General features: G+C 45.5%; 59 protein-coding genes and 1 pseudogene (2 of these 60 cut by a window edge). 36 read left to right on the forward strand and 24 right to left on the reverse strand.

Translation table 11 applies throughout. The annotated features are described in order from the left end of the window. Together mobF and GO755_RS20410 are read left to right on the forward strand one after the other, a co-directional pair. On the forward strand, positions 1–1924 hold the 3' portion of the coding sequence (gene mobF, locus GO755_RS20405) for a MobF family relaxase (RefSeq protein WP_227687016.1). It extends 818 nt beyond the left edge of the window; 1924 of the gene's 2742 nt are visible here — the last part of the coding sequence; its start codon lies off the left edge, out of view; its stop codon occupies positions 1922–1924. Next, positions 1908–2303: a hypothetical protein gene (locus tag GO755_RS20410; RefSeq protein ID WP_157587134.1), complete on the forward strand. Its 396-nt coding sequence runs from the start codon at positions 1908–1910 to the stop codon at positions 2301–2303. Before mobF ends, GO755_RS20410 begins: the two co-directional genes overlap by 17 nt. Before the next feature lie 64 nt (positions 2304–2367). Here the strand turns inward: GO755_RS20410 and GO755_RS20415 are convergent, their stop codons facing one another. Together GO755_RS20415 and GO755_RS20420 are read right to left on the reverse strand one after the other, a co-directional pair. Beyond that, positions 2368–2601, reverse strand: a complete 234-nt coding sequence (locus GO755_RS20415; RefSeq protein ID WP_157587135.1) for a hypothetical protein — start codon at positions 2599–2601, stop codon at positions 2368–2370. Between the two features lie 1254 nt (positions 2602–3855). Next, complete coding sequence (locus GO755_RS20420) at positions 3856–4332, reverse strand: response regulator (RefSeq protein ID WP_317165920.1); 477 nt, start codon at positions 4330–4332, stop codon at positions 3856–3858. Between the two features lie 314 nt (positions 4333–4646). On the opposite strand from GO755_RS20420, the gene GO755_RS20425 reads away from it, so the two are divergent. Then, positions 4647–5051 carry a response regulator gene (locus tag GO755_RS20425; RefSeq protein WP_198174877.1) on the forward strand — a complete coding sequence of 135 codons (405 nt, stop codon included), beginning with the start codon at positions 4647–4649 and terminating at the stop codon, positions 5049–5051. A gap of 574 nt (positions 5052–5625) precedes the next feature. Here GO755_RS20425 and GO755_RS20430 read toward each other — a convergent pair. Next, entirely contained in the window at positions 5626–6069 is a 444-nt protein-coding gene (locus tag GO755_RS20430; RefSeq protein WP_157587137.1) for a hypothetical protein, read from the reverse strand. A 347-nt stretch (positions 6070–6416) separates the two neighbouring features. Between GO755_RS20430 and GO755_RS20435 the strand changes: the two genes are divergently transcribed. The 4 genes from GO755_RS20435 (at position 6417) to GO755_RS20450 (ending at position 9280) form a co-directional block, all read left to right on the forward strand. Continuing rightward, on the forward strand, positions 6417–6737 hold the full coding sequence (locus GO755_RS20435) for a hypothetical protein (protein WP_157587138.1): 321 nt from the start codon (positions 6417–6419) through the stop codon (positions 6735–6737). A gap of 207 nt (positions 6738–6944) precedes the next feature. Then, positions 6945–7244 carry a hypothetical protein gene (locus GO755_RS20440; RefSeq protein WP_157587139.1) on the forward strand — a complete coding sequence of 100 codons (300 nt, stop codon included), beginning with the start codon at positions 6945–6947 and terminating at the stop codon, positions 7242–7244. Positions 7245–7426: 182 nt separating this feature from the next. Continuing rightward, positions 7427–7816, forward strand: a complete 390-nt coding sequence (locus GO755_RS20445; RefSeq protein WP_157587140.1) for a hypothetical protein — start codon at positions 7427–7429, stop codon at positions 7814–7816. A gap of 345 nt (positions 7817–8161) precedes the next feature. Next, positions 8162–9280, forward strand: coding sequence for a Fic family protein (locus GO755_RS20450; RefSeq protein WP_157587141.1), 1119 nt, complete (start codon positions 8162–8164; stop codon positions 9278–9280). A gap of 40 nt (positions 9281–9320) precedes the next feature. On the opposite strand, the gene GO755_RS20455 is transcribed toward GO755_RS20450, so the two are convergent. Continuing rightward, entirely contained in the window at positions 9321–9635 is a 315-nt protein-coding gene (locus GO755_RS20455) for a hypothetical protein (RefSeq protein WP_157587142.1), read from the reverse strand. Between the two features lie 178 nt (positions 9636–9813). Continuing rightward, positions 9814–10758 (reverse strand): ArdC family protein, encoded by a 945-nt coding sequence (locus tag GO755_RS20460; protein WP_157587143.1) that lies wholly within the window; start codon positions 10756–10758, stop codon positions 9814–9816. On the opposite strand from GO755_RS20460, the gene GO755_RS20465 reads away from it, so the two are divergent. Next, a complete protein-coding gene (locus tag GO755_RS20465) occupies positions 10757–10927 on the forward strand; it encodes a hypothetical protein (protein WP_157587144.1) in 171 nt (56 codons plus the stop codon). The two genes, GO755_RS20460 and GO755_RS20465, sit on opposite strands and share 2 nt — an antisense overlap. A gap of 173 nt (positions 10928–11100) precedes the next feature. Here GO755_RS20465 and GO755_RS41480 read toward each other — a convergent pair whose 3' ends face one another. The 3 genes from GO755_RS41480 to GO755_RS20480 all read right to left on the reverse strand — a co-directional run bounded on the left by GO755_RS41480 (position 11101) and on the right by GO755_RS20480 (position 12706). Beyond that, complete coding sequence (locus tag GO755_RS41480) at positions 11101–11310, reverse strand: JAB domain-containing protein (protein WP_262887020.1); 210 nt, start codon at positions 11308–11310, stop codon at positions 11101–11103. 162 nt (positions 11311–11472) lie between these two features. Further along, a complete protein-coding gene (locus GO755_RS20475) occupies positions 11473–12384 on the reverse strand; it encodes a toprim domain-containing protein (RefSeq protein ID WP_198174878.1) in 912 nt (303 codons plus the stop codon). Between the two features lie 76 nt (positions 12385–12460). After that, positions 12461–12706 carry a helix-turn-helix domain-containing protein gene (locus GO755_RS20480; RefSeq protein WP_227687017.1) on the reverse strand — a complete coding sequence of 82 codons (246 nt, stop codon included), beginning with the start codon at positions 12704–12706 and terminating at the stop codon, positions 12461–12463. A 391-nt stretch (positions 12707–13097) separates the two neighbouring features. Here GO755_RS20480 and GO755_RS20485 point away from each other — a divergent pair, with 391 nt between their 5' ends. Further along, entirely contained in the window at positions 13098–13265 is a 168-nt protein-coding gene (locus GO755_RS20485) for a hypothetical protein (RefSeq protein ID WP_157587146.1), read from the forward strand. A 9-nt stretch (positions 13266–13274) separates the two neighbouring features. Beyond that, a complete protein-coding gene (locus tag GO755_RS20490) occupies positions 13275–14906 on the forward strand; it encodes a recombinase family protein (RefSeq protein ID WP_157587147.1) in 1632 nt (543 codons plus the stop codon). Positions 14907–15122: 216 nt separating this feature from the next. Here GO755_RS20490 and GO755_RS41485 read toward each other — a convergent pair. Next, positions 15123–15503: pseudogene (locus tag GO755_RS41485) on the reverse strand (DUF2958 domain-containing protein). Here GO755_RS41485 and GO755_RS20500 point away from each other — a divergent pair. The 10 genes from GO755_RS20500 to qatD all read left to right on the forward strand — a co-directional run bounded on the left by GO755_RS20500 (position 15502) and on the right by qatD (position 36473). Beyond that, on the forward strand, positions 15502–15645 hold the full coding sequence (locus GO755_RS20500) for a hypothetical protein (protein ID WP_157587148.1): 144 nt from the start codon (positions 15502–15504) through the stop codon (positions 15643–15645). The pseudogene GO755_RS41485 and the gene GO755_RS20500 sit on opposite strands and share 2 nt — an antisense overlap. 781 nt (positions 15646–16426) lie before the next feature. After that, complete coding sequence (locus GO755_RS20505) at positions 16427–17482, forward strand: hypothetical protein (RefSeq protein WP_157587149.1); 1056 nt, start codon at positions 16427–16429, stop codon at positions 17480–17482. Between the two features lie 50 nt (positions 17483–17532). Beyond that, entirely contained in the window at positions 17533–23664 is a 6132-nt protein-coding gene (locus GO755_RS20510; protein ID WP_157587150.1) for a CARDB domain-containing protein, read from the forward strand. A gap of 22 nt (positions 23665–23686) precedes the next feature. Next, positions 23687–28468: an RHS repeat-associated core domain-containing protein gene (locus GO755_RS20515; RefSeq protein WP_198174880.1), complete on the forward strand. Its 4782-nt coding sequence runs from the start codon at positions 23687–23689 to the stop codon at positions 28466–28468. A 1-nt stretch (position 28469) separates the two neighbouring features. Continuing rightward, complete coding sequence (locus GO755_RS20520; protein WP_157587152.1) at positions 28470–29339, forward strand: leucine-rich repeat domain-containing protein; 870 nt, start codon at positions 28470–28472, stop codon at positions 29337–29339. Between the two features lie 52 nt (positions 29340–29391). After that, entirely contained in the window at positions 29392–31059 is a 1668-nt protein-coding gene (locus GO755_RS20525) for a DUF7619 domain-containing protein (protein ID WP_157587153.1), read from the forward strand. Positions 31060–31471: 412 nt separating this feature from the next. Next, on the forward strand, positions 31472–33436 hold the full coding sequence (gene qatA / locus GO755_RS20530) for a Qat anti-phage system ATPase QatA (RefSeq protein WP_157587154.1): 1965 nt from the start codon (positions 31472–31474) through the stop codon (positions 33434–33436). Continuing rightward, positions 33436–34359: a Qat anti-phage system associated protein QatB gene (gene qatB / locus GO755_RS20535; protein WP_157587155.1), complete on the forward strand. Its 924-nt coding sequence runs from the start codon at positions 33436–33438 to the stop codon at positions 34357–34359. The genes qatA and qatB overlap by 1 nt, the downstream gene beginning before the upstream one ends. Beyond that, entirely contained in the window at positions 34356–35726 is a 1371-nt protein-coding gene (qatC, locus tag GO755_RS20540) for a Qat anti-phage system QueC-like protein QatC (RefSeq protein WP_157587156.1), read from the forward strand. The genes qatB and qatC overlap by 4 nt, the downstream gene beginning before the upstream one ends. 3 nt (positions 35727–35729) lie before the next feature. Then, complete coding sequence (gene qatD, locus GO755_RS20545) at positions 35730–36473, forward strand: Qat anti-phage system TatD family nuclease QatD (RefSeq protein WP_157587157.1); 744 nt, start codon at positions 35730–35732, stop codon at positions 36471–36473. Between the two features lie 18 nt (positions 36474–36491). Here qatD and GO755_RS20550 read toward each other — a convergent pair whose 3' ends face one another. The 7 genes from GO755_RS20550 to GO755_RS20575 form a co-directional block, all read right to left on the reverse strand. Then, positions 36492–37463 (reverse strand): nucleotidyl transferase AbiEii/AbiGii toxin family protein, encoded by a 972-nt coding sequence (locus GO755_RS20550; RefSeq protein ID WP_157587158.1) that lies wholly within the window; start codon positions 37461–37463, stop codon positions 36492–36494. Continuing rightward, a complete protein-coding gene (locus GO755_RS20555) occupies positions 37460–38188 on the reverse strand; it encodes a DUF6088 family protein (protein WP_157587159.1) in 729 nt (242 codons plus the stop codon). The genes GO755_RS20550 and GO755_RS20555 overlap by 4 nt, the downstream gene beginning before the upstream one ends. A gap of 77 nt (positions 38189–38265) precedes the next feature. Beyond that, a complete protein-coding gene (locus tag GO755_RS20560) occupies positions 38266–38751 on the reverse strand; it encodes a hypothetical protein (protein ID WP_157587160.1) in 486 nt (161 codons plus the stop codon). A gap of 63 nt (positions 38752–38814) precedes the next feature. Then, on the reverse strand, positions 38815–40149 hold the full coding sequence (locus tag GO755_RS20565; protein ID WP_157587252.1) for a radical SAM/SPASM domain-containing protein: 1335 nt from the start codon (positions 40147–40149) through the stop codon (positions 38815–38817). Then, positions 40097–40303: a hypothetical protein gene (locus tag GO755_RS40945; RefSeq protein ID WP_198174881.1), complete on the reverse strand. Its 207-nt coding sequence runs from the start codon at positions 40301–40303 to the stop codon at positions 40097–40099. The genes GO755_RS20565 and GO755_RS40945 overlap by 53 nt, the downstream gene beginning before the upstream one ends. Positions 40304–40318: 15 nt before the next feature. After that, positions 40319–40957, reverse strand: coding sequence for a recombinase family protein (locus tag GO755_RS20570; RefSeq protein WP_157587161.1), 639 nt, complete (start codon positions 40955–40957; stop codon positions 40319–40321). Between the two features lie 351 nt (positions 40958–41308). Beyond that, the gene (locus GO755_RS20575) at positions 41309–41446 is read right to left on the reverse strand and encodes a hypothetical protein (protein ID WP_157587162.1); all 138 of its coding nucleotides are present in this window, start codon (positions 41444–41446) and stop codon (positions 41309–41311) included. Positions 41447–41639: 193 nt separating this feature from the next. On the opposite strand from GO755_RS20575, the gene GO755_RS20580 reads away from it, so the two are divergent. After that, a complete protein-coding gene (locus tag GO755_RS20580; RefSeq protein ID WP_157587163.1) occupies positions 41640–41807 on the forward strand; it encodes a hypothetical protein in 168 nt (55 codons plus the stop codon). Positions 41808–41818: 11 nt separating this feature from the next. Here GO755_RS20580 and GO755_RS20585 read toward each other — a convergent pair whose 3' ends face one another. Both GO755_RS20585 and GO755_RS20590 read right to left on the reverse strand, forming a co-directional pair. Continuing rightward, positions 41819–42220: a LytR/AlgR family response regulator transcription factor gene (locus GO755_RS20585; RefSeq protein ID WP_157587164.1), complete on the reverse strand. Its 402-nt coding sequence runs from the start codon at positions 42218–42220 to the stop codon at positions 41819–41821. Between the two features lie 188 nt (positions 42221–42408). Further along, a complete protein-coding gene (locus GO755_RS20590) occupies positions 42409–42810 on the reverse strand; it encodes a LytR/AlgR family response regulator transcription factor (RefSeq protein ID WP_157587165.1) in 402 nt (133 codons plus the stop codon). 196 nt (positions 42811–43006) lie between these two features. Between GO755_RS20590 and GO755_RS20595 the strand changes: the two genes are divergently transcribed. Both GO755_RS20595 and GO755_RS20600 read left to right on the forward strand, forming a co-directional pair. After that, positions 43007–43207 carry a hypothetical protein gene (locus GO755_RS20595; RefSeq protein WP_157587166.1) on the forward strand — a complete coding sequence of 67 codons (201 nt, stop codon included), beginning with the start codon at positions 43007–43009 and terminating at the stop codon, positions 43205–43207. A gap of 172 nt (positions 43208–43379) precedes the next feature. Next, on the forward strand, positions 43380–43700 hold the full coding sequence (locus GO755_RS20600; protein WP_157587167.1) for a hypothetical protein: 321 nt from the start codon (positions 43380–43382) through the stop codon (positions 43698–43700). A gap of 298 nt (positions 43701–43998) precedes the next feature. On the opposite strand, the gene GO755_RS20605 is transcribed toward GO755_RS20600, so the two are convergent. Further along, complete coding sequence (locus GO755_RS20605; RefSeq protein WP_157587168.1) at positions 43999–44253, reverse strand: hypothetical protein; 255 nt, start codon at positions 44251–44253, stop codon at positions 43999–44001. Between the two features lie 294 nt (positions 44254–44547). On the opposite strand from GO755_RS20605, the gene GO755_RS20610 reads away from it, so the two are divergent. Further along, positions 44548–45183, forward strand: coding sequence for a hypothetical protein (locus tag GO755_RS20610; protein WP_157587169.1), 636 nt, complete (start codon positions 44548–44550; stop codon positions 45181–45183). Between the two features lie 68 nt (positions 45184–45251). Here GO755_RS20610 and GO755_RS20615 read toward each other — a convergent pair whose 3' ends face one another. From GO755_RS20615 to GO755_RS41860, 3 genes are all read right to left on the reverse strand, one after another. Next, positions 45252–45521, reverse strand: a complete 270-nt coding sequence (locus GO755_RS20615; protein ID WP_157587170.1) for a hypothetical protein — start codon at positions 45519–45521, stop codon at positions 45252–45254. Between the two features lie 2 nt (positions 45522–45523). Then, positions 45524–45793: a helix-turn-helix domain-containing protein gene (locus GO755_RS20620; protein ID WP_157587171.1), complete on the reverse strand. Its 270-nt coding sequence runs from the start codon at positions 45791–45793 to the stop codon at positions 45524–45526. A gap of 120 nt (positions 45794–45913) precedes the next feature. Beyond that, positions 45914–46042, reverse strand: a complete 129-nt coding sequence (locus tag GO755_RS41860; RefSeq protein WP_262887022.1) for a hypothetical protein — start codon at positions 46040–46042, stop codon at positions 45914–45916. A gap of 275 nt (positions 46043–46317) precedes the next feature. Here GO755_RS41860 and GO755_RS20625 point away from each other — a divergent pair, with 275 nt between their 5' ends. From GO755_RS20625 to GO755_RS20635, 3 genes are all read left to right on the forward strand, one after another. Then, positions 46318–46647: a hypothetical protein gene (locus tag GO755_RS20625; protein WP_157587172.1), complete on the forward strand. Its 330-nt coding sequence runs from the start codon at positions 46318–46320 to the stop codon at positions 46645–46647. A gap of 102 nt (positions 46648–46749) precedes the next feature. Then, positions 46750–47052 carry an HU family DNA-binding protein gene (locus tag GO755_RS20630; protein ID WP_157587173.1) on the forward strand — a complete coding sequence of 101 codons (303 nt, stop codon included), beginning with the start codon at positions 46750–46752 and terminating at the stop codon, positions 47050–47052. Between the two features lie 303 nt (positions 47053–47355). Then, positions 47356–47613, forward strand: a complete 258-nt coding sequence (locus GO755_RS20635) for a hypothetical protein (RefSeq protein ID WP_157587174.1) — start codon at positions 47356–47358, stop codon at positions 47611–47613. 674 nt (positions 47614–48287) lie between these two features. On the opposite strand, the gene GO755_RS20640 is transcribed toward GO755_RS20635, so the two are convergent. Further along, a complete protein-coding gene (locus tag GO755_RS20640) occupies positions 48288–48680 on the reverse strand; it encodes a hypothetical protein (protein ID WP_227687018.1) in 393 nt (130 codons plus the stop codon). Between the two features lie 175 nt (positions 48681–48855). Beyond that, positions 48856–49230, reverse strand: a complete 375-nt coding sequence (locus tag GO755_RS20645; protein ID WP_157587175.1) for a hypothetical protein — start codon at positions 49228–49230, stop codon at positions 48856–48858. Between the two features lie 470 nt (positions 49231–49700). Here GO755_RS20645 and GO755_RS20650 point away from each other — a divergent pair, with 470 nt between their 5' ends. The 9 genes from GO755_RS20650 to GO755_RS20690 all read left to right on the forward strand — a co-directional run. Further along, the gene (locus tag GO755_RS20650) at positions 49701–50042 is read left to right on the forward strand and encodes a YtxH domain-containing protein (protein WP_157587176.1); all 342 of its coding nucleotides are present in this window, start codon (positions 49701–49703) and stop codon (positions 50040–50042) included. A 204-nt stretch (positions 50043–50246) separates the two neighbouring features. After that, positions 50247–50684 (forward strand): YsnF/AvaK domain-containing protein, encoded by a 438-nt coding sequence (locus GO755_RS20655; protein WP_157587177.1) that lies wholly within the window; start codon positions 50247–50249, stop codon positions 50682–50684. A 65-nt stretch (positions 50685–50749) separates the two neighbouring features. Continuing rightward, positions 50750–51637, forward strand: a complete 888-nt coding sequence (locus GO755_RS20660; protein ID WP_157587178.1) for a YsnF/AvaK domain-containing protein — start codon at positions 50750–50752, stop codon at positions 51635–51637. 408 nt (positions 51638–52045) lie between these two features. Further along, complete coding sequence (locus tag GO755_RS20665; protein WP_157587179.1) at positions 52046–53266, forward strand: OmpA family protein; 1221 nt, start codon at positions 52046–52048, stop codon at positions 53264–53266. A gap of 105 nt (positions 53267–53371) precedes the next feature. Further along, positions 53372–53884 carry a hypothetical protein gene (locus tag GO755_RS20670; protein WP_157587180.1) on the forward strand — a complete coding sequence of 171 codons (513 nt, stop codon included), beginning with the start codon at positions 53372–53374 and terminating at the stop codon, positions 53882–53884. Between the two features lie 258 nt (positions 53885–54142). After that, the gene (locus tag GO755_RS20675) at positions 54143–55357 is read left to right on the forward strand and encodes a PQQ-dependent sugar dehydrogenase (protein ID WP_157587181.1); all 1215 of its coding nucleotides are present in this window, start codon (positions 54143–54145) and stop codon (positions 55355–55357) included. Then, positions 55354–56325 (forward strand): gluconolaconase, encoded by a 972-nt coding sequence (locus GO755_RS20680; RefSeq protein WP_157587182.1) that lies wholly within the window; start codon positions 55354–55356, stop codon positions 56323–56325. Before GO755_RS20675 ends, GO755_RS20680 begins: the two co-directional genes overlap by 4 nt. Before the next feature lie 188 nt (positions 56326–56513). Further along, complete coding sequence (locus GO755_RS20685; protein WP_157587183.1) at positions 56514–57038, forward strand: YciE/YciF ferroxidase family protein; 525 nt, start codon at positions 56514–56516, stop codon at positions 57036–57038. 135 nt (positions 57039–57173) lie between these two features. Beyond that, positions 57174–57671 carry the 5' portion of a DUF6766 family protein gene (locus GO755_RS20690; protein WP_317165925.1) on the forward strand. Its footprint extends 45 nt past the window's final position, so the window shows 498 of its 543 coding nt (coding positions 1–498); its start codon is at positions 57174–57176; its stop codon lies beyond the right edge, outside the window.

Genomic DNA, 57671 nt, shown 5'->3' on the forward strand with positions numbered 1-57671 from the left:
AGGCCATAGTATGGCCGAACTGAAAGCCGACTGGCGTCGGCAAATTGACGAATTGGGGCCAGACGACCAAGGCCAGGGTAAACGCGTTATCCGGTTTGCACCAAATAAAGAAAAACAGGTGATGACACCAAAGCACTGCGTCGATCATGCCATCGGGCATGATTTCGAGCGGGCTTCGGTCATGCATGATCGGCGTCTATTGGCCACCGCCTATCGGCACAGCATCGGCCATGTGGACGTGTCGTTAGACACGATCACCGAGCAGCTGGAAGCCGATGAGCGGCTAATCCAGGTCGTCGAAAAAGGGCGTACGCTGTGCACCACCCGGCAGGTGCTGGCCGAAGAACAGCACATGGTTAATCTGGCCCGACTGGGTCAAGGCAAACTCAAACCGCTCTACACCAAAGCGCCAGCCCTGACACTAACAGGTCAGCAGGCCGACGCCGTCAGGCATCTGCTGACCAGCCCGCATCGGGTGTCGATTATTCGAGGGGCGGCCGGTTCGGGCAAAACCACCCTGATGCACGAAGCGATTGAGAAGATCGAACAAGCTGGTAAGCGAGTGACGGTGGTTGCACCCTCCTCGCAGGCGTCGCGTGGCGTGTTACGCGAGGAAGGCTTTACCCAGGCGCAAACGGTGGCCCAACTCCTCGCCGATGAAACCATGCAGCAAAACCTGACAGGCCAGGTCTTGTGGGTGGACGAAGCAGGACTACTGGGCACCCAGGATATGACGAGGTTGCTAAGCTTGGCAACCCAAAAAAATGCGCGCCTGATTTTAGGAGGAGACACGCGCCAACACGCTAGTGTTGTGCGGGGCGACGCTTTACGGATCATCAACACCGTAGGCGGTATCCAGACTGCCGAAGTCAATAAGATCTATCGCCAAAAAAACGAAGCGTATCGCCAGGCGGTCGAAGACCTGGCCAAAGGCGATATGCGCAGTGGGTTTGCCAAATTGGATCAACTGGGATCTATTCAGGAGATTGACCCGCTGCAACCGAATGCCACCTTAGTCGAAGACTATGTGGCGACGGTGCAGCAAGGCAAATCGGCCCTGGTAATCTCGCCCACCCACGAGCAAAGCGAGGCAGTAACCGAGGCGATTCGGGAAAAACTCAAAGCCACTGGCTTGGTAGGTAAGAAGGAAATCAACGCGCCCCGATTAGCGAATAGGAATTTGACCGAAGCCCAGAAAAGCGATTGGCGCAATTTTCAGGCCGGGCAGATTATCCAGTTCAACCAAAACGGACCTGGCATCAAGCGGGGCAGTGTTTGGACCGTAGAAAGCAGCTCGGAGAGCGGAATTTTCATTCGGCAGGATGATCAGCCACCCATCGCTTTACCACTTCACAAACCGGGCGATTTTGATGTGTATCAGAAAGGCGACATTCATCTGGCCAAAGGCGATCAGGTGCGCATTACCCGCAATGGGTTCGATCAGGACAAAAATCGGCTCAATAACGGCCAATTGCTGGACGTGGTCAAGGTCAGCAAACATGGGGACATCATGTTGCGCAACAACCTCAGCAAAGCGGAGTATCGATTGAGCCAGAACTATGGTCATCTGGCGCATGCGTATTGCATCACGTCTCACGCATCGCAGGGTAAAACCGTCGATGAGGTGTTTATTTCGCAGCCCGCTTCAACCTTTCCGGGAACGGATGCCAAGCAATTTTATGTGTCGGTATCGCGGGCTCGTTTCCAGGCCCGTATTTATACCGACGACAAAGCCCAATTATTGGACTATGCATTACGGGATGGCCATCGTCAATCAGCGCTGGAACTGGTAGGCCAGACCCAGGAGCTGATTGAGCAGCATATCCGAAATACGTTGAGCCGCTCATCGGCCAGCAAAGCGGTGCCGAATGAGCGGCCAAAACCATCACCCTCTAAAGACCGCGACTATGAACCAGGGCTTTAAGCTTCGCTTCGACCAGCTGCGCGAAAGTGATCCAACCCATGATGATACAGCATCGGGCTCGCTTGAGACCGACCCCTATCAACAACCGGGCTATGTGCGGAATGTCTGTTTCGTCTGGCCAGACAACCGACGCATGTTTTTTAACTATGCGTATCTGGTAGCGGTAGAATTTGAGCCTGGACACGAAACGAATGTCATCAAGCTGTCTTTTTCATCGCATACCGTTTTGGTTAAAGGGTATAGTTTGGAACCGCTCTTTATGGCCTTGCTCGATCATTTGCCCCGGCTGATTACCGCCATCGAGCCCCGCTACGTGCTGGCGGAGGATAAAACAGAGGCCGTGGTCATCGAGATACACGTCGAGAAAAAAGACGCCTAATTTGGTCTGAAACGAAGTTAGATAGAGAAAAGCCGGGCAGAAATCTCTGCCCGGCTTCGCGGGGTTATTCCTTGGGTTTATTACGCCGGATGACCAAATTAGCATCCTGGCCTTTGTCCTTCAGGTACGAGATGCCCAGTGAATTGATGGACAGATTTAAGCCCTCTCCGCCGTTGTGCTCCCAGGCAGCGCCTATGGGGAGCCAGGTAGACTTGGCATTGCCCTCCCTGGTTTCGACCACATAGATCGTATGGGTTGGTGTATTGGAAGTGGTTTCAGGTTGGGTAGTCATCATCATATCTCCTTTTCTGTTTGGTTGATGATGGGAGCGGCCATAGGTCAAGCGAGGGGGCCAGCTCCCCGAAGGGCAAAAATCGATGCGCAGCCAATCGGCGTAGCGTCTATTTTTGACCGAAGTCGGCAGAGGCCGAGCCTTTTTGACATGTCAAAAAGGAGGGATAAGCGCAAGCCCCCTCGCTTGACCTACGCTGCCATCAACATTCAACCAAGACAGGAAAGGAGGTTCTGATGAAGCCCACCAAACGATCCATTGCCCATCAACTGGTTTGTATCTATGTGGTCGAAGCCAGGGTGCTGTAAGTTGTAAATGTAGTCAACGGCTTTTTGTGCCTGGGAAGCCGCTGAGGCAGTAGGGCATTTGTCATCATTGACGATCTGGCATCAAGATTGACAATAAGCGCCCTGGAGAGCCTGTTGCATTTCGGCTAATCCGTTCAAAGCGAATTCCACTTGGCCGATGGCAGTTCTGCTAACTGATAATCTTTGAGTTGTAGGCCACGATCATGCTGGCCACTTTATCCAACTGTCTGTCTAGTCAACCGCAACTATGTCTTTCTCAGTTACGTAACTTCATCGCTGGAGAATTTCGCCCCTTGATGCCAAAAGCCAAGTGGATTTGTATCCGCTCGGCTTTCGGTTTATTGGGGTAGACGGAGAGGAACACGTTTTGGCCCAAATTATTGAGGGACAGGTTCATGCCTTCGCCGTCATGATGTAGCCAAGCTATGCCAACTCTGATCCAGTCGGGGTTATAAGTACCCTTGCGTTTTTTACAAAATAAACTCTGTGGGTTGGTGCTTTAGCATTGATTTCATCTAGTTTAGTCATCATCACATCTCCTTCGTTTGTTGTTGATGATGGAAGCGTCCATCGTTCGAGCGACGCGTTGGACAAAGTAGTCCAAACTAGATTGGCCAATTGGGCTTATGCCAGCTAATACAAAAAAAGACTGGCTAAGTAGCCAGTCTTTTAAGTGTTCCCTTAATAATTAACCCTTAGTGATTAAGGATCCCTGGGACAAACATGCTTGTTCCCGTTTATAGAGGATGATTAAAATTTGTTGAATGCCAAAATCCTGTAGGCGAAGGCCGTTATTTAAAGCCCAAATACCTGTATGCTTCTTTGGAGTGACTGCTTCGCACTTTTGGAAGAAAAGTACGAAACTAAAATGATAGCCTCTTTTAAAACGAACATCCGTTTATAGAGCAACAAGCTAGAAAAAATGAATAAAGGGCATTTATAGACAGACACCTTAAAGTTCATACTGAATTGGTGGGAGCGTAACGGTTTCCAACCAGTAGGTGCGCAACTCACGAAAACAAGTTAGCCAGTCAGCGAACTCGATTGGTTTAACCACGTAAGCCGAAACCCCCAGTTGATAGGCGTCCTTAATATCGATAGGGTCAACTGAAGAGGTAAGCATAACAATCGGAAGCGTACCGATAGGCGAAGGCATGGCTCTAATCTGCTTGAGCAACTGCCACCCAGTAGCATTAGTGGGCAAGTAGAGATCCAGCAAAATAAGTTTGGGGATTTCCCATTCTTGATAGCGCCAGTCCTCAAGTAAGGTCATTGCTTGCTCAAGGGTGGCTACGCGCTGTGCGGTTAGCTCACTCATACATTGCCGCATGGCCTGTTGAATGATCAGCCATTGATCGTCATCATCTTCAACAATGAGTAGTTTAGCGTTTTTAAAATTGGCATTGATCAGATTATGGGCGCTTTTCACGATTACTAAAGAGGTTAGTGTGTACTCTACTAACTCGCCACTGGCACTATTGATTAAGCGGATAGCTTTATAAATCTCCTGCCAAGGGCGTGCGTTTGAAAAAAAGCCACGTTTGAGCGTGGCCTTCTAACTCCCATTCCCATTTCAACAACCTTGATTATCAAGGTTTACAAAAATACTTTTTCACCAGGTTTCGCTGTACGAAACCAAAACGACAGTATTATTAGCGGCCTGTAACATTTCAAACGTGGGCTAGTTAAGCTTAAAATCCTACTGAATGGGCGTTTTCGCTTTCTAACTTAACTAGAATGGGGATGGCCAAGTCAATAACTTCCGTTTGGGTTATTGATGATATTGACGATCAGACGCTTATCACAATCGCTTTTAAAAATATTGATCCTATTATCCTAGTAACCTTATTGGATAAGGATGAAGCTTTTTTGAACCATATTCAACAGGCTAGTCCGTTAGCTAAGTTAGTACTGTTAGATTTGAATATGCCCAAGATAAATGGATTTGAAGCCTTGAAAGAATTAAGGGCTAACACCAAATATGATGCAGTTCCTATTATCGTGTTAACCACCTCATCAAATTCTACAGATAAAGAAATTGCCTGGTCACTAGGAGCTAATGGCTTTTTCAATAAACCCGTTACCTATACAGAGCTAATGAATGTGATACAAAAAGTGGCTATTCAATGGCATGTATTTCAAAATTAACTAAGCAAGTTAAAACTGGATTTGTGGAAGCGTAACAATTTCTCATCAGTAGATGTGAACGTTTGTAAAGAGCTTTTCCTCACTAGATCAGAAGTCTTTCTAATGAGTGGTGTTTAGTCAAAAATAACTAACAGCCTATAGCAATCATGTCCCCGCCACTGGTTATCCAAGTCGGTAAACCCAAGGGCCACTTTCAAGGCTTTAGACGGATCAATACGCGCTTTACATTCGACAACGGCACGGTGTGGCTACAAATGAAGCGAAGTACTTTTATTTGTACACCAATAATCCCCGCGCCAGAGTTGTCTATGAACACACTAGTTTTTTTATCCTAGAAATTGATGGGACAGAGAAGACAGTACAGGTCATCCCAGGGGATAAATAAGCTACCTACAGCTAGTGTAGTACTAGATGATATTTTCGTAGGGGCGAGTTCTATGCTCCTTTTAGATAGCACGTCATTTCGTACTTTGGGAAGTAAAGTACGAAACGGCAGAACCTTGTACTGACTGGCCCCCAAAAAGCCACTAGCGCCCTTTTGGGGGGTTAGTGACTTTTTGGGCACCCTTGTCAACTAAGGCTTTAGTTGACTAAGATAGGCTTGTTTGGAAGAAATAGTTCTAGCAGCAAGTCTAGATTTAGTCTGGGCTGCCATATCCAACAGTTTCTTATCAAGCTTCATATACGTCATAACGCCTGCCTCACTATCGGTAGCCCCATTTTTCTTCGCTAAATCGTACCAGGCTTGAGTCAGATCTTGCAATAACTGGCCGATCGGCTCACTCTTTTCAAATTCACTAATCGTGATTTTATCTAGGGCGGTATAAATCACTTTCACGGTGGGGCTACTCGGTACGCCTGAGACACTACTGGGCGGGGAGTCAACAATACTAAGTCTTCGCTCCTCACTCTGAGCGAGGGCACTCCGCGACAAACAGAATGCGACTACTAATACGAGTAGGGTCTTGATTCTGGAGGTGCCCCCCAGCGACGATGTACAGATGTTTTGTATAGGCATGGTGATTGAGGCCTGAGGTTTGTAACGGTGGAGTTTTTTGGGCAGGTAATAACCACAGACCCAACAATATAACACAATTAATCCATTAAATAATTCTTCTTAGAGAAAAGTAAACAAAAAGTTAAAAATTTAGTTGTTCACAAAATTTTTAACTTTTTGTTTACCATCTTTTGTAATCAGTCTATAGCCAGGGGTGGCCCAGCCAGCTGCTACCAGCAGAAACTTACGCCAATTCTGATTCTTGGTCGTGAATAATAAACGGGCGACTAAAATAAAACGCTATCGTTTTTGTATCTTTTCAACCAGTACTGACTTTGAGCGTTTCGCCGGACCAAATTATTCCCTGTATGAGAGCAAGCTTGATCGCTCTGATTGGAGCTGAAAACACCAGACTGCAATTGATCCCGTCCACCGACGAACCGGCCCTGATCGAAAGCAGCTATGAGCGTTTGCAAAAGTTGGTTTGGGATCTGAAACAACTGGGTCCTAACGCCTCGGCGGTGAACCGGGTGTGGCCGATTCTGGTCAGGGTGGGTAACAACGAGCTTCGCCAGATGCGCGGTCAGTATCAGAACGCGTTACGCACTCAAGACACAACAGCTTATGTAGATGCTCATCATCAGCTAAAGGCCAAAATCAGGGAGACGATTTTACCGCTTTTTCACTAAGCATTTCTAGTAAATACCCGTGATTTTTAGAACTATAGGACCAACCTCGTAGATTTGTAAAGAATACGGTTTCGTATTTTGGGAAGTAAAGTACGAAACGGCAGAACCATTTCTTTCGGTATACCCATTAATAGTTTGTTAGTATAAATAAAGTGCATTATCTTGCCGATCCCTATATACTCCTAACGACCAAGCCTTTACTTAGGCATGCACACGCATAAAGCAGATCGGTATAATACGCTTTATGCCATTCTTTTAGATCGCTGGCCTGATAACCGTCCCATGGACGTGCTCAACTTAGCCAAGGCTCAAGATACCAACGATCAGAAACTACTGGCCGCTAGCATTAGCCGCCTTCAGAAAGGCCTTAGCAGCCTGCTTAGCCAAGTCAATTCTAGCCGAGCCTCCCAGCAAACGCTTGACGACTTACACACCCAAATCCAGCAGCTTTCTGACAAGCAAGCGGCTTATGATTTGATCGATCAGATCAATAACCAGCTCGACTAACTCCACTCTCGTTTGCATTAGACCAACTATATACCTTCAGCGCGTTCACATCTAAGATTAATTAAGACAAATTAGTATGCATACATACCAAATAGTAAATATCTAAACAAAAATTGAATTAAAAAGATATATTATTTGACTTTTTGATCTATTTGTCGTCCAAGAGTTAACTAAATAGCTATATGAAGACCGCACCATTAAAAAGACAGTTGCCTATACTGGATACACGTACGTCTGAGTATATAATAGCTCATTGGCTTGAAGCAATCACGAACTTCTACGGATATTATCACCAATTAACTGCCTGTATCAGCCAGGGGATAATTGAAAAAGAGTTAAGAAGCAACCTAGCCTATATGGGTCAGTGCCCAGTGAGTGAATTGATAAAGCTGACTCGTTGCATGCAAACGGAGTTGGCAAAATTAACTCAAGCTATGGATCAAGTAGATCTTCTCAAGACCCCTACTGCTAAGATGATTTGTGCCAACCTGGCAGGTCATACATTGCGATTAAATCAATTAAGTGGCCAAGCCCAAACTAGGCTTTACTTAATCAAGCGATCTGCTTCATAAGCGCAAAAATTCTGCTGGCAATTTCTATTTTGGTTTCGTACGTTGGGAAATAAAGTACGAAAAACTTATCTAACTGCCGTTATTGTTCAGGCTGTTTGAACACCACTTCACCCGACCTACCCTACTCCTACCGCACCGGCCTTTCGACATCTTTGGCTGATTTTTATCATCTTTGCGTTGGCCAACACCGATGGCTATTCATCAGGACTATTCAGGTTAAATCGAGCTAAACAGAATGTATGCGTCGATTACAGGCCTTATTCTACGCATGATATGCGTAGAATAGACTTGACGGTGTGGGAAACATAGCGTATATTCGACGCATTGTTTGCGGAGAATAGCCTCATGTATATTTATCAGCGACACGGTTGGCCCCATTTCCAATGGGACCAGGAAGCCCTGATCACCCTGCTGGCCAGCGTGCGGCACAAACAGGGCAGGCTCATCGGCCAGATGATGGGCTTAGGCTTTTCCCTGCGTTCCGAGGCCATGTTACAAACCATGACCCTGGAAGTCCTCAAATCAAATGAGATCGAAGGCGAATTCCTCAATCCCGATCAGGTCCGCTCGTCCATTGCTCGTCGGTTGGGTATCGATACGTTTAGCCTGATAGCGGCCGACCGAAACGTGGAGGGTGTTGTCGATATGCTCATCGATGCCACCCAACAGTTTGAGCAGCCATTGACCAAAGAGCGCCTGTGCAATTGGCATGCGGCTTTGTTTCCGACCGGTCGCAGCGGCATGCATAAAATTACGGTGGCCGATTGGCGTACGGGCGAGGCAGGCCCGATGCAGGTGGTCTCAGGCCCAATTGGGCGTGAAACGGTGCATTTCCAGGCCCCCGATGCCAGCCGGTTAGACCCCGAGATGCAAACCTTCTTTGACTGGTTCAACCACGAACAGGGTCTTGATCCGGTTATCAAAGCCGCCATCGCTCATTTATGGTTTGTGACCATCCACCCCTTCGATGATGGCAATGGGCGCATTGGGCGCACCATTGCCGATCTGCAACTGGCCAGGGCCGATGGCAGCGCCCAACGGTTTTACAGCATGTCAGCCCAAATCCGCAAAGAGCGCAACGCGTATTATCAGATATTGGAAAAAACACAGAAAGGCGATCTGGACATTACGGCCTGGCTGGACTGGTTTTTAAGTTGCCTCGACCGCGCCCTGGGAGCCACCCAGGCGTTGCTGGGTGGCGTTTTACAAAAAGCGCATTATTGGGAATGGTTTGCCACCAAGTCCCTTAGTGATCGGGGAACCCGAATGCTGAATAAGTTGCTGGACGGATTTGAGGGCAAGTTAACCACCTCGAAATGGGCAAAGATGGCCAAGTGTTCGCACGACACGGCGCTACGGGATATTCAGCAGTTGATCGAACAAGGGGTTTTGGTCAAAGAGGAATCCGGGGGTCGCAGCACCAGTTACCATTTAGCGAAACTTCCAGCTGACAGGTGCTCGTGAGTAGAAGCCGAGTGCTTCAAACCACTCGGCTTTCTGATGTCTAATCCGGCTTGGGTTTATTTCGGCGAACCGTTAAAGCATTGTCTTGACCCAAGGTATTCAGCAGCAGGTTAAGGCCTTCTTTATCCCCATGCTCCCAGGCAATACCCACTTTGATCCATTGCTGCTTATCTGAGCCTTCCCTGGCTTTCAGGTAATAAACGGTATGGGTCGGGGCTTTGGATTGGGGGTTTGTTTGCATAGTCATTATCCGATCTCCTTTTCGGGTTGGTTGATGATGAAGCGTCCCTCGTTCGAGCGACGGTGAAAGCGCCCCGGAAGAAAAAAATCGATGCGTAGCCAACCAGCGTAGCATCTATTTTTTTCTGAAGTCGTTAGAGCCTAGTTGAGGAAGTCAACTAGGCGGGATAAGCATCCGCACCGACGATTGAACGAAGCTGCCATCATTTATCAACGGACAAACGAAAGGAGCTTCTGGTGACGGTAGGCAAGCCAAATCGTTCAGTCCCTGGGCTCAACATGGTGAAGTCCTATCAAGTGGGTTGTAAGCGATGGAGATACTCAACTGCTTTTTGCGCGTAGGATGCGGTCTGGAAGATAAGGCGTTTGTCATCTTTCAGGACTTGCAGCCAGGACTGGATATAAGCCGCGTGATGTTCTTCCGGTTGCGGTTCAAAGCCCAGATCAGCGGCCAGAAAACAGGCTCCCAGTTCGGCGACCAATTCTTCCTTACTATAGCCTTCATCCCCATAGCGTTTTTTGCCAAAGTCACGGTTCAAGCGATGTGGCGGTTTGGTCCAATGGCAAACCTCATGGGCTAAAACAGCGTAATAGCGCATAGCCGTTTCAAAGCTTTCGAACGGGGGCATCTGGATGCGGTCGGTACTCTGCGTGTAACACGCTTGGGAGCCAGTATAAATGTCGGCTTTCGTTTGAGCAAAGAACTGTTCGAGTTTCTGATCACGCGCCTGTTGATGGATAGTAACGGGTTCGGGTGTTTGATAAAAACCGTCTGACAAGCCTTCGATCTGCGAGGCATTAAAGACGGTATAGCTTTTAAGAAAGGAAATCTGGCTGGATTTGAGGTCACCATTGGCGTCTTCCTCTTCTTTGGTGAATTTATCGGCATAGACAATTTGAGTGCCCTTCTCGCCTTTGCGAACAGAGGCTTTCATCTCGGTCGCCTGCTTAAAGGTCATCCAATAGGGCGAGGTAAAGTCTCGTTCGCTGGCAGCATTCCAGAGAATGAGTGTATTGATCCCGCTGTATGGAATAGCATTCCAGCGTAAGGGGCGCATCACCTGACCCGTCATATATTCGGAATGCCAGGGCTTGCGCCAGGACAGATTTCCCTGTTCCAGATCGGTCAGGATTTTGGCCGTGACACGGGCGTACATATCCGGCTGAGAACGTGTCGTTGGATTTGATGCGGTGGGCTGCTTGTTCGGATGGGCGTTTTTGGTAATCGATTTGGTCATGTGTCATACTCCAGAGGTTCGAGGTTATGGGGATAAGAAACCCGGCGGCTTAGCGAGCGAACCGGCGAACGTCGCGCGGCCAGAATTTTGGTGGGCGGGGAAGGCCGCAGGCCTGGGGAATCCTCCGCATCGGCGGACCGCCTGGGGGAAAATTGTGGTTGGAGAGTAAGTGGCGTCGGGTACAGCCCCAACAATAACCTCGGGTCTCTGGGGCATGGCTCTCAATCGATAAGCCTATCTATCCGGCATACAGCCCTCATCCGCAAAGGAATACTAACTACGAGGCGTGACGAGCAGGTGATCGAGCATGGTAATATCGAGCCACTTGCCGCACTCGGACAGTTATCGCGTCAAGGCCAAATCCTGCGGACTAGGCTGAAGGTTCCCGGAGGGATGCGCTAAAATGATACCGCAGGTATTGGCTTTGAGCGCCGTCACAAAGATCACCTTTGGATCGACGGTACAAGCGGTCATACCACCCGTGGCGATGTCGGAAATCGCCAGGCAGTTATTCTCCCCGTCAAGCAGCAGGATTTTAAATTGTTCCAGCAATACCAGTTTGTTTTCATCCCAGGACTGGCGGAGTATTTCGTGAGCTGTTAGTGAACGGGTAATTTGAATTCGGTCCGGATAGGGGGGTTATTGCGGTACATGCTTTCCACTTCACTGACGTTGACTAAGGACTGGCGATTGAGCTGTTCCATGATCCCTCCTTTACAAAGTCAGATTGAGTTGATGCCGGTGCCACGCACTGACATCTTTGTGCAACGCGTAGAGTTTGTTCATCCGCTGGTGGCTTAAACCGGCCTGCGTTTTGACGAAGTCGGCTATCGTGGTGGTAGCCGTATCGCCAGCTCTATCATTATCCATCCAGCTGTAGAGGGTTCGATACCCGTACTGGTGAATATACGGAACGATCTGTTTTAGACAGGACATTGCGTTTAAGACAATCGTATCGCCTTTGAATCGCTGACCGTTTAACTGGCTGATGGCCGATAGATAATCCATGACGTTTTTGAACAGGTGAATGGCATTCGGTTTAGGGATCGTCCCTCGGATAAACGAAATCGCTGGTTCGCCAAGGTGCCGTTCCAGATAGGCCGTTTTTAAGGCGAACCCACCGTCTATCGTTTGAAATCCAAGCGCTATAAAATCCTTGCCCGTCTGCCGGTTGCGGACATGGATTTCCTTGAGGTAGTGTCGGGCTAAAGCCAGCGAAATACCCTGCCGTTCCAGGTAGTGAATAAGGCCCGCATACTGGATTGGCTTTTTGTGTCGCAGTTCCAGGGTTGACCAGTTATCAATCAGGCCATCCGTATTGGTGAGGTCCGGTAACTGATCCGGGATTGAGATCATCATCGTTTCGAGCCAGCGCAAGGCATCGGCCTGGGTGCCCTCCTCCCGCCTGGATTTGAGATAGGAACCCACAAAATCCACGACTGTCCTGTCCTGATGATGGGCATCCGACCAGCGGTTGGTTAACGTGTTGACCCATAAGAGGGATTGTCGCCTGCGATCCAGCGGGGATGGGTAGCGGACGATATGCGCATCGGCTCCCAGAGGCCTAAGATGAAGCTTGCCTAGAATTTCGGAAATAGGTATCGTATTGGCATGTTCTTTGTCCATTGCGCTCACCATTGAAACGGATGTGATCGGGAACTAGGGAAGGGAAAGTTTTTGCCGAACTTTCTCTTCCCGCTTTTTAATCCGACAGTCGTTGATCCAGAAACTGATCTAAATCCGCTAGTCGGTAGTGCACCAGTTTGCCAATTTTGACCGGATTGAGTTGGCGACGTTTCGTACAATCCCAAACCGCTAATGTGCCCATCGAAACGCCCAGATAATCAGCGGCTTCTTTTCGGTTGAGCAGGCAAGTGTTTTTGTGGGGCATTTGGTACAGCTCCTGGTTGCAGTTGAAAAACTGTAAGTCGGATCTATCCGTAGACATTTCCGTTACGGGACATTACCTAAATACTTTTGGTGGAGTCTGTCAATTCAATTGCCGTTTCATTAAAGAATGAGCAACACGCATCGCTGAACATTGTGCCTGATTGACGGGCAAAGCTTATTGGTTGCCATTTTTTTGTGCGATCATGATGCCGCCCGCTCACCGATCAGTCTTTGATTACAGATCGATTACCAGCTTTAATGAACCAATTTTTTCACCCGTCTTCTCAAACTGTGCTGGTATGCAAGTAGGTATCAGCGGCTTGCTGAAGACCAACTACGAAACCGCTTTAGAGATGTCACATCCAGGGTCACAAGCCATTGATTGGATTGGCGATAGATCCTGCATTGTTTCATTAACCTGACAAATCATACAGCCGTAGGGGGCTTTTATGCCTATTTCTCAAACCAATCCTGAAAACCAGGCCTATCAGGGTGTCGTGGATCACCTAATGGGGCTTTATCGGGGGAAAATCTCGCAACGGAAAGCCCATGAAGCCGCCCGCAATCTGATTGGTTTTTGTCAATTATTGCTTGAAATCAAAAGCCAGAACTCATAGAATCAACCAATGAGCCGGAAGATAGTCGTTCTGAGTCAGCGTCCAACGACAGCTACCAAAGCTGTCATCCTGACACGGGTATCCTCAAAGGAACAAGAGGAAGGCTATTCCATCGAAGCTCAGAAACACCGGCTGCAACTCTATTGTGAACGACGCAGCCTTACCGTATTGAAAATTTTTGAACTGGTGGAATCCTCGACCCAGGGTGATCGAAAACAGTTCATGGCGATGCTCAAATTTGTTAAAAGCCATCGCGAACCGATTGCCATTGTCGCCGACAAGGTGGATCGCGTTCAGCGGTCGTTTAAAGAATATCCGATGCTGGATGCCCTTATTCAAGCGGGAAAAATTGAGTTGCATTTCAATTCCGAAAATTATATCATTCATAAAAACTCCGTTAGCCAGGAACGTCTCATGTGGTCCATGGGTGTGATCATGGCGCAATCCTATGTCGATAGTCTGCGTGACAATGTCAAACGCTCTATCGACCATAAAATTCGCCAGGGTGAATGGATAGCCCTGGCACCTATCGGTTATTTAAATGTGAAAGATAATCGGGGTCGTGGCGATGTCGTTGTTGACCCTGATCGGGCTTTACTGATTCGTAGGATATTTGAAACCTATGCAACGGGCGCGAGTACTCTGGAAGAAATTCGTCTGCAAGCCATCGCGTGGAGTCTTAAAAATCGGGTTGGTAAAAAAGGTAATCTAACCCGATCACAGATTCATCAGATTATTACCAATCCCTTCTACTATGGCCGAATGATGATTAAAGGCAAGCTTTATGACCATCGGTATCCTCCTCTGATTTCTAAAAATCTATTCGATCAATGTCAGGCTGTTTTACAGGGCTGGCACAAAAAGCCCTTTCAATGGGCGGGCAAAGAATACGTTTTTCGTGGCCTGTTAACCTGCGCGACAACGGGTCGAGTGGTTACGGCCGACACCAAGAAAAAAACCTATGTCAGCGGTGAGACAGCTCAATGGACCTATCTCCGCTGTGGCGACCCTGAAAACCCTGAAAAACTGATGTGGGTGCGTGAAGAAGAAATTTTAGAACAAGTCGAACAGATTTTGAAACGCTTGACAATTCCTGCTGAGACATTGGAAAAAGTGCTGGCTTATATTCGCGAAACCGATCAGGTGGAAAGAGTCTTTTTGCGCCGTCAGATGGGCGAATTGCAGCGCGAACACGCCATGCTTCAAAATCGGCTGGATACACTGATGGATTTATTGCTGGATGGCACAATCGATCGACATGATTTTGAGACCAAGAAATCTCGTTTGCGTGAACAGCAGGTGGCCATTGAAACGCATATCTCGGCCAATCGCGAAGGGGATGATAGTTTCAAGAACGCCTTGATTTCCTTGGTATCCCTGTCCTCACAGGCCCACGAATTATTCACCGTTTCGACCATTGAGCAAAAACGTAAGATTTTAAATTTCGTGTTTGCGAACCTATCGCTAAATGGTCGAAGTCTTTGTTATTGCTTTAGAAAACCCTTCGATCTTTTCGTCAATTGCACTAATTTAGAAGATTGGCGATCCTTAGTTGACAGCCTGCGAACTGATCCAGAGATAAGAGTGTCAATCGACGACATCCCCGTTAAATTTTGCTTCACTAATCTTGTTTCAAACTAAAATAGAATTTTTCTTCTATTTTAAGTGAGCACATGAAAATGAACGATTTCCCATATGGAGTCCAGTTCACTTTCACCAATTCTTGCCTTTCATTCAACCTAACAATAACTTGTCCCAATTTGTACCTCAAGGTTAAATGGCTGCTTTAATAACTCCGGGAGAGATAGTACAAAAAGAAAACCCTGCCCGACTTGGTTCGAACAGGGTGATATATAGTTATTTTCCCTGTTTCAACAGTTCGGCAGCTTTTGCCAAATTGGATTCAAGAAACGTAATACCAAAATTTATACAGGCGGCGGCCTTGTAATAGACACTGATCGGGTAGCTCGCTTTAAAGGTTGTATCCTGCTCAACGTGGCCCCGCAGGTACCGGATTTCAGGCAAAAAGATAGGCTCCATCTCCGGTGGTACGCCAAATCCCAGATCGCACAGGCCATAGGCAATGTTCTCATCGTCGGGGTCAATCTCGATAATGAGCTAGATAGCACTTGCATCTGGCGTGAAGAGCTTCACCACCGGATAAGGATCTTTTTCGCCGTTCGCCAGATCACCATTCTTCAAGAGCTGCTGATACTGTTCGGGTGTAAATAAATCCATGAGCCAATCCTCCGTAAAGGGGTTAAGGTTACGGGGGGCGGCCAACCCGGCTTCAAGCGAACAAACCGGCTGCTATTTTGGTGGGCGGGGAAAGCGGAACGCTGGCGAAAATAGTAGTTGGTGGCGGGAGCGGGCCGGGTAAGAAACCGGATAAACCTTAATGCCTGTAACGGCAGGATTGACGCCTGACAAAACCACCCACCTGGCAGTCTGTCGCAGGAAGGACGTTATTAAAAGCCTACTAGGTTTGTTGCGGTTGGGTGCTAGAAGAGCCTTAAATCTGTTTAATCGGGATTTAGATCTAGGGCGCTTTTTTTGCCAATAGCCTATTTCCATGCCGGATGTCGCATCGCCTTTTTCTCCTCAAGTGCTTGAATTCATTCGTATTTGAAACGGATCATTCTGCTAAGTGCCCCCAAGTATGCCCCCAGTTACGGTTAATTCCCGTATACCCTATAGTATCATTTGATTATTCTTTAAGCAATGAAAACTTGTGAGCTATCCTAGAATGCCATCAATCATTTAGATCGATGAACGGAAGTGTAGTTTATAAGTTGGCGGCATACGAAATAGACAAGCAATTGATCATTTGAATGAAAAGGAAGCGACACGTCCTATAATTACCCTTCTCTGTACAAAATGGAGACACGGTGAGGATTGATACACGATTTGGCAATGCGACCCCATATGATAATATTCAATATCTTTTAAGGTAAAATAAGAATATACTTACTAAAAGTCTATAAAATTTATATTAACATACTATAAGTTAATAATTTTATCTCATTGGGTATTTTAACCTCAAAAACAAGCCGTTTAATAAAGTTTATTAATATATTTTTAATTTTTATTAAAAGAATTTTGCCTTTGGAGACATAATATATAATATTACTCACCAGTTATCTACTACCATTTTTAATTTTATGCTCAAAACTATACTTCTATCCGCCTGCTGTCTGCTATTTTCCTATTCCTCTTACGCGAAAATCTGGCGAGTCAATAACAACAATGGTATTACGGCTAATTTTACCACGTTACAGGCGGCTCATGACGGAGCTGCTTCAGGAGATACCCTGCATCTGGAAGGTTCGCCAAATAGCTATGGCAACTTAACTGCCAACAAAAAGCTCGTAATTATTGGTCCTGGATTTTTTTTGGATTTGAATCCGAACCTGCAAGTCTTTTCGCAGACGGCTAAAGTTGATAACATTCGATTTAATGAAGGTGCTGAAGGCTCCGTAGTAATGGGATTGGAGATGAGCGACCGTGAATTAGCTATATTTTGTAATGATATAGCTGTTAGAAGAAATAGGTTTTCATATACTTACCAAACGACACTAGATTATTATACAGGGAGTATAAATTTGTATTATAAATCCAGTAACAGTTCTATTCCTGTAAGCAGTATTGTTATATCACAAAATTATGGTTGTCGAATTGATATAAATTATGCTTCGACGGCAATTCTCATTACAAATAATTATATAGGATATAGTGGATCTTCTTCTGATGCAACGACCGGCACCGCTTTAGAGATGCATGAAAATGCAGTCGCAATTATACAAAATAACATTTTCAGGCGAGGTAAAATTGTTGCGTATAATAGCTCCGTTACCAATAACATCCTGTATGCAGGCACTTTTGAAGGGGCTCGCAATTTAGTTTCTAATAATATAGGATATGGTACGCAGTTCGGCACTAGTAATGGCAATAAATCCAATGTTGTCATGAGTACCGTGTTTGACGCGACAGGAACTAGCGATGCGTACTGGAAATTAAAATCAGGTTCTCCTGCCATTGGCGCTGGATATGGCAGTACCACTCAAAATCCGGTGGATTGCGGCATCTTTGGTGGCAATACTCCCTATGTACTTTCTGGGATTCCCCCTGTTCCAGCTATTTACGCTTTCACCAATCAACCTGTCGGCAGTACAAACGATCCGATTGATGTTACGATCAAGGTCAGATCTAATAATTAACAAGGTATTCTTCTATCAGCCTGTAGTCCACCAAACAGAATACTGCTGTTATGAAATTGCTACTGACATATCTGGTCGGCCTACTAGGCTTGGTCGTATCTTTTGATATACAAGCTCAAAAAGTAGCCAAAATTGAATACTTTGTCGATACCGATCCAGGCTTTGGCAAAGCAACGAATGTCCCCATAACAGCCAGTCAGGATGTAACAGCTGATTTTTCAATCAATATAAATAGCTTATCGGCTGGTTTTCATACTATTTATGTTCGCTCTCTGGTAAGCCCTTATCAGGTTCAGGAGAACGGAAAAGCAGTAACTAAAGGAGGCTGGTCGCTGACCAGTACACGCACTTTTTACAAGGAAAGTTTTGCGCTCGACAATCCAGCACTACCAGCCATTACTAAAGGCGAGTATTTTGTCGATACTGATCCAGGCTTTGGCAAAGGAGCAACTATTCCCATCACACCCGGAACCGATCTGAACAATACCGCCTTCGCCTTTGATTTAACCGCAATGACGGGTGGGTTTCATCAATTAAATGTTCGCTTTAAAGATATAAATGGCCGTTGGTCATTAACGCAAACACGGACGTTTTATAAAGAGGTGCTGGCAGTAGCTAATACGCCACTTTCGCCCCTTACCAAAGGAGAATATTTTATCGATGCTGATCCCGGTTTTGGTTTAGGCAAGGCAATTTCAATTACCAGCGGCACCGATCTGAATACTATTTCATTTGTCTTTGATGTAAGCACTTTAAGTAAGGGCTTTCACCAGCTTTACAGCCGCTTCAAAGATGCCAACGGGCGGTGGAGCTTAACCAATAGCCGAACATTTTATAAGGAAACGATAACGACAGCCACGACCTCATTGCCTAAGCTTGTTAAAGGGGAGTATTTTGTGGACGTCGACCCTGGTTTTGGCAATGGCAAAGCTATTGCGTTTTCACCAGCCACAAGTTTGGATAATTTATCGTTCACTGCCGATCTCACATCCTTGACGGATGGATTTCACCAGCTTCATGTCAGACTAAAGGACGAGAATGGGAATTGGAGCTTAACGAGCAATCGGTCATTTTATAAGCAACCAGTTGCTACACTCGAACCAATAGCTACTGTCACGCAGGTCGAATATTTTATTGATACTGATCCGGGCTTTGGCAAAGGAAAACAGATTTCGATTACGCCCGGCACAACCATCAACAATATTATTTTCGAGATCGACTCACAAAATCTCCCTCTGGGTGATCATAGGATTTATGTCAGGGCCAAAAATAAAAACGGGCATTGGAGCCTGACCAATAATAATACTTTCAGGCTTGAACCCCCTTCGGGTGTTTTTGTAACTATAGGTGCTATTGAACAGAGCCTATGTGTTGGTAGTAAAGTTAATATCTCGTTTACTGTAAACAGCCCGTTTTCTGAAGGGAATGTTTTTACGGCTCAGTTATCAGATGCTGATGGCAATTTTGCGTCACCCCGATCCATAGGTACGTTAACCGGCACCAACTCCGGTGTTATCCTTACCACGATCCCTTATGTGACTGAGGGAACAAATTATCGCGTGCGCATCTCAGCCAGTAATCCAGCTCGAGTCAGCACCGCCAATAATACGCCTTTGACTATTCATCGCGTGCCAGCCGTGTTTTCCATCGTGGGGGATACCGTTTCCTGTTTCGGAGCGAAAGCCTATAGTCTGCAAAATTTCGAATCTGGCAACAACAACTATATATGGACACTTTCCGGTGGAGGAAATTTGCAGGTAAATGGCACTGCGGCAACGATTAACTGGACGACAGCTGGAAATTATAAACTAAAGGTAAAATATACGGGCGTCTGCGCAGGCGCGGATTCCGTAAAAACCTTACTTGTCAATGTGATTAACCAGCCGCTAACCGGCACGTTTCAAAACCTTCTGCCACAGGATAACGAAACTGATCAACTCATACCGGTTGCCTTTACCTGGTCTCCCATCCCCAAAGCGGTTACCTATGACCTTTACATCTGGCCTGAATCATCTGCAAAACCCAGTACCCCTACTGCTGCGAACATCACGGCCATTAACTATACCGTTTCGAATACCACTCTTATTCAATATGATCAGACGTACAAATGGCAAATTGTTGCCAAACGCGCCTGCTATGAGTTAGCTGGCCCCATTCGGACATTCCGAACGCGCCGTTTACCGGATTTGATCGTTGAAAGCATTTCTACCCCTGTCACAGCTATTTCGGAGGCTGATGTTACTGCCAACTGGGTCGTAAAAAATCAGGGTGAAGGCGCAACAAATGGTTCATGGAACGATCAGATCTATTTGTGCGACAATCCGGTTTTCAGTGCGAGTACGGAAAAATTTTACATGGGAAGTGTGAACAACTTCAGTTCGCTACCCGCAGGCCAGTCTTACCGATCTGCAAATTATACGTTCAAAGTTCCTCAAGGCATTCAAGGTAACTACTACATTATCGTTACAACGAACCCATCTCAATCCTTAAGAGAGACAGTACTAACCAACAACGAACGAGCTAGCAGTGTCGTCAAAATTTCCTTAGCCCCTCCACCTGACCTTCAGGTGACGGCCCTTACCGTCTCTCCGTTGAATGCGTTCTCTGAAGGAGAAGTAACCGTTGCGTATACCATTTCCAATAAGGGCACAGGACCTACGACAGCAACGAGTTGGAGTGATCAGATTTCCATTGGAACGTCTGAATTGGTCAACCCGACTACAGATAAAGTGCTTGGAACATACAGTCGGCAAGGTGCGCTGGCAGCTAATGGTACGTATCAGGCCAGTCAAAAAGTTAAACTTCCAGCACGAATTGGAGGCCTCTATTACATGCATGTTGTTACTGATCGGTATAATCAGGTTTTTGAATACAACCGGGAAGACAATAATAGCCTGAACAGTCTGGCAATGACCATTACCCAAAGACCGACTCCCAATCTGGTGGTTAGTAATGTGGGGGTGTCATCAACAAGTGTATCCAACGGTCAAACTGTAACGGCTAACTGGACAACAGCTAATGAAGGGGCGGTTGCGGCAGTTCCGCAGTGGAGCGAAGGGATTTATTTATCAGCCGATCAGACGTTGAATACGTCCCAGGACCGTCTGATTGGTAGCTTTGTCCGCCGTGACAGTTTACTCTCGTTGAGTAGTAACCGGACACAACAAAGCATCCAGATACCTAATACTGTTCAGGAGGGAGACTATTATCTATTCGTTGTTACCGATTTATACAACCAGATCTATGAAAATCCGGATGAGAACGACAATGCTTCAATGGCGATCAGCAAGATCAGTGTTATCAATCCCGATCTGAGACCACTTACACTCACAGCTCCGGCAACCGCATCGTCGGAAGAAACCATAACGATTCAGTGGAAAGTTAAAAATGATAGTCCGGTAGCCATGTACAATGCCACCTGGACAGACCGTATTTATTTGTCGTCGAATCAAACTCTTGATGCTGCCGACATTCTGTTGACGGGAAGTCAAGTGAGTCAGTATCTGACACCAGCAGGCGAATACACCAAAAGTGCTTCGGTTTCAGTACCGGCTCAGATTTCCGGGAATTATTTTCTGATTCTGGTTAGTGACGCCGACAAAACAGTTCTCGAACGAATAGAAACCAATAACTTACTAACGGCTTCAATTCAGATTAGCCTCGCCCCCTGGCCGGATCTTGAGGCATCTTCTCTGGTTACACCAGCCAGAGATACCGTTGGCACTACGCTTGCGATTCAATACACGGTAAAAAACAGTGGAACGGGGGCAATCCTTAACAAAAGCTGGTCAGACGGTATTTATTTATCGCCCACACCAACCCTGAATGAAGCGACACAGATTAACCTTGGCAACGCTTTCCAGAGTCGAAGCCTAGCCTCTGGTCAATCCTATACGCAGCCAACGTCCTTTCTGATTCCTGGAAATCTAATTCCTGGTTCCTATTATGTCATTGTAAAAGCCGACGTTGGAAACACTATTTTCGAAAACAATGCCGAAGCCAATAACCTTAGGGCGTCTACCAGCACCACAACCTTTATCGCTTTACCACAAACTGACTTATCTGCCGTTACCGGGCAGATTTTAAGTAGTACGATCATAGCTGGTCAGCCTGTCAGCCTGCGATGGACCGTTAAAAATAACAGTACACAGTCAACGGTAATACCCTCCTGGACAGATGGTGTATACGTTAGTACGAATCCTGTTTTTGATGCCAACGATCAGTTAATTGCGAGCACGTCTATTAACGCTCCGTTAGGGCCTGGGAGTTCGTACACCAGGAGTCTAACGGTTACTATTCCTCAGGAAGTAGAGGGAACGGTGTTCTTTATTGTGAATGTAGATCGGTTTAATCAGCACAATGATCCCAACAGAAGCAATAATACGCTGGCCATGACGCTCGATAAAGGAGGTACAAGTATTCCTATTGTTACCCCCCCGCCCGCAGATTTGGTCCCGACGTTGGTTTCCGTACCCACTCAGGGTGTCGCATCACAACCGATCACGGTCCGAGCTAAAGTCAAAAATAACGGTACGGGCCCTACTCCTGCCAGTACGTGGGTTGATCAGTTTTATTTATCGACCGATACACAGATCGGCAACGATATTTATTTGGGAAATCACACCCACAACGGAGTTCTTTCGGCCGGAGCTGACTATACGGATACGCTTCAACTCATGCTGCCGCCGAACGTTTCGGGGAATTACTACCTACTTCACCAGACAGATGCAACCAATGCTGTCTTTGAACGAGGCAATGAAGGAAACAACGTTGCCATAGCCAGCCTTTTTATTTCTCCCCAACAACCGTGCGATCTTGTTGTAAAAGAAATTACAGTTCCCCAAACACCCCAATATGCTGGAGAAAGTATGTCCATTAGCTGGGTACTCGCCAATATTGGTGCCAATGCGACTAGAGGTTTCCGGCGCGATGCTGTGTATATATCGCCAGACACAACATTAGATGCAACCGATATAGTACTAGGCACGCTGGAAGGAACTCTTAATTTGCCAACTCAGGCAACAGCCATCCAGACACTTGAAAAACCACTCGCTAATCTGTCTATCGGCGAGTACTATGTCATCATAAAAACGGACATTCTAAACAACATTGTCGAACAAAATGAAGGGAACAACCAAAGTGTATCGGCCTATAAGTTTGTTGTGACGGTTCGAGAACTCCCGATTAACATACGAACTTCTGCTACGCTGAAAAAAGAGAATCCGCTATACTATCGTATTGAAGTCCCTGCGAGTTTAACGGGAGAAACATTGTCTATCACCTTAAAGGGCGATTCTACCAACAACGCCGTCAATCGCTTCTTTATAAGAAAAGGATTGGTACCAACAGCGAATCAGTATGATTACGTGGGGAATCTGCCTTTTCTGGCTAATCAGGAGATCGTTATTCCAGCTTTGCAAACAGGGACCTATTACCTGATGGTGATGGGCGGGTATTCATCAGCGCAGGCGCAGCCAATCAATCTACTGGCAAAGGTTATTCCGTTCGGCATCAAAAGCGTTAACGCTACGCAAGGAGGCAATACTGGCCTGGCCACGTTAAAAATAACGGGTGCCCGGTTTGAATCGCGTACTGTTTTTCGACTGAAAAAAACAGGTGCTGCCACGATTCAATCCTATCGCGTTCAATACGTCAATCAAACAACCGCTTTTGTTACGTTTGATCTGCTGAACAAGGCATTAGGGGCCTACGATGTAGAAGCCGTCAATCCGAGCGGTGCTACCACTTTGCTTCCGCAAAGTTTTACAATTCGTCAGGGAACTGGAAGCGTGTTTACCTCTGGCAATACAGGTGATCCCGGAAGCTCAGGGTTTGTCTGCCAGATTACCAATGTCGGTTTTGAAGATCAGTTCGAGACCGATATTCTAACTCCGGCCAATGCACGGCTCTCCGTCATTACATCCTTCGTTGTCAGCTACCAGAATAATGGAACGGTCGATATTCCCGTACCAACAAAATACTTGCTATCGCTCAACGAAAACAATCCGGTTGCGTTTTCAATTGCCCAGTTGAAGGATAACAAAAGTGACCTGGTCCTCGAATGTAAGGAAGATGGTGGCCCACCCGGCATTTTACGTCCCGGAGCCAGTGGATTCTTTAAAATCTATACAGTCTCTACTAACCGGACGATTCCATCTATCGATATTGTGCTTACCGATTGATTGTTTTTATCACACCACAACCATGATTCGCCTACTGTTTTTTTTACTACTCATTCTTACAGGATCATCGGGTCAGTTCCTCTCCGCACAGAACAGGATACGGCCCACTGTGCCTGTTCCTAATGGTTTTGAAATCAACAGTTATACGGGTAATCTCTATCATCGGCGTACGGATTTAAACATTCCGGGTCAGGGCTTACCCATAGACATTACGTTCTCTTACAATGCAACCCGGCGGAGCCGAAACTGGGGAATGGGTAAAGGCTGGACCTTTACTTACAATATGGCCTATTACACCGATAACGCGAGTATCTGGATCGAACGGGCCGATGGACGTCGGGATTTCTATCAAAAATCAGGCTCAGCCTATGTTTCTCCAACTGGTATTTATGATGCGCTGAAAGAATATGAAGCGGGCAAATTCTACGTTCAGACCAAAGACGGCCTGCGCTATTACTTTGAGAATGCCACTCACAAGCGCCTGACACGCCTACAGGATGCGAATGGCAACCAGATCAGCCTGACCTATACGGATACGTTACTGACCAAGTTGACACATAGTTCTGGTCATATCCTGAACTTTAGCTGGACCAGTGGCCGTCTAACTGAAATCAAGGATAATACTTGTTCGCCCGAACGGAAGATCGCTTACCAATACGATTCCTACGGCAATCCGTCCCAAGTCACTAATCCCATCGGCGATTTTGTCAAGTATTATGCCGATTCAACGGCCCGGCTGGTCGGTTATACGGATGAAGGTGGCAATAATATGAGTATTTTTTATAACCGGAATGGAGCCGTTTCCAAGGTCGTTTCCTGCGCTACCAGCCACACATTCAGTTACGTACCACGGCAGTTGAAAACCTTTGTGGCCGAGCAGGTCAACGGCCAAACGGTGGTTACCACTTATGCATTCGATGATAAAGGGCGAGTTACCTCAAAGCACGGCAATTGCTGTGGATTTAATCTGGAGTACAGCTACGATACCAATAATAACGCCAGTCGCCTGACCGATGGAAATAAGAAATCGACGGTTTATACGTACGACAGCAATGGCAATGTCCTGAAAGAGATCGATCCTGCCGGAAATATAACAACGTATACCTACGAGCCTGCCTTTAACAAAGTCACCAGCCTGACCGATAAAAGCGGTAATGCTACGACGTTCAAATACGACGCCAGGGGTAATCTCATTGAAATCGATAAGCCGTTAGGCGTAACCGAGAAGTCGACCTATGATACGAAAGGCAACCGGCTTAGCTATACCAACCCCACTAATTTTACGACTGTTTATGCCTATGATAGCAACGGTAACCTGACCAGACTAACTGATCCCGAAGGGGGAATACGAACGTATACGTATGACTGTTACGGCAATCAGCTTACAGAAACAGATCCCGAAAATCATACAACAACCTATCAATACAATGCCTTGAATCAGCGCATTAAAATGACCGATGCGCTAGGACAGGTGACTACTTATACCTATAACAAACTCAGACTGCTGGCCTCTGAAACCAATGCGCTGGGCAAGACAACAAGCTATACCTATGATGGTCTGGGTCGGCGAATCAAGACTACGCTCCCACTCGGCAATGCAACTTCTACAGAATACGATGAGCAGGGAAATGTTACGAAGGAAATCGATGGCAAGGGTAATAGCACCATCTATACCTACAACAGCCGAAAGCAGCCACTGTCTATTACAGATGCGTTAGGGAATACGATTTATTATGAGTATGATGACGCCGGAAATAAGGTAAGCGAAACAGACAAAAACGGTAATACAACCCGGTTTACCTACGACGATCTCTATCGCCTGGTTAAAGTTACGGATGCGTTGGGTGGGGCAACAACCTATAGTTACAACGCGATAGGGAATCGTACGGCCGAGATCGATGCCAATGGTAACACGACAGCTTATAGCTATGATGCGTTACAGCGACTGACTAAAAGCACAGATGCACTCAACTATTCAGAACAATATACCTACGATGCTATAGGCAATCGGCTGACTGTTAAAGACAAAAATGGTAATGTAACAACTACGACCTACGATAAGCTCAATCGCCGAAAAACCATTAGCAATGCTTTGGGTGGAGTGACCAGTTTCACCTATAATTCCACAGGAAGGATTATCGTTGAAAAAGACCCACTAAACCGAACTACATCGTATGCCTATGATGCCCTAAGTCGCTTGGTAAAGATAACCAATGCTCTTAATGAAGCCACGGCATATACCTATGATGCGATTGGCAATGAAAAAACGATAACCTATCCTAATGGTAAGGCCGAAACCAATACATACGATGATAACAGTCAGTTGCTGACAACGACAGATCAAATCGGGACTGTCATCGTTTATACCTATGACAGTAATGGGAATATAATCACCGAAAAAGATGGCAATGGAAATACAACCTCGTTTCAGTTTGATGCCCTTAACCAACTGATAAAAACCACGTACCCCAATCAAACCACAACCCAGATTGCCTATGATACCAATGGAAATAAAATCAAGGAGACCGATCAAAAAGGCAACGTTACACTCTTTACGTATGATAAACTGAACCGGACAACCAGTATTACCGATCCGTTAGGACACAACAATCGGTTTGCTTACGACACCCAAGGCAATCTCATTAACGTCATTGATGGCAAGGGAAATACAACCTCCTATACCTACGACAACCGGACTAAACTCACCTTGCAAACGTATGCCGACGGTTCAACCAAACGGTTTGCTTATGATGCACAGGGAAGCCTAGCGGAAAAAACGACCGGGATCGGGACAAAAATTCAATACAAATACGATGCACTCAATCGACTGATCGAACGTCAATATCCTGGTAATGTAACCGAAACGCTCGACTATGATGCGGCAGGCTATTTGGTGAAAGCCACAAACACTAATGCCACAATTACGCTATCATACGATGCAGCAGGCCGATTGCTCAGGGAAGACAACAATGGGAAGGCAACAACGTATGCCTATAACACGTCTGGCAAGACGAAATCCATCGACTATCCCGGTGGCACGAAGATCGTGTGGCAACTGGACAATCGGGAACGGCTAATCGAAGTCAGAAGAAATAGTACGCTACTGGCTGGCTTGCAATATGACGGGGCAGATCGGCTCACAAAAAAAACGTTTTCAAACGGCACGACTGCTAATTACGGCTACGATGCCATGAGCAACCTGCTTAGTCTGACAGCCACTCCTGCTACGCAACTCAATATTCGGTATCAGTACGATCCCTCTGACCAGCGAATACTAACCGAACGTTTACACAAGCCAACACGCTCGGAGAAATACGGGTATGATGCTACGTTTCAGTTGAAGGACTTTGCTACGGGGCAGTACAGCAATAACCAGTTAACGCCATCCATATCGTATCAATATGCCTACGATGCGCTGGGTAACCGTACCATGGCAAAAGAAGGTTCAACAGAGAAAACCTATACCGCAAATTACGTCAATCAATATACGGGTATTAAGACCAACGGAAGCAATGCTCCGCCTACCTACGATAAAAACGGCAACCTGGTTAGTGACGGCAGCAACACCTACGAATACGATCCTGAAAACCGTTTACTCTCGATCCAGAATGGCACCACAAAAGTCGCCTATACCTACGATGCCCTGGGCCGACGAGTTAGCCGGACACTAGGCGGAACCACCACCCGCTATTATTACGATCTGGACAACGTCATTGAAGAAAATACCAACGGCATAATTAAAAGCCTTATTTACGGCTCGGAGATTGACCAGATCCTCTACGTCAACGTTGGCAGCAATGATTACTATTATCAGACCGATGATTTAAACTCAGTACAGGCAATTACTGGTGCTTCAGGCAATCTGCTAGAATACTATACGTACGATCCATTTGGCGCTCCTCATATATTCAATGCAGCAGATGTTGAATTAACGATTTCTACTCTCAATAATCTGTTATACACCGGCAGACCTTACGAGTTTACGTTCAAAACCTATAACTACCGCAATCGGGAGTTAAATCCGACGCTGGGGCGCTTTGCCCAACGAGATCCATTTGAATATGTTGATGGGCTTAATAACTATTCTTATGTAAATAATAATGTAACTAATGCAATTGATCCGTTGGGATTAGTGAATTGGAGTGGTGTTGGAAGTGCAGTTGGTGGAATAGTTTGGAGTGGAATTGGTGCTGCCACCGGAGTTGGATTGAGTAGTACAGGTTTAGGTGCCATTGTTGGGGTTCCTTTAGCTGGTGTTTCAGGCTATGAACTGGGAGCGAATCTTGGCAATCTTTGGGATGCTCTCAACGATCAGGAAGCAACCAGCACAGGATCTTTGGCAAAAGATATTGTTAATGCGGTTGATCCATGTAATGGTAATTATCAAAAGGCCGCCGAAGCATTTGATGTCTTAAAAGATTTTGCTTCACTTGGTGGAGGATTATTTCGAGGTGGAGTCAAATTAGCCGAAAGAACTTTTGAAAGGAAATTAGCTCAAGAGGCTACAGAAGAGGTTGAAAAAAAATTAGTTAATGAAGGTGTATATGAGTTTACAGCAGCTTCAGGCAAAAAATACGTTGGTCAATCTTCTGATATAGCAAAAAGGCTTGAACAACATCTTGCTTCAGGTAAGTTATTACCGGGTACACCTGTAAAGACAACTGAAGTTCTTGGAGGGAAAACAGCCAGAGAAGTTGCCGAACAACTACGAATAGATTCTCTGGGAGGAGTCAGGAACTTAGAGAATATACGTAATCCGATTGGACCCAAAAGACAACATTTATTACCTAAGGTATCACGATAAGATGAATAATAATATTGAAATTCAGCATGGAATATATGGGCCAAAGGCTGTAATAAAATCTAAATGGCATGAATCTTTTTTAGACGAAATTCTAAGTAAAGAAGTGAAAGAATTAGAGATAAACGATGGAAAAGGCTGGAATGGGGACGATGTAAATTTCTTGAAATATTTACCAGAATTAGAATCTTTAACTCTTATTGATTTAACGCTAAAATCCGTCGAGCCAGTTCATTTTCTAGAAAATTTAATTAGACTGGAGTTGATCACATATAGTAAAACGCCCGTTTTTTTTGGCTTGTTCCCAAAGCTTCTAGATTGTGGTTTTGAATGGATCACGGGGTCAGACTCTCTTTTTGAAAGAAGAAATTTAAAAAAACTTTACATAAATAATTTAAAAAAAAACGACAGTAGCATTTTCTCCAGTTTAGCAAACCTTCAACACCTTTCTATTTTAAATTCTAAATTAGAAAATCTTCATGGCATCTTTAGTCTAAAGAATTTACTTTACTTAAGATTAGCTAACTTAAATAAAGTAACATCTATAAAAGATATAGGAAATTTGAGTAATCTTGAAGAGTTAGAAATACAAAGATGCAAACACATAAATTCTATTTATGATATTTTTAACTTATTTAATTTAAAACGTTTATTGCTTTTAGATATGGGCGATATAGAAAGCATCATAGGATTAGAGAGTCTTGTAAATTTAGAATCATTTCTGTTTTACGAATCCACCAATATAGTTGATGGAAATATATCGCCACTTCTAAAGTTAAATAATCTAGCCAATATTTCCTTTAAGAATAGAAAACATTATACACATAAAAGAGAGGACTTTGGGGCCTTATATATTCAAAAAACTTTACAATAAAATCTCCATGCGATGTTTAAATATTAATTCATGAATTAATATACTCACAACGATGAAAGGTTTCTACTGGATATTATTTCTAATCTTTGCCGCATCGTTGAGTTTTGCTCAAACGTCGACGCCACTGTGTAATCCGGGTGATCTGGATGGAAAACCCGGTTGCCCCAGTGGGGATTGTTCTGATAATTCTAAACCTTCATTTTCCATCCCAGTTCTCAGAGCTTCGGACCCGAATGAGATTATTGGTCGGGCCGGTTACGATAGCCTCCTTCGCTGGGTGTCTGTTAAGCAGAACCTGGAGTATAAAGTCCTGTTTGAAAACAATCCAAATTTTGCGACAGCTCCCGCCCAGAATGTGACCATCTATGTGCCTATTCACGAAAAGCTTAATCCATCTTCATTACGTATCAGCGATTTCGGTTTCGGAAGCTTTAACTTCTCCGTTCCGCCTAACACCAGCGTATATACCAACCGGCTGGATGTTCATGACAGTTTAGGTGTTTTTGTTGATGTCACAGCGGGTCTTGATGTCGCCAATCGGCGGGCTTTCTGGATTTTTCAAAGCATTGATCCCGCAACTGGATTAGGTGCCACGTTACCAGCTAATATTGGTTTTTTACCCGTCAACGACAGCTTAAAACATAACGGTGAAGGGTACGTTACGTTCTCTATTCTCCCCTTAAGCCGTAGTGTGACCAAAGACACAACATCGGCGCGAGCCAGTATTATTTTCGACATCGAAGAAACGATTGCTACCAACCTGTGGAAGAATACGATTGATGCAGGTGCGCCGTCCAGCCAGGTTAAGCAACTTCCAGCCCAGTCAGGCTCGGCAACTGTTACTATTGCGTGGGAAGGTCAGGACGATACGGGAGGCTCCGGTATTCGGGATTATGATTTGTACGTCTCCGAAAATAATGGTCCGTTCTCGGCCTATAAGACTGGGTTGACTGGTACAACGACAACTTTCATGGGGAAGCTTGGGAGCAGTTACCGTTTCTATACACTGGCTAATGACAACGTAGGCAACAAGGAGGAACCTCCTGCAAGTGCTGATGCCCAAATCACCATTGGTTGTGTTACGCCTTCAGTCAGTATTAGTCTCTCAAGTGGAACACTAGCCTGCGCTTCCCGCACGGCAAGCTTATCGGCGATTGGGGTGGGTAGCGCTCGCTGGTCAACAGGAGCCACCACAAGCACGATCAGCGTCAGTGTCGCGGGAACCTACTCAGTAACATTAACCAGTCCTGGTGGGTGTACTGCTACGGCTAGTGCAGTGGTTAGTGCGTCTCAGGCTGCTCCTTCGGTTAGTATTAGTCCTTCGAGTGCCACCTTAACCTGTGCTTCTCCCACGGCGAGCCTATCAGTGATTGGGGTGGGTAGTGCCCGTTGGTCAACAGGAGCTACTACGTCCAGTATCAGTGCAAGTACTGCGGGGACCTACTCGGTGACCTTAACTAGTCCTGGCGGGTGTACCGCCACGGCCAGCGCTACTGTAGGAACAGCCTTCAATTCGATAATAAGTACTGTGAAAAATGGCAGTTGGGACGATCCCACTACCTGGTCATGTGGCCGCGTCCCGGTGGCTGGTAATTCAGTTGTAATTCAGCACGTAGTTAGTATCCCAGCAAGTTATATGAGTTCAGCACTGACCATCCGCTACAGTATTGGGGGACGATTGGTTTTTGGGGTGGGTAGTAAAATAAGATTAGGATTTTGAACCTGCATATAGGCACTTAGTCCAAAACCGACTTTCGAGTAGGATTCGAATAAATACTATAATGCTTTGAATTCACTCTGAAAATAGAATTCGAAGTAGAAATCTACACTTATTTCTACCCTTACTCCTATAATATCTAAATATACATTATTAGACTGTGGTATTTTTATGATCACATAGCTAAATATAGGATTGAAAAAAGGGGGATTTCCCCATCCTAAAATGGGTATTTTGCCCATTGCGTATTGGCATAATATATATCAAATTACACCCGATTTCGGTAAAATTTCAATTTTTTATTAGTTAGTATATATTTTTACAACATATAACTCAGCTATCTTCTTTAGAGATGTTGTCTTGTATAATATAGAGATAACGCCCTCTTTTTATTGAAAATAATCGAAGCAAATCCATGATCCTGAGCGATAACGAAACCAAAGTAGATCTCCTCAATAGTGAAGCTATTGCTCAGACGATTGTCAAATTGATAAGAGAGCGACCAGAACGTCCAATCACAATTGGAGTTCATGGTGATTGGGGAGCAGGCAAATCAAGCGTGCTGGAAATGATTGAAGCTGGTTTGGAACCTGACAAAGAAATAGTTCTCTGCATCAAGTTTAATGGATGGCGTTTTCAAGGTTTTGAAGATGCCAAAATTGCTTTAATTGAAGGCATTGTCTCCGAGCTGATTGATAAAAAATCCCTATGGAGCAAAGCAAAAGACGAAGTCATAGAAATTTATGAGCGTATGGATTGGTTAAAAGCGGCAAAAAAAGCAGGTGGCTTTTTATTGACAGCTTTTACTGGTATTCCTTCTCCAGAAGTAATTGGGACATTTATGTCAGGTCTACAAGCATTCGCTGATGACCCATTCAAGTTTGCAACACCGGAAAATGCAAAGAATTTAGTTGAGCAGGCCAACTCCATTCTTAAACCAAAAGAAGCTGGTAAAAACGTACCAAAAGAAATATCCGAATTCAGAAAATCATTTGATAAACTCCTGAAAGCTGCTGGAATTGAGCAATTGGTAGTTCTGGTGGATGATCTTGATCGCTGTCTGCCTGATACAGCCATTGAAACGTTGGAGGCTATACGCTTATTTATTTTCACAGGAAAAACTGCTTTTGTTATCGCAGCAGATGAAGGAATGATCGAGTATGCCGTACGCAAACATTTTCCAGACTTCCCGGACACATCATTGAATCAAACCTATACACGAAATTATCTGGAGAAGCTTATCCAGGTTCCCTTCAAAATTCCCATTTTAGGAGAAACAGAAACCAAAATTTATGTCACCTTACTTCTGGTGGGCGCGGAGATCGGTGAATGTGATGAATTTAATACCCTTATCAATATAGCTCGTGAACGCTTAAGAAAACCCTGGGAAAATCTTCCTCTGGATTCAGTGACAATCAAAACTGCATTAGGAGAGAAAGCCACAAAAGTGAAGAATGCGTTGGCACTTAGTGATCAGGTCGGCCCCATTTTAGCAAGTGGTATGAAAGGGAATCCTCGCCAGATAAAACGTTTTTTGAATACATTACTTTTAAGACACTTGACTGCCGAAGCCAGAGGTTTCGGCTCCTCAATTAATCTGCCAGAAATGGCAAAATTAATGATTGCTGAGCGTTTCATTCCGCATCTGTTTGAGCAAGTTGCAGTAAGCGCTGCTCAGTCTTCAAATGGCATCTGTAAAGAACTCGGCTTACTGGAAGCATTAACCCAACAAGCAACGGCAGAAAATGCTCCTGTTCAAAGTATAGAGTCTAATCAGAAATCTTTCCCAAAAAAGAAAGAAAAAGAGAACCAGGATAATCTTCAGTTTGATAACATTCTTCCTCTCGAATGGGCTGCATCAGATATAATCAAAGAATGGGCTAAAATTAAGCCCTCTCTGGCAAACGTCGATTTGCGCCCTTATCTGTTTGTAGCCAGGGAGAAAAAAGACTTCTTTGGCACATCAAGTTCTCTAGGCCATCTGACATTATTGATTGATAAGCTGTTCGGCGGTAGATACGCTGTTCAGACTTTAGAGCCTGACATTAAAGCTCTTTCCGAAAGAGATGCACTGCGCATTTTTGAAGAGATGCGATCTCGAATTCTTAGTAATTCCAATTTTGATAAAGAACCAGAAGGAATTATAGGACTTACCTTGGTGATAAAATCTCATCCAGAACTTCAAGATAAGCTAATCGAATTGTTAGAAAGTTTGCCGGCGCAGAAACTGGGGCCTTGGGTTATAAAAGGCTGGGATGGAGTAGTCAGTGGGGAAGCTGCTCGAAGATTTGACAAATTAGTATCGACATGGGCATCAAGCGGTAGCCCATTCTTAAAAGCGGCTTCACTTAATGCCCAAAAGGTAAAAAGAACGAATTAATGGGTACTTCAAGTTCATATGGGGGCCCTAAGGGCAATACTCCTCTTGTGCCTTCATGGTTAGGATCAGGTAATCTACCGGACAACCCTGGTGGAGAACCAAATAATAGCGGTGGAACAGACGTGCCTTCTACTGGAGAGCACCCAGAAGGAGAAAGTGGTCTCTCTAATCCAACAGATGGCCGACCAGTAGGAGCCCCCTTCCCTGATCCTCCTGACAATTCATCTCCCTCCGATCGGTATAGACAGGCTAGAACAAATTTTTCACGATTTGCAAAGTCAGCAGGTAGCGGGAGTGGCTCATTGGGAAGATCTGTTTCGAGCTATGTTTCTAGAGCTTCGGGTGGCGCACGGAAGGCTGCTCAAAAAATGGGATCTTCTAAAGCGACCACTGTCGGTTTAGTCAATTTTCTAAATTCGGTAAGAACAGAAGGTCTACAAGCTACTCTAAACACCTATAATTTAGGACGTCTGATTGGACAATCTCTTGAGGATATATTTTTAGGATTAGTCGATTACATCTGTCCAGATGGGGGGAGTGTAGATGAAGGTATTGCACGAAACGCTTTTATTGAAACGATAGCAGATCTGGCAGAGCAAGAGGTTACCGATTTAGACGCTTTGACGGCAGAGCAAATTCAATTAGTCGTTGAGTTATATGCTACTCGTGCTATTGAAGCACGACTATGCAATGATATAGGGACAAAGATCTGCATTGCGCCTGAGAATTTACCTTTGGTAGAGCGTGCTCAGGAGCAATTACACGACTTTATCCGTCGGGGTCTATCCGATGCATTGAATAATATTAAGGGCACATTTACCGACCTTACAGCAATTGATACAACAAAGTTTGTTGATCAAATTTATCTTGAGGCATTTACGATGTTGCAAACATTAGGTGAAATTGAAAGCGACGCGGAATGAGAAAACACTTGATCATCGGAGCCTTCGGCCCCAAAGACGATTTTAAGATGCCCCTGGCTCCCAACGAGGCTATTACCTTATTCCCGCTGATTGTGGGTGAGAACACATTAAACTTCGGTATCTCAAACGCACTAAATGATTTGTTACGCCTGGGTGTTTATCCAACTGAAATCGGGTTGGATATGCTTATCGTAGCAGCTCATATCTATGCCGCCGATACACGTATATCAAGAATAAGTGAATCTCAGGATACATGGACGAGAGAGTTGCACCTTATCATCCCTGTGAGTGATGTAGCTGTATGGAGTAACGTATCAGCTCATTTAGTTAGGCTATTAAATTTTTTAACCGGTGATCGGTGGGAAATTGAATTCAGGTCCAGAACATCCGCTCTCGCTTCTATTATTTCCCAAAAACCAGAGAATCAACCTAATCCGCCCTTTACGAAGCTTCAACTCTTTTCAGGAGGGTTGGATAGTTTAATTGGAGCAATCAATAATCTTGAAGCAAGTGATGTCATTCCCTTATTAATCAGTCATGCAGGGGACGGCGCAGCAAGCGATGCTCAAAAATTCTGTTACGATGCACTCAAGTCGCATTATTCATCAAAGCCATTTGATCGTCTGAGGCTATGGATGAATATTTCTAAGGAGACTTTTAAAGACACTGGAATGGAAGATACAACCCGAGGCAGATCATTTTTATTTTTTGCTTTGGGTATCTTTGCTGGCACTGGTTTGAATCATCCATTTGTTTTAGAAGCGCCGGAAAACGGTCTTATTGCATTGAATGTACCGCTTGACGTATTAAGACTAGGATCATTAAGCACTCATACTACACACCCTTTTTATATCGGCCTATGGAATACCATTCTTACAGAACTTGGTATCGATGGCCGAATTGTAAATCCTTATTGGGATCATACGAAAGGGGAAATGGTTGCTCAATGTAAAAACCCTGTTTTACTTGAAAAACTTCTGCCCCGCTCGTTATCTTGTTCTTCTCCATCAAAAGGCCGATGGAAAGGATTGGGTATAGTGCATTGTGGTTATTGTCTACCCTGCTTAATTCGGCGAGCTTCTGTTAAGAGTGGCGCTTTATTCAAGGATAGTACCGTCTATTCATTAGCCGATCTTACTTCACGAAATCTGGATTCGCTGCAATCTGAGGGACACCAAATAAGATCATTCCAACTAGCTGTCAGAAGAATTAAAAGAAACCCCGCTTCAGCAAAGTTGTTAATTCACAAATCTGGACCTCTCCCTCAAGATACCTCAACTCTCCTAAAACTCACTGACGTTTATAAAAAAGGTATGATGGAAGTGGATGGGTTATTACAAGGGGTTGTCACAGAGCCGAAAGAATAATGTATGAATATATCTTTAGTTGATTATCATTGCCATTTGGATTTATATCCTGACTTCGAGCGTCTTGTTTCAGAATGTGAACATAAGCAAATTTATACTTTAACCGTTACAACTACACCTAGAGCATGGCCTAGAAACTTTGCTCTAACTAAAGATTTAACTTTTGTACGTGCGGCATTAGGATTACACCCTCAGTTAATCGAACAATATGCCAACGAATTAAACCTTTGGGAACAATACTTACCACAAGCAAAATTTATTGGAGAAATTGGCCTGGATGCCGGACCTGGATTTTATAAATCATTTGAGAAACAAACCGCAGTTTTTGATCATATAATAAAACAATGTTCAAAATACGGTGATAAAGTTTTAACGATACATAGCGTAAGGTCCGCTTCTCAGATTTTGAATATTCTTGAGAAACACGCTCTGCTTAAAAACAACAAAGCAGTACTTCATTGGTTCAGTGGAAGTTTGGCAGAAGCTAGGCGTGCAATTAATATGGGGTGCTATTTTTCTATAAACTTACCGATGGTCTCCAATCCTAAAAATATTGATTTATTGAATATAATACCGAAACGTCTAGTATTAACCGAAACTGACGGCCCCTTTACAGTAACTAATGGTGTGGCTCAAAAACCAGAAAATGTTTTATTATGCCTCGATAAAATATCAACTCTTTGGAACCAATCGATCCAGGAAACTAAAATGACAATAGTCAACAATCTAGTTGCTCTGGAGAGTTGAATTATTTAGCATTCTGGTTCAAAACGTCCAATTCATTAAAAGCAATCGTTTTTCGATCCGCTTCAACGTTTGGAACACGCCTTCATCAACCGGTAACTGGCCAAACACAAGATTTTTGAAGGAGCCGTGGTAGGTGCTCCGTAATTCCGGCCAAACGCGGTCTAAATCGGCGAACAATAAGGCCTGGGCAGGATGATGATACAGCCAGTCTTTATTGTTGCGAAAGCTGATTTCATCATCCCGGCCTACTTTATGGAGCATAGCGTCAAATGCTTCAGAATCAAAAAATACCGAAAGATCAGTTTGCTGTAGCAATTGATGCAGATCATACACGTGGCGAATTTTATTCCGCAAATCCACGATTGGTCTGTCTGTATAAGAAAACCGAACCAGGCTCATAATTTTTTCGCAAAGTGTACGCGTTGGCGCTAATAGAGCTACTTCAAACGGTAGCAAATTATAGGCAACGGCTAATTCGTTCTGGCCACTCGCCTGCATCATCTGATAGATAAACGAACTGACATGTCCCGTCGTCACTGGCTCCGATGAACCCAGCCAACTCGATTCCACAATAATCATATCGCGTACCTGGCCAAACTCCCCTGTAAACAGCCGCGAATATGAATGGGCTGTTTTGCGGATCATCCCCTTCTTATTCGTAATCCCAGTTACATCCATTTCAGGCAGGAATTCGGAAACGGCGTTGCTAATGCATTTGAGCCGTTCTTTGAGTTGATTGGCCGACAGAGAGGGATCTTTTAAAAGAACCAGATCGATGTCTTCTGAAAAGCGATTGATGAACGAGAAGCATTTGGATAAAGCCGTTCCTCCTTTAAAAACCGTGCATTCGGCCAACGGCCCCGTAAAAATGCGTTGCAAGGCCAGCGTTACCCAATAGTCTTTCTCAATATAGATTTCGGGTAGGTTCATCTGCTGAGCGGTAATGGTGACCGCATCTGCAAAGAGTTCAGGATTTTCGTGCAGCTTCATTGAATATTCCAGTCAGGTGCGTTTGGCAGTCGGCTATCGTCAATACCCAAGTCAAACGTCGTTAGCGGATTAAGGCTATCCCGTAGTTTATCGGTGCCTTTCGGCAAATTCAAATCGGTCAGAATAGCTCCCAGTAAAGCTCTCAATCGTGGTGGATAAGCCAACGCATAATCAACCATCAACTGACGTTGCACAGGTTTAAGCTCTTTTATCCGGCTTTTGAAAATAACAAGCGCATTGCTAATATCAATGTCAGGGATTTGTTTGAGGTCTTTCATCGCATCCAGAAATCCCAATAACGAATAATTATCGTTGGTGACATCGATATAGCTTTTAACCGCAGTCGCTTTAATAGCCCCCGTATTGACAAAAATGCGTCGATTGCGACTGGCAATTTTTATAACTGCCGGAACCTGGGTTGTTAGCCCTAGTTGGTTATAGAGATAGTCCCCCGTAATGTAAGCCGTTCGCTTGCCGTTTTGATAGAGATACGGCTTGAGAAATTGTTGTTCGTCCGGTTTTTTCTCACCAAAGACTGTTCGTTTCGGCTTATAGAAGATACCCTTAGCCAGCTTTTTGATGGCACCCTTCTTTTGCAGGCGTTCAAGGGCCTTAGCAGCTGCCAAATAATCCTGTTTAGCTATAGCCAATTGGCCATACCCAAAGCTTATATCCTCGGGTAGTTTATCAATCTGTTGTACAATGGTCTGAGAGAGCTTAGCCATGTTTCTAAGATAGCATGACTATAAATATTTGTCAAGTTTTTTGATCAAAAAACTTGACAAATGCCAATTTTCAACATTTACAGGCTCGTTTGATTGCGTTCTGACATATGTCTGGCAAACCACTGAAAGTTGCGTTCGATAGTCATCTTGTTATCGTAGATGTCGTGAAATTCTACTTTCAATGTGATTAGGCTTAGTTGCTGCCGAACCCGTTGCGCGTCTCCTTCGCTAGCTTCTAATCGAGTGTCAAAGATGACCAAGTGGCCATTGGGCAAAATCACTTTTCGCACAGACTCGTTTACACTGATGCGCGTATAAGACCGACTGTCTAGTTCCAGACAACCTTCAATAGCTGTATATGATTTACCGTCTTTTTGAAAAATGAGTCGATCAACAATCATTGGCCCCAGACCATTGTTGGTAACACGAACGTAGATATGACCCTGCCGATCTTCCAAATCAATTTGCCCTAAGGGCTTCAGCGATTTTTCATTGTGAACGCGCTGAAGATACACCTGATACAGCAGGGCAAACAAGGCCAGCCATGAAACCAATACTGTCATATCCCCTGTCATGTCCAGCCGACCTTTCCTGTCTAAGTCTGAAATGAGGATACCCAGCAGAAGTTAAAGGATCCTAAAATCTCGCAACGTTTTCAACCGTTCCCTGGCTTGAATATCATACAACAACGGAATGATTTTGTGATAGAGACTGCATTGCGGGTCCTTGCCATTCACTCGATACACCGGACAGCCACTCGTACAGACAGCACTGTAGCGACAAGCCTTGCAGTCAGCCGACCGGTTATTCTCGACATGGCTACCTTGCTCAATCATATCCACCAAATCCAGCTCAGGATCGAAAATGGAGTGAGACGATTGTGCTTCGTCGCCAAAGTGAACATGGCAATAATTCAATGTGCCGTCCACATAGATAGCTCCGCCGGAAAAACCAGAAGCACAAGTATGAAAGCCTAATTCCTGGGGTTTGAGATCACAGAATTGATGACGACGCGAGAATTGCCAGCCCGTTTGGATGGCCTCCTCCATAATCGTATAGGATTCCAAAAGACCTTTTTCCAAAAGCTCCGCGTCTAATGATTCACCTTTGACAATCGAATAGCGAAACGGCACATCCAGATCAATCAGATAGCGGGTTAAATCGGGTAAACCCTTTAAGTTCTGGTTACTGACAACCGTATTGACTGTTACTGGAATTTGGTGCGCCAGTAGTATTTTCAAATTCTGATCGATACGTTTGAAGCTTCCTGTTCCCTGTTTAAAAGGTCTACTGGCATCATGATAGGTTTCCAGACCATCCAGTGAGATGCCAAAGCTAATACCTTGCTGCTGGCAAAACGTAATGATCTCATCGGTGAGAATGGTCAAGTTAGTAATGAAGGAGACATCAAAACGACAGCCGATTTCGGCCAATCGTTGACGAATTTGCGGGATAAAGGTTTTCCACGCTTTGAACTGGGTTAAGGGCTCACCACCCGCTAGGCGAAATTTGATGTGTTTGAGTTTTCGTTTAATGGCTGTTTCAACTACCTTCTCCTGCAATTGCTGTCGGGTAGCATCAGGCATACCTTCGGTCGTATTCAAAGTGGAGATATAGCAATAGCTACACGCCAGATTACAGCGATTGGTGGTATGAATCCAGAAATTGAGAGATTGCGGATTAGTTGGCTTTTCCGGTTTGCTGAACTGGCCATCAAAGCGAATGATTTCCGTTTGGGCGAGCAGACTGGCAAACTCTTCCAATACGTTTGACGGAATAGCCAGCCGCTCACCCAGTACAGCAACAGTAGAGCGCCCATCCATAGCCGCCAGAATATTCGCCTGCGCCCTGGTCAACAGGCGAAGTGAGTTTGGATAAGCGCAATTGACGGCGTAGGAATAGTCCGCATCAATGGAGCGTAGCAGCAGATGCGGTGATTGGGTGGGAGTCAACGAGGTCATCGCTTTCGGTGGAATAATGAGCGGAGCAATCGCAATTGGCATTGATCGACACTATTTTTAATGCGTCTTTACCCAAGGTTATTTCGAGCAATGAGCGGTCATCGAATAGAATGTTAGCCTCATTCGACGAAATCATAACGGGTTGTGTTCTCATGATTATTGGTTGTTTTTATTTAAGCCGATTTCGTAATGCACAAACGGTACTGGGATGCCATTGGCTATTACCCCGAAAGGTTGGAACCCCCTGTTTATTGAGTTCCTGGGCAATCGCTCGCACGGACATAATACCCCGCTTTTTTAGCATCTTGAGCAAGGGCATAAGCCGGTAGGCAAACTCGTCTGCCGCCTTCTTATTTCGCCTGGCCTGTACCTTCCCATGTTTGCCAAGTATCACTCCGCGTTTTCGAGCCGCAGCCAGAGCCGCTTTCGTGGTTTCGCTAATGCGCTGGCGTTGCTCTTCATCTACGGCCGCGATAATATGAATGGTAAACCGATTGGCATGCGGGTTATCGGTGACCACGATTTCCACATCTGATTTAACCAGTCGGGCAATTTTTTCAACATCGCGTCCTAACCGATCCAATCGTGCCACCATCAGCGTGGCTTTGCGGCATCGACACCGCTCCATTGCCTCGAACAAACCGCTTTGCTGTTTGCGGGTGGATTTCACTTCAACCACTTCATCGACAAGGCTATATCCATTCAGCCGACAATAACTGGCTACAGCTACCTGCTGTGCATCGAGACCTAAACCACTTCGTCCCTGTCTTCGGGTGGACACTCGGTAATAGGCAATGGCCTGTTTCATAGGGGGTTAACCGTGATCTTGTTCTGATGTAAACGATGGATTACCTTTGAACAGGTTTCGTTTAAAAATTGGTTAGTCCCGTTTTGGGAGGCCTTGTATGACAAGGATTTACAAATGAAGAGAGCTTGAAAAACAGAGTTTGGTGTACCGGGATTAACGATCGTATACATCCGAACAAATTTTCAGGTAAAAATTAATTCGTCCCCTTGGAACAAATGGACCAAGAGGATTAACTGTAGAAGGCTTCCCTGTTTTCGAGATTTGTTTGAAATAGAACTAATCCGACAGTGACGAAAATGCTTTACCGCACTCGTGGATTTTGAATTTAAAAACTGGTCAACTACTACATACCTAATTAATAGCTCGTTTTAGCCCTAGCATCAGTTGGGCTAACGAGCCATATGGCAACACCTTTGCCAACTCATTCTGGACGGGACCACCCGTGTGGTTAATTGAAAGTGGAGTTTTTGGAAGATGAAACTTTCGCATGTGTAAAAGATGCTCGGACCGAAATCTTCCACAGGGCAGCCTGAGCGCTAGATTGAGATGTACTGCGCGGGGGATCTGTCCCGAACGTACTTGACATCAACTCCCCGAGTTCATGTCCAAAAAACTTGCCTAGGATTGAATGTCTACTATATTTGTATATAACCCATATTTATAAACACCTTGAATGGCATCTATGCCCTTTACCCTTTGGTTTGATAACGTTGTAGACCAGCTAAACGAATTTGGTTACCCATTACCCCTGACTGATAAAGAAATCGAGTGGATGGAAGATGTTTGGGAGCATTTTTACATGTCACCCGTTGAAGCTGCCTTATTATTTATCAATGAATACGAACGATAAATGAAGATTGGTTAGGCAAGCCGGACATCGGCTGACACAAAAGAGCTGCATTCCGGTTTAAGCAGGTGTGTACTGGTGCCGCATTTCTTAGGCCAGTCAATGCCTAATTGCTGGACCACTTCGCTGATTCGCCTTCTGCCAATGGGAAGGCGAGAGCCATTCCGCATGATCAGATGGGCTATGATGGAAGAAACTACGACACAACTATAAATATGTTCCGGATTCACTAGGTTGGCTTTGTGAATGCGAATAAACTGGGGCCAGAGGGCACTGTACCATTTTAAGGTTCGGCTGGTTAAAATTGACTTTCCATTCAGCAAATAAAGCGTGCAATAGTTAATGTCCCCGCTTAAATAAAGAACCTGAGCCGACTCAAACTTAAGCTGTTTGTTGGCCGCCTCTAATCGTTTCATAAATAGCAAGGTTGCGCAAAAGCTAAATCACGTATATATGAATTATCCTATTTATAAACCTTCTTTTATAATAAATCCAGTTAATGGTATTTTAATGTACTGACATCCTATTTTACTGAGTAGCCTATATGGAGAGGCAAGATCGCTATTCGTGATTAGCTAGTTGGATAAGGTCTAGACTAATTTGTTTAGGCAACCTTAAGCTGCTCTGACTCAGAGAACATCCATCCCGGCTCAAAGGGGTGTTTACTCACGCCGGAATGTTTGAGGATAGCAATCCCTAATTGATCAAGCACTTCGCCAACTCGCCTTCTGCTAATGGGAAGACGAGTGGCATCACGCATAATCACATGCGCCTTAGCTAAAGTAATTACGATACAACTATGAATATGCTCGGGATTAACCAGGCTGGTTTTGTGAATACGAATAAACTGGGGCCACTGGTCAGCATATAATTTTAGTGTCCTACTGGATAAAATTATTTTACCATTCAACAGGTGGATTGAGGAATAATTCGCATCGCCCGTTAAGTAAAGCACTTGAGCGGGCTCAAACTTATGGCGAATATGAGTTGCTTCTAATCGTTTCATAGGAAGTATGATGGAAGGGAGTGGGAATTTAGTAGTAGTCTATTCAAGGGTTAAGTATAATAAAATAAAACGCATAATGCCTGTTTTTTTGGTCTTGGTAACAAATAATCTTTTAAGACTCCTATAAATTCTCTACAGGTAATCTCACCGTCTTGTTGCCAATAGACCTGTCTAAATGGAATCCTGTTAGACCTGAATGAAATTTCTCCTACCCTTAGCGGCTGATACAGGGCAAACTGGACGCATTTATAACCGAATGGCAGAGCGGCTGCAAAGTCTCGAATGCGCTGGAACCACCAAACGAGTCTACAAGGTTGACAGTTTACACAGTTCTCCTACCATGAATAGTACACCCCCATATAAGATTACGATGGCCCTAACACCCATCCAGAAGTAGAGCATGATTAGCGGGATTGCGCTCAAAAAGAACGCGCTATAACAGTAAGTACAGGTAGAGAGGCTATTTTTAACCTAGTATGGTTTAGAATAAGAAAAAAGGGATGCTGGTGCTGTTTTAGCCTGTTTGGCAGGATTTTGGCAGTTGGTAGGTTGAGTAAACCATGTGACCGATGACTACTCCATCCAATGCCTACCTACTCAAAGAGTACATTAAAACCCTCCTGGCCACGGAGGTGGTGTTTCCCGGCATTCTTCCTCGTCGGTGGGGAAATGAATTTACGCGAGCCGAATTACAGGCCATTTATTTCGGGCTTGCCTTTGTGATCAAAACCGCTGATCCAATCACCCAGCGAACCCTAATTGACGATTTTTGTCGGGTACAAGGCCCTAATCTAAAGTTGCATTGGTTTCTGGGGGCCTACTGGCGAGACATTGTTCAGTTACTGAAAGACTACCCCGATTCCTGCTACCATCCACTGGGAGAAAATTGACTAAACGTCATCAAGTAGGTGCCTGCTAATTGGCTACCGGACCTATTACCATCTGTGACCTAACGAAGGACAACAATAAGGTACATCTGAGTATGCATAAGTATACGTGCCAATAGGCCTATAGGTATATACATCTGAGCATGTCAGGTCGTTACTAGAACTAATTTTTAGGGCGGCAGGCTAGTAAAGAGTTTGTTTAGCAGCACCCAAGCGAGCGCCTCACACCAGGTACGAACTGCTCGGAGTAAAAGAAGGTCGTTAGATTTTGTCCTACTACTTCTTGAGGGGCAGCATATGTTTAAACACGGGTATCAGATAGTCTGCTCCCAGAATAAGCCCATAGCTGATGGGGGTTAGCCAAAGCGGCAGGCTGATCCACCACCAGGAACAATCCAGTACACCAGTTTACTTGAAGCGAGCCAAAAATATAAACAGTACGATCAGAACGGCAGCCAGTCTTATCCTTCGGATTGACGGGTAGTTTCCGAGTGGGGTCCAGTTCCAGATCATAGACTCGGGCTCGTTTGGGTAAACACACGCAACTAAGGCTCATAGGGAATAATGACGCTTTCGCGTGGCAGATAACCCAAAAAGTGTTCGATAGTATCCCGTCCCAATTTTTTAAACTGCGGCAACGTCGTTGCTTCAACTTGTAAATCATCCCAGTAAACCGCATTTAAACGGCCTCTTTAGGCAGCTTCAGCTTGCTCAACCACAAAGCGCTCTGCATCCACTATTTTCTGCCACCAGTCCAGGCGCTCCTCAATTAAACTGGTAAAATCTTTTTCTTATATTAGCATAATAGTGCTGATTGTCAAGACCTAATCCTAATTAATGCGTTTCTATTATGACTGAAGATGAAGAACTAGACCTTAAAGCGCAGCACCGTAAAGACACCGTGGATTTAACGACGATCCACGCCAGGGAATGGGACAATTTTCGAAAGCGACACGCTGAATATTCCCAAAAATATGGAGTTAATTATGCCGATAGATTACTCCGCAAGGAGAGAGCGAATTTGGAAGCGCGATTTAATCAGGAGCTAGCAGACTTAGATGAAAATCACTTTCAACAATTGATGAATTACGAAGATCCCCCGTCATCCGATAAATCCTATACATTACCGGCTTATTTACGAGGGCCCGAATTTGTACCAGAACCAGATAGGCAAGACATAGGGCGTGGAGGAGAGAAAACGACTATATCGTCAGAAGATCAACCCCAGAGAAACTTATTCGCAATTCCAGCAAGAAAGCTCGAGGAAAAGCAAACCCCTGATAGACAAAAAGATGATCTTGATCAATCACAGGATGTTATGAGCGGCATGATAGCTTCACAACAGGCAGGTAAACTAAAAGACGACCCGACTCATAAGAAACAAATGTCCATGTCTCAGCGGTTTATGCAAGGGTTAAGCTATACACGAGCGGCGGAAAAAACCGATAGGACTATCGATAAAGACAAAGATTTAGATCGGGATTAAACTTCGTGCTTGGCTGTTTGCTCCCTGATCATTTCACAGTAAGTAAATCATTGCACTAAAAAAGACTGTTACTTCTCTGGTTCTATATCGCGGTCTTTTGATTTAGAAGGACTCTCCTGCTCTTTTATCGAACGATCGGCTTTAAGCCAGGATGGTAAATGCTCCCGCATACGCTCAGTTACATATTGGTCACGACCGGCCTTAAATCCAGCCATGCGTTGACTATCGGTTTGAACCTTAACTAATTGTTCGGCAAGATCTGGCACGGACTGGGCAATTACATACCCTTCATTGAAGCCTTTTAAGTAATCCGGTTCAACTTTATTGTTGTCTTCCATGACTAAAACGTGTCTTTTGCGTTCTGCTCAAGATAAGCATTAATTGAGGACCGGTCATAGAGAATGATTTTCTTCTGCGGCTGTGAAAATCGTATCCGTCCCTCGTCACGCAGTTTCTGCAAGGTCGTTCTGGACCTGATGTTGAGCAGTTGCATGGCTTGCTCATCGGAAATCCATTGCTCCGTTTCCCAATTATGCTCTTTTCGCAAGCGTCCTACGACCTCTTCAACAAGAGCATAGAAAGCCGCATCATGCAGGCAGATGACTCCCATTAAAAGTTTTCAGTAAATTGATGTGTTCAATGCTAAGGCGCTTTATTCAGAACAATTTTATAGAATAGATAATGACTGCGAAACGGGAAAAATACCCTTTTTCAAAGCAGATTAAAAATTTTATACGCTTATAATAATTGGTTGGCGAAGGAGATGGAAAAACCGATTGAAAATCATTTGGAGCATTAATCGATAATCAGCGTCATCATCCACAATACAGGCAATCGGGGCGGTGTCCTCAGGTCGCATAACGTTGGTTATTACCGAAAACCGTATACAGAATATTTTAGGGAAATATTGTTCAGCACTATGAACTAATGGGGTGATAATTAGCTATCTTGTACCAATGAGAACGGTGTATGCGTGTTGCACATAAATTAAGCAATAGACATATGGTCTGGTAAGGATATAGGTGGAGATTTTATCAATCTATCGATGTTCTCTCTCTTTCTGTCGATTTTGTTGGCCTATCTTCTATTTAAAACTTACTTTGAAACTTCTACTTTGTATGAAACGGCAAGTCTATGAAAGCAATGTTAATCGCTCAGATACGAGCAGAAAATAATAAAGTGCAGGCGATACAAGCAACACAGGAACCTGTCTCGCTCGAAGCAGGATATGAACGCTTACAAAAGCTGATCTGGGATCTGAAACAAAGCGGCTATAATTATACAATCGTTCGTAGAGTTTGGCCCAGGATGGTTAATATCGGCAATTCTGAACTTCGGATCATGCGTGCCCGCTATCAGAAAACGCTCGGCGTGAAAGCGGGCTTACAAGAAACAGCTGACTATATCAACGTCCATAGTCAGTTGAAGGAACAAATCAACCAGACTATTTTGCTGCTTTTTTAGCCTATTCTACTAAGATGACTTGAGGGTAATCCTCTCTTATACCCTATAGATCCCGTCCGAAGGCTTTAAAAAACGTAAACCTCAGCTTTTAAGCTCTTGAGTATGACTAAAAGAGATATAATTCGCCGTATCAGTGAGCAAGGTGGTATTGATGAAGACAGAGTCAGGTTTATTCTTGAAGACTTTTTTGAGATCGTCAAAAGCGCCTTAGGCGAAGGCGAGCCCATTTATATCCGCAAATTTGGGAGTTTCATTCTCAAACAACGCGCTCAAAAAATAGCGCGTAATATCACCCAGAATACGGCTGTCACGATTGCAGCTCATAAAATACCTGCTTTCAAGCCGAGTCTTGAATTCACTAAACAAGTAAGAGGGCAGGAAATACTTGTAAAAAGAAAAAAGTGAAAAGCTCGTCTATCTAGCGGCAGTGTTTCTTTCGTGATGAGGTGAGCGATTGCCACTTTTACAACCTACCTAAACAGCTGTATTTAAGAGGATTATAACACGCTATACCTAATCGTAGAGCGAAGAACGTTGCCAAATAATCTTGGTTAATAATTAACAACCGCAATGCAGATCCCGTACAGTTAGCCTCAGCATCGGCCTTCTCCGAATAGCTTTTCGATGGCCATCGCCTAATTTTCAGGCATTTGTATAGACTATATTTGCTAGATTCAATAACTGGAATAGCTACTAACTCCTATGAGCATGACTAGTCTCTACTTCTCTTGTATTAGCCCAATGGGAAAGTATCACGAATTTGGTTATGGAGGGCCAGATATGGAAGCCTGTTTTGAAACCCTAACCAAAATGGCTAACCGGGGTTGGCGGTTAAAAAATATCGTCCTGTCGGAAAGTGACGGAAGCCACATTTTACTTCCTGCCAAAGCTTTCGGCGGCGCTTCCTTGATGGAGCCCTTAAAGGCGCTCCAACAGGAATGGGAACAGATTCTGTTTCAAGTGTAAGCAAAGTGCTCTACGTAAGCTGACTTAAACAAGTAGACCCGCAGTAGTTTATCAAGCGGTAGCACGAGCCCAGGAAAAGGCAAATCAAGCTGCAAGGTTACATCCCATCCTATCAAGCGGATCGTGCGAATTAGTGACGTAGGGGAGAATGAAGTTTTTATTCGTACCGCGGAAATTTTCGTACTAATCAGGTTCAGCCAATGGGTTATGATAATGATGCCCTTCGGCAGATGGCGATTATCCCACAAACCTTTCGCTTTTCAGTAGTGGTCAGAGTAGACTTTGAATTAAACAATTAAGAGAGGTGATACATGTACTTTTCCAGAAGGAGTAGTACCTAAGCGAACCCTTCATTAGTCGTTTTGTATTCAAACTAGTAGTTAGTTCTCAACAACCATCACCCAGATGGGAATACATCCTGCCTTTCGGCTAAAACACACCTGTCTTAAGTAGGCTGTTTTAAAAATGGAATAAACCCGTCCAAAGACCGAACGTAGTCATCTCCACCCACGAACGGGTAGAGATCTGCCTCAATAACGATTCTACATACCGAAAATTAACAGGAGGTTGGAGAGCTATCCTATCCATTAGCCTTCATCGTTTGGCGATTTTAGGCTGATGAACTGCTCTGAATCGAACAGCGATAATAAAAGGGCGCTATATGGCCTGCCAACTTACTTACCAAATAGACCGCCTAACATACCCCCTAGTCCACCACCTTGACCGCCGAACGAATTCATCAGACTCCCCATGTCGACACTCGAGTCATTGGGATCATTCGCCTTGTGCATCAATTTATTCAGGACTATCGGCACCAGGGAGCTAGCCACTGACAGGGCAACCTGCGGGGAGATCCCTAACTTGCTCATCAAATCCTGCTGGACCGTCTGTTGTACGCCCTGCATAGCGGGATGATCTGCCAGGTTACCACCCTGACCATTCACCATACCCAGCAAACTGCCTAAACCACCTCCCGGGCACTGTTGACCAAGCCCACTAAGGATACTCCTCGTGACGGTTTGCAGAACGGTATCGTTCTGATCATTGGGAATGGCCGGGTTATTCACTACGGCCTGACCAGCATGTTACTGAACCAGATTCATAATCGTTTCAAACATGATCACCTGTTTTTAGGCTAGCAGCCGGGCTGCCTTAGTGCATACCTAACCGACAGGCCGACTGATTGTTTTGCTCTCACGCGCTCTTAAACTCACCGGGTGAGTGGCTAAAGCCGAACGGGTGTTATTGATTGCTACTCAAATAGGTTTTATTCCCGTTCTTATTAATATAGTACTTACCCCCCTTCTCTCCGGTGTGGACAACTTCCCCATTAGGACCTTTCAGTGATTTAACAATCGGGGCGGTATAGTCCGCTGGAATAGCCTTCTGTTGTGTCAACGCCCCCACAGGCGGGTTCGACTTTGCCTGCGTTTCATGTACCGTAGCTCCGGAAGTACTCAATCCGTTGATCCCCTTTTTAGTAGCTTTCGCAGCCCGGGCTTTGGCCATCCGTTCATGAATCGGCATCTTTTCCGAAGTGGGTTCAGTTTGACCCAATGCATTACAGCAGACCAGCAAACCACCCAGAATAGTAAGCCACATCCCTATCTTTTTCATCGTCATCCAGGTTTTAACCGTAACGTATAGAGTAGTCGTAAATGCCTTCGTTTCCAGGACTTATCCATTCGCTGTTACCAACGATCAATGCCTAGGCCAGACAACTTGGGCATTGGTCAACCACGCGGTCAACGGGCCAACACCGCATAGGACAGTCTTATTGGTCCCAGCAACTGGATAATTTCTAGTGTTAACAATAGTTTCCCCTCAAGAGCTTCATGTGCCGTGAGCTGGTTCGTGAGAACCTACGCTTAACTACAGTTTACCAACCAATCGTTGATGCTGGTTGTTTAGCATTCTTTTCTATGGTCGCTCAATTCCCCACTCCTGTGGTCATATAACCACAGTATCTAGCCACAACAGATAGAGTCATTTCTTTCCCTATTATAGACCATTGGCTGCATTCGGCTTTTTTCCTTGATGGCACGGTTTTTACAAAGTCAGCGGTAGACATCAATCCAGGTTAAACCATGAAAACATTATTGACCGGAATTGCCGCCGGATTAGCGATTGGCTATCTAACGGCGCCCCGTTCGGGTAAAGAAACCCGTTCTCAATTGACCGATGCCGCTAACCAGCGCACCAAAGGATTAAAAGAACAGTGGGATAAAACGGTCTCGCAGGCTAAACAGGCGATTGACGAAGTGAAAACAAAGTCCAGCCTGTTCAAGTCCGAACCAAATCTCTTTACCGATATGGAGGCTGGTAAGCTGGATAAGTACATGACGGAGGAGGACATAGCACGTCGAACGGTTAAGGAAGAATACCCCACTAACGTGGATGAATCGCTAAGGCCTGTAGAACAACTGTGAATAAAGTGGAAGTCACCCACTGCCTATAATCAAGGTGGCATTGATTATAGGCAGTGGGTGGAAAACCAGGTTTATTTCCAACCAAGATTTTGCGATCAAAATTGGCGATACCACTTCTAGTTTTTTAGGCGATATTATAAAAAGAACAAACTGGTCATCTCAGTATGTATCGACGTAAAGTAATGATCATTTCTTTTTGTGCTCATGAACGCATTACCTGAATCCGGCTCATTAACCGACGGTACTTTCCCTGACTCAGGTGCCCCCACACATATGGCTCGGATTGCTGAGCAGCTACACGTGTCTACTCAGCCGATTGAAACCGGCCGCGTAACGCTCACCAAAACGGTGCACGAGACTGAGGAAACCGTAACGATTCCGCTCCTGCGGGAGGAGTACACCGTCGAACGTGTGGCCCGTGATGAATATGTCGACGAGTTGCCCGTTCCTCGTCAGGAAGGCCATACGACTATATACCCCGTTGTGAAAGAAGTGCTGGTGGTACAAAAACGACTCTTACTCATTGAAGAAATTCGGGTAACCCGTCAGCAAACTCAAACCCGAGAATCTCAAACGGTCATCCTGCGCCAGGAGGATATTGTTGTGGAGCGGACACCGATCAATTCCGAACGTCCGGTTTAAAAGGCTCTAGCTAACAAATCAGTGTTTATTATTCTTAATGCAAAACTCAACAAAACCCAAAACGTATGGCACACACAGTAATCGGCATTTTCGATAATGCCTCCGAGGCTCAACAAGCCGTTGACCAATTAATCAGTAGTGGCTTTAGCCGCAGTAGCATCGATTTGTCGGCGGGCCTGAGCAGCAATGCCACAAGTTCAGATGAGTTGATTCCAGATCGACACGTCAACACCTCTGGTACACGCACTGAAGAACTGGTCGATGACACCAAAGATGTCGGCAGCAGCGTGGGTAATTTCTTTAGTTCGCTATTTGGCAGTGACGATGAGGAGGATACCAAGAAGTATTCAACTGTAGGCAGTCGGGGCTCCATTGTGACCGTGCATACGGACACGGATGACCAGGCCGAGCAGGCTGCCGACATTCTGGATGAGGCTGGCGCGGTGGATGTAAATGAACGTGCCGTTGAGTATGGGTATACCGCACCGACCACGCGGTTTGATACAACGGCACCTGTAACCGACCTGGACGGCGATCAAACGCTAAAGGTAATCGAGGAGAATCTGGAAGTTGGCAAACGGACGGTCGAAACCGGAGGAGTACGGCTGCGCAGCCGCATCGTAGCCAAGCCTATTGAAGAGAGTATTCGACTGCGTGAAGAGCGGGTGACGGTGAACCGTACGCCGGTAAACCGGCCTGCTACGGCGGCTGAGCTGAACGCGTTTCAGGATGGACAAATCGAATTAACCGAACACGCCGAAGTACCAGTGGTTTCTAAAACGGCGAATGTTGTGGAAGAAATCTCTGTGGGGAAAGAAGTAAACGAACGCGAGGAAGTCATCCGTGATACGGTTCGTAAAACGGAAGTGGATGTGGAGAATCTGGGGACTACAGACGTTTCAACTTCGCCAGCAGAAACGGATTCCAATGAGGTAACTTACGCCACAAAGTAAATAGATCGGTTTGGGTGGGGGTTGAAGGTAGGATCGCTTAGGCACCAGGCTTTTTCCGCCCATTCAAACCGTCTCTTTTACATGGTTCTCTAAGTTGGCGACGAAAACCGCTGGTTACCGGAACAAGCCCAAGTTTACGTTTCCTGACCTGGTATCGAGACTATAGACTGGGTAGCCACCTAACCAGCTTGGTAGCGGATCAAACCGCTCCCAGGGGAAATGAGGAAATCAGTTGGCGTCAAACCAACTGGTTTGGCTACCAGCAGGCCTGTCCAATAGCCACTTTGACACATCCTTTTGCCTGAGTTGTGTAGCGTAACCCTATTGATCTGATCATCCGGTAAACAACAGCATAACATACACCCGTATATACCCAACCCTTTAAACCCTTAACCTAACGCCACTAGTATGAGCAGTTTCTTACTCGACCACCTTCGGTCCGTTTTTTCCCCCACTTCCGTCAGTGAACTAGCCCAGTCTATTGGCGAAGCTACGGCACCAACCCAAAAAGCGCTCGATGGCTTAATTCCCACGGTAACGGCGGGCGTTATTAATCGGGTCTCCGATCAGGAAGGTGCCATTAGATTGTATCAGTTGCTGGCCGACACGTCCTTTGCGACCGATCCCACGATGAGCCAGCTAGTCGGGACAGGTAATCATCGCCAGAAATCTGCGGACTCGGGTAATGCGCTCTTAAATCAGCTCTATTCCGACCGGCCTACCCATCTGGCTGAATCAACAGCTCAGTACAGTGGTGTTGGGCTGGGGTCGGCCAGCACCTTAACGGGGCTGGTGATGTCGGTGCTAATGGGCTTTTTGCATCAGCAGGTTAGGAGCCGAAATCTAACTCAAACGCAACTGACCGCGCTGTTGCTGGGCGAAACAGATTCTGTTCGAAGCGCTATCCCAGCGGTTTTAGCAGGGAGCCTGGGTTGGTTGATTGGCACACCCCTACCCGCAAGTACCAGGTCGCTACAGCCCGAGACAGCTCCCGTTGTCAAAAACGGGGATGAACCAGCTGGTGCTCCCTGGTGGCGGTGGTTATTACTAGCGCTGGCCTTGTTATTGCTATTGTTTTTCTTATTACGCGGTTGTCAAGACGAGAAAATCACACGATCAGTCAATTCGTCAACTGTCACCGACTCCGTAGCCAGTGATTTGGACGGCAACGAAGCTCAGGTGCGGGTGGGTGTCGATTTGCCTGGTGGCCGTAAACTCAGCCTAGTCGAGCATTCGTTCAACGACAGCTTAGCACGCTATCTAGCGAACAAAAATAGTCAAACGCCACGCCTGTTTACGTTTGATAATTTGACCTTTGAGACCAATTCGGCGCGGATAACCGCCCAGGCCCGTCCCCATGTTGATGATCTAATCCAGATTATGCAGGCCTACCCAAGTCTGGCCATCCGCATTGAAGGTAATACCGATAGTACGGGTGATGATGCCCTTAACGATCCCTTGTCAGCCCAACGAGCCAGCGTGGTGAAACAGGCACTCATTCAGGGTGGTATTGCTGCCAACCGGGTGACCACCCGGGAGCGGGGCGATACCAAACCGGTGGCCAGCAACCAGACCCCGGCGGGTCGCCAGAAGAACCGTAGAATTGACGTGGTTATTACTAAGCTCTAGCCAAATTAATTATGTTTATTTTCTTAAATACGGTCGTTACTGACTTACTTTGAACTGGCAAAGAAGAATTTCCGAATAGCTTACCCAGCCCAAGTCCGTTGCGTTATGTTGCCGTTTACGAGCCTACTTGTAGCAATCAGTTGCCTGTTGTCTGGGCAATCTCTCAGCCAGTCCTTGCCCGATATCCTTCAGCAACAAGCATATAAAGCGGTTCAGGCTAGTGTCCAGGGAGACTATAAAACGGTGCTTACCTTTACCTATCCTCGTTTGGTTGACTTATTGGGTGGTCCCAAAAAAATGCTGGCCGTACTCAAGCAGCAGGCACCACCCATGTCTACCGAGCCTATTCATATACTGATTGAAAAACCAGGAACCATCTACAAAGCGGGTAAAGAGTTACATGCGTTGGTACCTTACGTGTTGACAATTCCCCAAAAACCAAGCTTTGTCCAGCTAAGAGGGTATCAGTTAGCGGTGTCCATGAATAAAGGCAAACACTGGTATTTTGTGCCCACGGATCAATTAACTGAGGCCAGCATTCATCGCTTATTTCCAATCTTCAACCCCAGGCTAGTCATCCCACCCCCAGCTAAAGCAGTCGTTAGGGATCAGCCGTAAGTTTTGTTACTAGAAAAGCGAATGTCTAATCACAAAAGAGTTGGTCAATTTCTGTACAAGCGACTAACTGAGATGAAGTGGGGTTACCTAGAGGAACCGTTTCCTCAGTATGCCACTGAGGGAGCGGATATTTTTCTGACCAGCGTGTTAGTGCCTCATTAGTAAGTTCACAACCGGTAGCCGCGATTGGCTGGTTTAGCATCTGCTGAACGTATTGGATTACCCGGTTAGCTTCCTTTATTCAACGACATACGGACTATGCACCTAAAAACAGGTACCCTTCTCCTCGCTTTATGGGGGCTCGACGGGCTGGCCTTGGCCCAGCGGGGCCTGCCGCCTAAAGAAAAAACCAGGTCTATTCTGGTGACCAAGTACGCTCAACACCTGGATTTTCTGCCTCAACTCGTCAAGTTATTAAAAGTACCCGATGGCTGGCAAGTCAGCGTGGCGGCCAGCGGTTTAGGAAGACCCCGGATGCTCTATACGGGGTCAAACGGGGAGCTCTACATCACCCGCCGGGATGCCGGGGATGTGTTACTCTTAAAGGACACCAACAACGATACCAAATTTGATGACTTAGTAACGGTGGCCGCCGATTTTAAAGGCGTGCACGGCATTACCATCAAAGATGGCTGGATGTATTTGTGCAACAACAATCAATTGCGTCGCTACCAGCTGAAAGCCGATGGTACTCTGACCGAAACATGGGAAACCCTGATCGACGATCTGCCCAATGGCGGCCAGCACCCCAACCGAACCATCGATTTTGGCCCCGATGGCCTGCTTTATATTTCGGTGGGAAGCGAGTGCAATGATTGTAAGGAAAGTGATAAGGAAATGGCTTCCATTTTACAGGTAAACCCCACTAGTTGGAAACGCACGATGTTTGCCACCGGCCTTCGTAATACGATTGGCTTTGACTGGCATCCCCAAACCGGTGAGCTATGGGGTATCGACAATGGCGGGGATGGCAAAGGTAACAAATGGCCGCCCGAAGAAGTCAATCATATTGTGAAAGGGGGCAACTATGGATTTCCCCTGGCGTATGGAAAACGAGAGGTGGACCAGAGCCGGGAAGATCCCGCTGGCGATACCAAAGAAGAGTGGGTGAAAAACACCGAACCCTCTACCTTGGAGCTGCGGGCTCACCAGGCCCCGATCGGCTTCCAGTTTTTCGGCAAAGCGGCTAACATTCCGGCTGACTACGCCGGAGACGGCCTGGTGGCCTGGCACGGCTCCTGGAACGCGAGCAAACCCGTTGGCTTTAAAGTGCAGCGCATCCATTTCGAAAATGGTGTGGCAACTAGCACCTCCGACTTCTTAACGGGGTTTCTAAAACCCGGTTTTCTACTCTTCAAGCGAAAAGCCCGCTTTGGCCGACCAGCGGGTATCACCGTAACCCCATCGGGTGTGGTCTATGTATCGGATGATGCCAATGGAGTTATTTACGCGGTTAAACGAACAGCTCTATGAATAAGCCACTTCTCCTGTGCTTTTTGTTGTTCTATGGCTGTATTGCCATTAAGCCAACGACCCGAATTGACTTTGATGCGCCTGACAGCTACCCCGAAGGCATCGCCTATGATAGTGTTCGCCAGATCTACTACGTCTCGTCGGCTCGTACAGGTACCATTGGAAAGGTAAGCCCGCAGGGTGTCTATTCGGTGTTACACGCCGACAGTAGTTTAAAATCCACCTACGGTTTGAAAATCCATCCTGATGGCAAGCGTTTATTTGCCTGTGTGGGTGATGCCAACTATAGTAAGTTTACTTCTGCCGATACCCGGCGCAAAATGATCCGGCTGATCAGCGTCGATCTGACGAGTGGGAAACGCCTATCCGATGTTGACCTGTCGGGTCTAGTGCCCGGTAAACATTTCCCCAATGACCTTACGTTTGATCCTACCGGTACGATTTATATGACAGATAGTTTTGCGCACGCGATTTACAAAATTACGCCGGACGGTCAGGCGTCGGTCCTTGCCAAAGACAAGAAATTTGAGACCCAGGGCATTGGCCTCAACGGGATTGTGTATCATCCCAGCGGCTTCTTACTGGTGGATAACAGCAATACCGGTCAGTTGTATAAAGTACCCATTAGTAATCCTCAAAACGTACAGAAGGTCGCCATCGACCAATACTTTCTAGGCGCAGATGGTTTATTGCTATCGGGCAACAATCGGCTGACGATGGTGGTGAATGGGGGTAATGACAAAGTGTTTCAGATAACGACCGAGGATAATTGGCAAAGCGCTCAGTTGGCTAGTACGACCTTAATTGCGGATCGATTTACCTATCCCTCTACAGCTACCCGGAATGGAAAGGACATTTGGGTAATGAATGCCAAATTCAATGAACTGGTTGACAGTAATGCGATCCCGGCTAAGAAATTCGCGCTTCAGCTGGCGGTACTTAAACCCGTTCCAAAACCCAAAAAATAATTCGTTAAACTATAGAAAGTCAGCTTAGGTTGACCACGATTCTTTAGTATTCTTGTTAGTTTTTAAAAGTACTTTAAAGGGTCATAACCTAAATTTTGGTGTATATAAAGCTGTACACAATCCGAGAATAACGAAACAAATAGAACCTAAGCATGTTACATTAACTCAACTAAATCAACTCAACGACCATGGCAACTAAAACCAAAACCGAACAGGAAGGTGCCTTAACTGAATTGTTTCAGGATGAACTGAAAGATATTTACTGGGCCGAAAAACACCTGGTAAAAAATCTGCCTAAACTAGCCAAAGGCGCTACGTCTGAGCAGTTAAAAGCCGCCTTTGAAAAACACCTGGCTGAAACTGAGGGACACGTTACCCGTCTGGAGCAGGTCTTTGCCGCTATTGGTGAAAAGCCAACTGCTAAAAAATGTCAGGCGATGGATGGTTTGGTCAAAGAAGCCAAAGAACTGCTGGAAGATACTGACGAAGGAACGTTGACACGTGATGCGGCATTAATCTCAGCGGCTCAAAAGGTGGAACACTACGAGATCGCTTCCTACGGTACACTCAAAACACTGGCGAGTGTCTTAGGCCACTCGGAAGCTGTCAGTCTTTTGGAGCAGACGTTAGCCGAAGAAAAGACAACGGATGAATTATTAACCCAGATTGCCGAAAGCTCGGTGAATGTGTTAGCCAGTCAAGAACCTGCCTAAGTCGTTTCCAGGACCAACCTAGCCAACAGGTGGTAAAGGCCCGATCCTTTACTACTTGTTGGCTGACTATTAAAAATATCCTAGTAGAATAAGGCGCGCCATTACTTGACAGGCTTAACGTTCTGATGAAAAATTCTGTATGAAAATAGTCTGTCCCTCATCCTGTTCCTGCTGACAGTTTTAACCTTAGCCGGACAGATTGTGGTTGGCAGGCATGAATTTAACGATGAACTGGCTGATTATGGACGCTCTCCGCTTTCCTTACCCGCTTATTTGACGAGCGATCATTGTATTGAAGCTATCTTTGAAAACGGGGAAGGTGAATTGTTACAAATGGGGCTTTATGTGCTACTAACCGTTTCCCTGGTTCAAAAAGGATCTTCTGAATCAAAAAGCCTTTCTGAACCCGAGGAAGGGGACCGCGTTCCTTCAGCGAAACGCCGAGGAGCGTCCTGGCCGGTTCAGCAGGGTAAATGGCACTTAAAACTGTATCAGAATTCCCTTAGTATCGTCTATTTTTTGCTATTTGGTTTATCGTTCTGGCTACACGCGATTGGGGGCGTTAAGCAGTATAACGTCGAACAAGCCTTGATGGGAAAAAACCCAGATGCTGACGCTTATGCAATTCATGGG

This window comes from Spirosoma arboris, from assembly GCF_009754945.1.
Classification (GTDB): domain Bacteria; phylum Bacteroidota; class Bacteroidia; order Cytophagales; family Spirosomataceae; genus Spirosoma; species Spirosoma arboris.

Excerpts from the sequence above, each read along its gene's own strand:
- GO755_RS20410 (WP_157587134.1), top strand. The coding sequence starts at position 1,908 with ATGAACCAGGGCTTTAAGCTTCGCTTCGACCAGCTGCGCGAAAGTGAT.
- GO755_RS20415 (WP_157587135.1), bottom strand. The coding sequence starts at position 2,601 with ATGATGATGACTACCCAACCTGAAACCACTTCCAATACACCAACCCAT.
- GO755_RS20425 (WP_198174877.1), top strand. The coding sequence starts at position 4,647 with ATGGCCAAGTCAATAACTTCCGTTTGGGTTATTGATGATATTGACGAT.
- GO755_RS20430 (WP_157587137.1), bottom strand. The coding sequence starts at position 6,069 with ATGCCTATACAAAACATCTGTACATCGTCGCTGGGGGGCACCTCCAGA.
- GO755_RS20435 (WP_157587138.1), top strand. The coding sequence starts at position 6,417 with ATGAGAGCAAGCTTGATCGCTCTGATTGGAGCTGAAAACACCAGACTG.
- GO755_RS20440 (WP_157587139.1), top strand. The coding sequence starts at position 6,945 with ATGCACACGCATAAAGCAGATCGGTATAATACGCTTTATGCCATTCTT.
- GO755_RS20445 (WP_157587140.1), top strand. The coding sequence starts at position 7,427 with ATGAAGACCGCACCATTAAAAAGACAGTTGCCTATACTGGATACACGT.
- GO755_RS20450 (WP_157587141.1), top strand. The coding sequence starts at position 8,162 with ATGTATATTTATCAGCGACACGGTTGGCCCCATTTCCAATGGGACCAG.
- GO755_RS20455 (WP_157587142.1), bottom strand. The coding sequence starts at position 9,635 with ATGCTACGCTGGTTGGCTACGCATCGATTTTTTTCTTCCGGGGCGCTT.
- GO755_RS20465 (WP_157587144.1), top strand. The coding sequence starts at position 10,757 with ATGTGTCATACTCCAGAGGTTCGAGGTTATGGGGATAAGAAACCCGGC.
- GO755_RS20460 (WP_157587143.1), bottom strand. The coding sequence starts at position 10,758 with ATGACCAAATCGATTACCAAAAACGCCCATCCGAACAAGCAGCCCACC.
- GO755_RS20475 (WP_198174878.1), bottom strand. The coding sequence starts at position 12,384 with ATGGACAAAGAACATGCCAATACGATACCTATTTCCGAAATTCTAGGC.
- GO755_RS20480 (WP_227687017.1), bottom strand. The coding sequence starts at position 12,706 with ATGTCTACGGATAGATCCGACTTACAGTTTTTCAACTGCAACCAGGAG.
- GO755_RS20485 (WP_157587146.1), top strand. The coding sequence starts at position 13,098 with ATGCCTATTTCTCAAACCAATCCTGAAAACCAGGCCTATCAGGGTGTC.
- GO755_RS20490 (WP_157587147.1), top strand. The coding sequence starts at position 13,275 with ATGAGCCGGAAGATAGTCGTTCTGAGTCAGCGTCCAACGACAGCTACC.
- GO755_RS20500 (WP_157587148.1), top strand. The coding sequence starts at position 15,502 with ATGAGCCAATCCTCCGTAAAGGGGTTAAGGTTACGGGGGGCGGCCAAC.
- GO755_RS20505 (WP_157587149.1), top strand. The coding sequence starts at position 16,427 with ATGCTCAAAACTATACTTCTATCCGCCTGCTGTCTGCTATTTTCCTAT.
- GO755_RS20510 (WP_157587150.1), top strand. The coding sequence starts at position 17,533 with ATGAAATTGCTACTGACATATCTGGTCGGCCTACTAGGCTTGGTCGTA.
- GO755_RS20515 (WP_198174880.1), top strand. The coding sequence starts at position 23,687 with ATGATTCGCCTACTGTTTTTTTTACTACTCATTCTTACAGGATCATCG.
- GO755_RS20520 (WP_157587152.1), top strand. The coding sequence starts at position 28,470 with ATGAATAATAATATTGAAATTCAGCATGGAATATATGGGCCAAAGGCT.
- GO755_RS20525 (WP_157587153.1), top strand. The coding sequence starts at position 29,392 with ATGAAAGGTTTCTACTGGATATTATTTCTAATCTTTGCCGCATCGTTG.
- qatA (WP_157587154.1), top strand. The coding sequence starts at position 31,472 with ATGATCCTGAGCGATAACGAAACCAAAGTAGATCTCCTCAATAGTGAA.
- qatB (WP_157587155.1), top strand. The coding sequence starts at position 33,436 with ATGGGTACTTCAAGTTCATATGGGGGCCCTAAGGGCAATACTCCTCTT.
- qatC (WP_157587156.1), top strand. The coding sequence starts at position 34,356 with ATGAGAAAACACTTGATCATCGGAGCCTTCGGCCCCAAAGACGATTTT.
- qatD (WP_157587157.1), top strand. The coding sequence starts at position 35,730 with ATGAATATATCTTTAGTTGATTATCATTGCCATTTGGATTTATATCCT.
- GO755_RS20550 (WP_157587158.1), bottom strand. The coding sequence starts at position 37,463 with ATGAAGCTGCACGAAAATCCTGAACTCTTTGCAGATGCGGTCACCATT.
- GO755_RS20555 (WP_157587159.1), bottom strand. The coding sequence starts at position 38,188 with ATGGCTAAGCTCTCTCAGACCATTGTACAACAGATTGATAAACTACCC.
- GO755_RS20560 (WP_157587160.1), bottom strand. The coding sequence starts at position 38,751 with ATGACAGTATTGGTTTCATGGCTGGCCTTGTTTGCCCTGCTGTATCAG.
- GO755_RS20565 (WP_157587252.1), bottom strand. The coding sequence starts at position 40,149 with ATGACCTCGTTGACTCCCACCCAATCACCGCATCTGCTGCTACGCTCC.
- GO755_RS40945 (WP_198174881.1), bottom strand. The coding sequence starts at position 40,303 with ATGAGAACACAACCCGTTATGATTTCGTCGAATGAGGCTAACATTCTA.
- GO755_RS20570 (WP_157587161.1), bottom strand. The coding sequence starts at position 40,957 with ATGAAACAGGCCATTGCCTATTACCGAGTGTCCACCCGAAGACAGGGA.
- GO755_RS20575 (WP_157587162.1), bottom strand. The coding sequence starts at position 41,446 with ATGCGAAAGTTTCATCTTCCAAAAACTCCACTTTCAATTAACCACACG.
- GO755_RS20580 (WP_157587163.1), top strand. The coding sequence starts at position 41,640 with ATGCCCTTTACCCTTTGGTTTGATAACGTTGTAGACCAGCTAAACGAA.
- GO755_RS20585 (WP_157587164.1), bottom strand. The coding sequence starts at position 42,220 with ATGAAACGATTAGAGGCGGCCAACAAACAGCTTAAGTTTGAGTCGGCT.
- GO755_RS20590 (WP_157587165.1), bottom strand. The coding sequence starts at position 42,810 with ATGAAACGATTAGAAGCAACTCATATTCGCCATAAGTTTGAGCCCGCT.
- GO755_RS20595 (WP_157587166.1), top strand. The coding sequence starts at position 43,007 with ATGAAATTTCTCCTACCCTTAGCGGCTGATACAGGGCAAACTGGACGC.
- GO755_RS20600 (WP_157587167.1), top strand. The coding sequence starts at position 43,380 with ATGACTACTCCATCCAATGCCTACCTACTCAAAGAGTACATTAAAACC.
- GO755_RS20605 (WP_157587168.1), bottom strand. The coding sequence starts at position 44,253 with ATGAGCCTTAGTTGCGTGTGTTTACCCAAACGAGCCCGAGTCTATGAT.
- GO755_RS20610 (WP_157587169.1), top strand. The coding sequence starts at position 44,548 with ATGACTGAAGATGAAGAACTAGACCTTAAAGCGCAGCACCGTAAAGAC.
- GO755_RS20615 (WP_157587170.1), bottom strand. The coding sequence starts at position 45,521 with ATGGAAGACAACAATAAAGTTGAACCGGATTACTTAAAAGGCTTCAAT.
- GO755_RS20620 (WP_157587171.1), bottom strand. The coding sequence starts at position 45,793 with ATGGGAGTCATCTGCCTGCATGATGCGGCTTTCTATGCTCTTGTTGAA.
- GO755_RS41860 (WP_262887022.1), bottom strand. The coding sequence starts at position 46,042 with ATGCGACCTGAGGACACCGCCCCGATTGCCTGTATTGTGGATGATGAC.
- GO755_RS20625 (WP_157587172.1), top strand. The coding sequence starts at position 46,318 with ATGAAAGCAATGTTAATCGCTCAGATACGAGCAGAAAATAATAAAGTG.
- GO755_RS20630 (WP_157587173.1), top strand. The coding sequence starts at position 46,750 with ATGACTAAAAGAGATATAATTCGCCGTATCAGTGAGCAAGGTGGTATT.
- GO755_RS20635 (WP_157587174.1), top strand. The coding sequence starts at position 47,356 with ATGACTAGTCTCTACTTCTCTTGTATTAGCCCAATGGGAAAGTATCAC.
- GO755_RS20645 (WP_157587175.1), bottom strand. The coding sequence starts at position 49,230 with ATGAAAAAGATAGGGATGTGGCTTACTATTCTGGGTGGTTTGCTGGTC.
- GO755_RS20650 (WP_157587176.1), top strand. The coding sequence starts at position 49,701 with ATGAAAACATTATTGACCGGAATTGCCGCCGGATTAGCGATTGGCTAT.
- GO755_RS20655 (WP_157587177.1), top strand. The coding sequence starts at position 50,247 with ATGAACGCATTACCTGAATCCGGCTCATTAACCGACGGTACTTTCCCT.
- GO755_RS20660 (WP_157587178.1), top strand. The coding sequence starts at position 50,750 with ATGGCACACACAGTAATCGGCATTTTCGATAATGCCTCCGAGGCTCAA.
- GO755_RS20665 (WP_157587179.1), top strand. The coding sequence starts at position 52,046 with ATGAGCAGTTTCTTACTCGACCACCTTCGGTCCGTTTTTTCCCCCACT.
- GO755_RS20670 (WP_157587180.1), top strand. The coding sequence starts at position 53,372 with ATGTTGCCGTTTACGAGCCTACTTGTAGCAATCAGTTGCCTGTTGTCT.
- GO755_RS20675 (WP_157587181.1), top strand. The coding sequence starts at position 54,143 with ATGCACCTAAAAACAGGTACCCTTCTCCTCGCTTTATGGGGGCTCGAC.
- GO755_RS20680 (WP_157587182.1), top strand. The coding sequence starts at position 55,354 with ATGAATAAGCCACTTCTCCTGTGCTTTTTGTTGTTCTATGGCTGTATT.
- GO755_RS20685 (WP_157587183.1), top strand. The coding sequence starts at position 56,514 with ATGGCAACTAAAACCAAAACCGAACAGGAAGGTGCCTTAACTGAATTG.